A 55,212-nucleotide genomic window follows, 5' to 3' on the forward strand; every position below is an offset into this window, starting at 1 on the left:
CTGATTTCGGGCATCGCCGTCGGGCTTGCTTACGGGACGAAATTCAAACCGGGCAACCGGCTTTTGATCGCGCTGAAGGCGTGGCGGCGGGCTGGTGTGCTCTATGTCTCGCACATCATGACGACGGTGGCGACGCTGGCGATCTTTTCGGGTGCCGCACTCCATTTCGCGCGGCCGGACCTGCTCAAGCTGATCAACATCCAGATGATCATCGAGGACACGCCGGAAGCACTCGTCGGCATTGCCACGCTCAGCCATCAGGTCGGCTACAACAACATTTTGTCGATGTATGCGATCGTGCTCCTGATGATGCCGCTGTTCCTGCTTCTCGGGAATATCAGCCTGCTTCTGATGGTCTGCGTTTCAGGCGCCATCTGGCTCGTCGCAGGCGTCTACCAGATCGCGCCGGGCAACTTCCCCGGCGACGGGCTGTGGTTCCTCAACCCGCTGTCGTGGCAGTTCCTGTTCGTCATCGGCATTGCCGCGACGATGCATGTGAAGCGCGGCGGCGAGATCCGCTTCAGCCCCTGGCTGGCCGGCATCGCCGCGTCCTATGTGCTGTTGTCGTTGGCCTGGGTGCGGGTGCCTTTCTGGGGCGTGGATACGTCGCTCGGCCTGCCGATGGTGCTGACCGGCTTCGACAAGACCTTCCTGTCGCTGTCGCGGCTGGCCCACGTCCTGTCGCTTGCCTATCTGATCACGGTCATCCCGGCGCTTTCCAATCTGGCGCGGACCCGTGCGGATCATCCGCTCGCCATTCTCGGCAAGCACTCGCTGCCGGTGTTCATTGCCGGCACCTTGCTGGCGATGGTGGCGCAGGTGATGAAGATGGTCAGCCCCGGTGGGCTGTTCTACGACACGGTGCTGATCTCGACCGGCATCGCGCTGCAGTTCGGCTTTGCCTATTATCTCGAATGGCTGCCGAAGATCGGCTGGGGCGGCAAGGGTGCCGTGCAGCCGGCGAAAGCCGTGGCCGCCGCCCAACGCCCGATGGGCGGCAAGACGCCGGCAGTCGCGGCGACACGTTCGCCCGATCGATAAAGACTGGCGCCGGATCGCTAAGACCGGAAAAGAAATCCCTTCCGGCCCTCCGGAAGGGATTTGCGTTCTCTGCTTTGACCGCAAGCCCTGCCGAAATCATGTTCCCACCATGCGGGATCATGGTCTAATGTCCGCCCGAAATCAGTGCCTTCGGGAGGTATCGTGGCAAGCATTTATGACAGCGGTCTGGACCGCAACCCCGCCAACCATCAGCCGCTGACGCCGCTGACCTATCTGGAGCGGGCGGCTGCCACTTACCCAAATCACGTAGCGATCATTCATGGCGCCCAGCGCGTCACCTATCGCGATTTCTGGCGCCGTTCGCGCCGGCTGGCTTCGGCGCTCGCCGGCCAGGGCATCGGCAAGGGCGACACGGTGACGGTGATGCTTTCCAACACGCCACCGATGCTGGAAGCGCATTTCGGCGTGCCGATGACGAAGGCCGTGCTGCACTCGCTGAACACCCGCCTCGACGCTGCCGTCCTCGCCTTCCAGCTCGACCATGCCGAGAGCAAGATCGTCATCGTCGATCGCGAATTCTCCGGCGTGATGAAAGAGGCGCTGGCGCTCGCCAAGGTGAAGCCTCTGGTGATCGACTATGACGATCCTGACTATGCCGCCGATGCACCGTATCCGAAGGGCGAGCGCATCGGCACGCTGGACTATGAGGATTTCGTCGCCACCGGCGATCCCGATTTCGCCTGGTCGATGCCGGACGACGAATGGGACGCGATCGCGCTCAACTACACCTCAGGCACGACCGGCAATCCCAAGGGCGTCGTCTACCATCACCGGGGTGCAGCCCTGATGGCCTATGCCAACACGATCCATGCCGGCATGGGCAAGCACGCCGTCTATCTTTGGACGCTGCCGATGTTCCATTGCAACGGTTGGTGCTTTCCCTGGACGCTTGCCGTGCAGGCCGGCACGCATGTCTGCCTGCGCTGGGTTCGGCCCGGCGCGATCTATGCCGCCATCGCCGACCATGGCGTGACGCATCTGTGCGGTGCGCCGATCGTCATGTCGGCGCTGATCAACGCCAAGGACGAAGACAAGCGCGAGTTTCCGCAGGTCGTTACCTTTAACACGGCAGCCGCTCCGCCGCCCGAGGCAGTACTTTCGGGCATGGCCGAGGCCGGCTTTGCCGTGAACCATCTCTACGGCCTGACCGAGACTTACGGCCCGGCGGTGGTCAATGAATGGCATGGCGAATGGGACGCACTGCCTGCTGCAGAGCGCTCGGCAAAGAAGGCGCGGCAGGGCGTGCGCTATGCCGCGCTCGAGGGGCTGACGGTGATGGACCCGCAGACCATGGAAGAGACGCCGCGTGACGGCGAGACCATCGGCGAGGTCATGTTCCGTGGCAACATCGTCATGAAGGGCTACCTGAAGAACCGGCCGGCGACCGACGAGGCCTTCGCCGGCGGCTGGTTCCATTCGGGCGACCTCGGTGTGATGCACCCCGACGGCTACATCCAGCTCAAGGACCGCTCCAAGGACATCATCATCTCCGGTGGCGAAAACATTTCTTCCATCGAGGTCGAGGATGCGCTCTATAAGCACCCGGCGGTGGCTTTCTGCGGCGTCGTTGCCAAGGCCGACGACAAATGGGGCGAGACGCCCGTCGCCTATGTCGAGCTCAAGCCGGGCAAGGAAGCGACCGAAGCCGAACTCCTCGAGCATTGCCGCAAGTTTCTGGCGCGGTTCAAGATGCCGAAGACGGTGATCTTCGCCGAAATCCCGAAGACCTCGACAGGCAAGATCCAGAAGTTCCGGCTGCGGGACCTGGCGAAGGAACTCTGACGCAGCCGCGCAGGTTCAGGGCCGGACACCCTTTTGGCTGACTGTCTGGCTTTCTGCGCGCGTGCTAATATTTCGCCCCGCCGGGGGACAGGCGTTCTCCGGGCAATCAACCCATTCCCGCTTCGGGAAAAGGCAAATTGAGGGGACCGAAATGCAAGGCGTTGCACGCAATTTCTTCACCTTGGCGATCATCTACGCAATCTGCGGGATGATGCTCGGGCTGTCGATGGCGATGAGCCAGGATCACACCGAAATGCCGACACACGCCCATATCATGGTGGCGGGCTGGCTTATGTCGGCCGTCTTCGCCTTCTTCTATCATCTGTTTCCGGCGGCGCGTGCCTCGCGGCTGGCTGTGGTGCACTTCTGGCTGACGGCTTTGAGCGGTGTCGGCCTCGTGGTCGGGCTTTATTTCCTGCTTGCCGGACATGAGGCGGTAGAGCCTTTCGTCGCGATCAGTTCGATCGGCTTCTTCCTCGGCATGCTGCTGTTCGCATGGATCGCCCTGCCGGTGATCTACGGATCGCGGCCGGCTCGCGAAAATGTGCCCTTATGGGACAGGTAAGGGCGCTATCTCGAAAAATATCGAGCCGGTTAACCGCTCATTAAGCTTTACGGGCGTTTACTATGTTCATCCAGTTTACCTGGATTCTTACCGAGTGGCTGGAGCCACTTCGTTTGACGCCTCCCTGTTAACTTCTGAGAGCCGCTTTCCGCGGCTCTTTTTTTGCCCATTCTTATCCAGGCGTCCACGCTTTTGTCATATTAACCTTTTGTTAAACATGTGCTTGCGTTCGCGCCGGCTCGGGCGCATTTTCCACAGCCAATGAGGATGGGGCACGCGACCTGGGGCAACTTGTTATGGCACCAGTGCGCAGCAAGAGCGTGAGTACAGAGGCGTAATGATGATCGAGCCTTCGAAAGAAAGCGGTAATACAATCAAATTGGCGGAGCGGCGGGTTTTCTCCCACTCCTTCAAGCCGCTTTACGACGAAGGCATGGGGCTGGTCGAACAGACTGCCGAATATCTCGACGGCAAGGGCCGTGCGGAAGCCAAGAAGCTTTCGCGTCTGGCCGCCACGCTCTATGCCGCCGAATCGATGCGCCTGACGACACGGTTGATGCAGGTCGCATCCTGGCTGCTGCTGCAGCGCGCCGCCAATTCGGGCGAGATGACGCGCGATCAGGTCGCGTCAGAAAAATCCAAGGTGCGGCTCGACACGGCTTCCGCCCGCGAGGACGCCGTCGGCTGGAACGAATTGCCCGCCGCGTTTCTCGACCTGGTCAACCGTTCGCTCAGCCTGCAGGCGCTGGTGCGCCGCATGGACGACGAGATCTATGGCGACCGCACTGAGCTTTCGACGGCAGCTTCGATACGCCGGACCAATCCCGTCTCCGACCAGATCAGCCTTCTGAACACGGCCTTCGCCCGCGGCTGAAGAGACCGCTTGCTAACTCTACCTTGCCGGCCATCTGGCTTGCTTGTTTCCGGTTTGTTCACAATTTCCTGACATGCCGGTGCGGTGGAGGTACAGTCACCGCATGAAGCAAGCGATTCGCATCATAGGCATCGATCCGGGGCTTCGGCGCATGGGCTGGGGCATCGTCGAAACACTTGGCAATTCGCTGCGCTTCGTGGCGGCCGGCACGGTGCGTTCCGACGACAAGGCGGCGCTTGCGACAAGGCTCTGCCAGCTGCATGACGGGCTTGTCGATATCCTCCACAGCCAGGCGCCGCACGAGGCGGCGATCGAAATCACCTTCGTCAACAAGGATGCGGGTGCAACGCTGAAACTCGGCCAGGCGCGCGGCATTGCGATGCTGGTGCCGGCCCGAGCCGGGCTGGTGGTTGCCGAATATGCGCCGAATGCGGTGAAGAAGGCGGTGATCGGCGTCGGCCATGGCGACAAGAAGCAGATCCAGATGATGGTGAAGGTGCTGATGCCCAAGGCCGTCTATGACAGCGACGACGCCGCCGACGCGCTCGCCATCGCCATCTGCCACGCCCATCATCGCCAGAGCGCGATGTCGAGACTGGCCGTGCTGGCGGGGTAGTAGCAGCCGATGTTCTTGACTTGTTCTCGCCTCTGACGTAAGTAATACCAACGAGGTATTACCATGCGTGTGACGACCAAAGGACAGGTAACGATCCCCAAGGAGATCCGCGACCGGCTGGGTATCGAGCCAGGCAGCGAGGTCGAGTTTGTCGAGCGGGATTCGGCGGTGTTCCTGGAAAAGCGGGATGCCCTCACCCAGCAGGAAAACAAAACCTTTGAGGAATGGGCTGCAAGTGTAGCAGGCACATTCGATTCAATGGGTATGGACGGCAAGGCTTATATAGACTGGTTGCGGGGGCCGCGTGACGATCTCGACTCTCGTTGATACCAACGTCCTGATCGATATTCTTGGTCCAGCCGAGATGGATGCTCGCCGCTGGTCTCTGGCCGCGTTGAAGCAGACACTTGCCGATGGACCGGTTGTTTTCAGTGCGATTGTTTGGGCGGAGCTTTCGAAGCCGTCCCTCGGCGAGGATGCGCTAGCCCGCGCATTAGCCTGGCTACGGCCTCTTTGTGAAGATCTGCCATTCAGCGCCGCCTATCCGGCCGGGTCCGCTCACAATCTTTACCGCATGCGTGGCGGGCGGCGGGAAAGAACGCTGCCGGATTTTCTTATTGGCGCGCATGCTCTCGTTGCGGGGCATCGTCTGTTGACGCGCGATCCAGCCCGGTACCGATCCTACTTTCCCGGTCTCAACATCCTGAGCCCTGAAACCTATCCCCTGGGGGACGACTAGATGATCGGCAAGCTCAAGGGTACCGTCGATGAAATCGCCGAGGATTATTGCGTCGTCGATGTGCATGGCGTCGGCTATGTCGCCTACTGTTCGGCGCGCACGCTGGCCGCACTTGCCGGGCCGGGCGAGGCGGTGGTGCTGTTCATCGAGACCTATGTGCGCGAGGACATGATCCGGCTCTACGGCTTCAAGACCACGCTGGAGCGTGAGTGGTTCCGCCTCTTACAGAACAATGTGCAGGGCGTCGGCGCCAAGGTGGCGCTGGCGATCCTCTCGACGTTGGCGCCGGCCGATCTCGCCAATGCGATCGCGCTGCGCGACATCGCCATGGTTTCACGCGCCCCGGGTGTCGGCAGAAAGGTGGCCGAGCGCATCGTCACCGAACTGAAGAACAAGGCGCCGGCCTATGCCGGCGAGGCCACCGGCACGATCGGGCTGAAGCAGGAACTGGGCGAGGGCGTGGCGCCTGCGCCGATCGCCGATGCCGTCTCGGCACTGGTCAATCTCGGCTACTCGCGCGACATCGCCGCCAATGCGGTCTCGGCAGCGCTGAAGACGGCGGGCGAGGATGCGGATTCGTCCAAGCTGATCCGGTTCGGGTTGAAGGAACTGGCGCGGTGATTCCTTGTTTTTACTCACTCTCCTTGCTATTCTTTGATGGTAAGGAATTTGTGCGAGGGCAATGATTTGGGCCATCAATCCAAGATCACGTCAAAGGGACAGACGACGATCCCGGTTGAGGTTCGGGACCATCTCGGTCTGAAGCCGGGTGACCGCATCAACTATGTCGTCGACGAAACCGGGGTGAGAATTCTGGCCAAGAACAGGCGCGCCGTCGATCTTGCCGCGATTCTTGGGCCGCCACCTCGTGGAGCCGGAGCAAGCATCGAGGAAATCGACGAGGCCATTGGCAGTGCCATTGCACAGGACGATGAGCGGATTGTCCGCGAATGGAACGAGACGCATGGGAACGGCCAGTGATCGGCGTGGATACGAATGTGCTCTTGCGTATCCTCGTGCGCGATGAGCCCGAGCAAACGCGCAATGCCTTGGAGTTCATAGAAAACCGCACTCCCGACGACCCGGCTTTTGTCAGTCTGATCGTGGTGGCTGAATTGGTTTGGGCCTTGCGGCAGCGCTATGACTACCCCATGAAAGATATCCGCAGGCTGCTGTCGGCCATGCTCGAGGCAAGAGAGTTCATCTTCGAGGAGGAAGCTCTGCTTGTCGATCTGTTCAACAGCGCCGAGTCCGGCAGGGGCGATGTTGCCGACCACCTGATAGCTTACTCCGCGACGCGCGCGGGCTGCACCCATACCGTCACCTTCGACCAGCGCGCAGCAAAGGCCATCCCATCCATGGAACTCCTCGCGTGAACGACCGCCTCATCACGCCCGACAAGCGCGGCGAAGACACCGACACGACGCTGCGGCCGCAGAGCCTTGACGAGTTCGTCGGCCAGGCGGCGGCGCGCGCCAATCTCAAGGTTTTCGTCGAGGCGGCCAAAGGGCGCGGCGAGGCGCTCGACCATGTGCTGTTCGTCGGCCCGCCCGGCCTCGGCAAGACGACGCTGGCGCAGATTATGGCGCGCGAGCTTGGCGTCAATTTCCGTTCCACCTCCGGCCCGGTTATCGCCAAGGCTGGCGATCTCGCGGCTCTTCTCACCAACCTTGAAGAGCGCGACGTGCTGTTCATTGATGAAATCCATCGGCTGAGCCCGGCGGTGGAAGAAATTCTCTATCCGGCGATGGAGGACTATCAGCTCGACCTGATCATCGGCGAGGGGCCGGCGGCGCGCTCGGTCAAGATCGATCTGGCAAAGTTCACGCTGGTTGCCGCCACGACGCGGCTCGGCCTGCTGACCAACCCGCTGCGCGACCGTTTCGGCATCCCGGTCCGGCTCAATTTCTACACGGTCGAGGAGCTTGAGCAGATCGTGCGGCGCGGCGCGCGCATCCTCGGCATGCCACTCGGTGATGACGGCGCGCTGGAGATCGCGCGGCGCGCGCGCGGCACGCCGCGCATTGCCGGCCGCCTGCTGCGTCGCGTGCGCGATTTTGCCAGCGTGGCCGGGGCGGATCACGTCAACCGCAAGATCGCCGACGAGGCACTGTCACGGCTGGAGGTCGATGCGCTCGGCCTCGACCAGCTCGACCGGCGCTATCTCTCGATGATTGCGCTGAATTTCGGCGGCGGCCCGGTCGGCATTGAGACGATCGCGGCGGGCCTGTCAGAGCCGCGTGACGCCATCGAGGACATCATCGAGCCCTACCTGATCCAGCAAGGCTTCATCCAGCGCACGCCGCGCGGCCGCGTGTTGACGGCCAATGCCTGGAAGCATCTCGGGCTGGACGCGCCGAATGATCTGGCGCAGCAGCAGATCAGCCTGTTTCAGGAGGAGTGATGCTGCCAAGTTTCAGGCTAAGCAAAGGGGGAGTTGATGCGCAGTAAACTTGCAGGACTTATATTGTTGATGGGGTTTGTTCCATCCTCTTCGTGGGCAGAGTACCGCGTCTACGAACATACCGGCTGCACGAAGGATCACGTCAAGGTAACGGAGGAGATAATCTGGGATTGTATGGGCTTATGCGCGAGCACCCCACTTAAATCGACGATCATGCAAGAGGCGAAGAACACCAGGCGTGTTTATCCCGGTGTCGTATCTTCGTATACAAAAGCGCAGATCGCCAAAGGGGCTCATGTCTCTACAATCAAGGCGAAGGCTAAAGTCAAAACCAGGAACCTGACAGCCAACAAGCCCCAGTTTGGCGGTAGCTGCTGACAGGGCTTACTCCAACCCTCGCACCATCTCCAGCACGTCCGGCTCGGCTGGTTTGCCGTCGAACTGCTCGACCACGCCGAATGCGCCGCCATAGGACCATACCGACCAGGAGAAGCCGTGCGCTTCGGCGCGGGCACTCATGTCGCGGACATAGGCGGCGCGGTATTTGGCCGGCATGACGTAAGGGTTGCCATATTCCTGGCGGATCATTCCGAACTCGCCGAGGAAGATGTTTTCCGGCTTGATGCCGTGTTTCCTGGCCCAGGCGTCCACCGTCTTGAACGGCGCGTCCATGACCGCCAGCAGCTTGTCTTCGGTGTCCATCGTCGCGATCTGTTCGTCGAGATAGGCGAGCATGCCGCTGCGCCGCGTCCACGGCGCCTCGGCCTTGATCTTGGCGCGCACCTTGTCGAGCGCGGCATCGAGCTCAGTGCGCGGCACGGCATAGGGCGGGTAAGGCAGGCCGGTGACATAGGGGATGAAATCGCCGGCCCAGGTCGCGCCCTGATGCGTCAGCAGGAACGGGTCGTAGGAATGGAAGGTCCAGATGACGTTGTCGTCCGGGATCGTCTTCGGATCGAGTTTGGCCAAGCTTTCGGCGTTGGAATAGCAGGCCCCCGTCAGCACCAGCGTCAGCCGCGTGGCCGAAGCGCGGGCGGCGGCGAACAGGCGTTGCAGCTTTTCGGGCCAGAGGCTGGTCTTTTCGTCCTTGCAGTCGATCACCGGCTCGTTCATCGCCTCGAAGGCGACCAGCGTGGGGTCTTCCTTCGACAGGCTTTTCGCCATGGCGCGGGTAAGATCGACATAGGCGTCGAAGAGTTTCGGGTCGTTCATCACCTCGGCCATGCCGAGCGAACGGTTGCCGCCTGCCGGCACGAGATGCATGTCGACGATGACTTTCAGGCCGCTCGCATTGACCAGCCGGACAGATTCCAGCACCGAGGCGAAGAGCTTGTCGCGAAGGCCAGTCGTCTTGCCCGACAGGAAGGGTGAAGGGTCGACCGGCATGCGGACGAAGTCGAAGCCGTTATCCTTCAGGCTTTTCAGGTCGGCCTCGGTCACCGACTTGCGCCATTCGGGAAAGGGCAGGATGGCCTTCTCGTCGCCCCATTGGCTTTCGTCCGGCCAGGTGACCCAGATGTCGAGATTGATGCCGCGCTTCATCGAGAAGCTGGCGGCATCGGCGGTCGGTGCGGCGACGAAAAGCAGGGCGAGACCCAGAAGGCCAGCCTTGAACATCGACGCCAATGATGTCATCCGGGAAGTCATCGGGTTTGCCCCAAGCCCAATTCGACGGAATTACCCTCGTGTAATACCTGTCAGGTCGCCGGCGAAAAGGAAAGAGCGATGGACGATCATGGTGAACGCGAAAGGCTGATGGCGGGGCTGTCGGGCGAGCTGACTTCGTTCGGCCACCGCATCATGGCGCGGGTCTATTATGCCGACACCGATTTCTCCGGCGTCGTCTACCATGCGCGCTATCTCGAGTTCTTCGAGCGCGGGCGTTCGGATTTCCTGCGGCTGGCAGGCGTCCACCACACCGAGCTTGCCGATGGCAAGCATGGCGAGAAGATCGTCTGGGTGGTGCGCCGCATGGAGATCGATTTTCGTGGACCCGCCCGCATCGACGATATCCTCACGGTTGATACCCGCACCGAAAAGATTTCGGGCGCGCGCATCTGGATGGCGCAGCAATTGAAGCGTGGTGACGATGTGCTGGTCGAAGCACGGGTCGAAGCCGCGATAGTTGGCGAAAGCGGCCGTCCGCGACGTTTCCCGAAGGAGTGGATCGAAGCGTTTTTGCCGAAGGGGCAAGCCGGTCTGGATGCCGAATGAAAAAAGCCCCGCCGAAGCGGGGCTTTTTGTTGGTGCTTTTAACTCAGGCGGCCTTTTCGGCCGTCTGCTGCCATTTGCCGAGGGCGGCGAGGCTGTTCATCTGGGCGCGGTGGGCGAAGGCTGCCTGGCCGGCGGCGATGTTTTCCACCTTGCCGCTCCATGCCTTCTGCGGGGCTGCCTGCAGCGCACGGCCATAGGAAAAGGTCAGCTTCCACGGATGCGGGCCGATGGCGTTGATCGCGTTGAGGTTGGCGGTGGCCTCCTGGTCCGACTGGCCGCCCGACAGGAAGGCGATACCCGGCACTGCGACCGGAACCGTCTCGCGGAAAAGCTTGATGGTCTTTTCGGCAACTTCCTCGGGGCTGTTCTTGATGCCCGACTTCTTGCCGCCGATGATCATGTTCGGCTTGAGGATCGTGCCTTCCAGCGACACGTTGGCGGCATAGAGCTCGGAATAGAGCTGCAGCAGCGTGACCTTGGTGATTTCGTAGCAGGTGTCGATGTCGTGCGAACCGTCCATCAGCACTTCCGGCTCGACGATCGGCACGATGCCGGCTTCCTGGCACAGTGCGGCGTAGCGCGCCAGCGCGTGGCAGTTGGCGTCGATCGCGGTCGAGGAGGGAACGTTCTCTTCTTCGTTGATGTCGATCACGCCGCGCCATTTGGCGAAGCGGGCGCCGAGCTTGTAATATTCGGCGAGGCGCTCGCGCAGGCCGTCGAGGCCTTCGGTGATGGTGTCGCCCGGAAAGCCGGCCAGCGGCTTGGCACCGGCATCGACCTTGATGCCCGGAATGGCGCCGGTAGCCCGGATGAGATCGACCAGCGGCGTGCCGTCGGCGGCCTTCTGGCGGATCGTCTCGTCATAGAGGATGACGCCGGAAATGTGGTTCTTCATGGCGTTGGTGGCGCGGAACAGCATCTCGCGGTAATCGCGGCGGGAGTCGGCGGTGGATTCGACCCCGATCACGTCGAAACGCTTCTTGATCGTGCCGCTGCTTTCGTCTGCAGCCAGAATACCCTTGCCGTCGGCAACCATTGCGGCTGCGATATCTTCGAGACGTTCGCTCATTCAAAATCTCCTCTGTGATCAGCGGCGAATAACAGAAGTGTGTGACGAACGGAATGCCGCCGAAGTGCTTGAATCGATTGAAACTCGATCACACCTGCCAACGAAGTATTTCACCTCGCCAGAAGGCAGGCCAGCGGATTCTTATATCATGCCTTCAAGACGTCGACGCCGGGCAGGTCCTTGCCTTCCATCCATTCCAGGAATGCGCCACCGGCGGTGGAGACGTAGCTGAAATCGTCGGCGGCACCGGCATGGTTGAGTGCTGCCACCGTGTCGCCGCCGCCGGCGACCGAGACGAGCTTGCCTTCCCTGGTGCGGCTTGCTGCGTGCTTCGCAGCCGCAACGGTCGCGCGGTCGAAGGGCGCGATCTCGAAGGCGCCGAGCGGGCCGTTCCAGACCAGCGTTGCTGCACGGTCGATCCACTGGTTGACGGTCTCGATGGTCTTGGGGCCGACATCGAGGATCATGGCGTCGGCCGGCACCGCGTCGATGGAGACGGTCTCGTTGGCGGCGTTGGCCTTGAACTCGCGGGCGACGACGCCGTCCGACGGCAGGATGATGGCGCAGCCCGATTGGGCGGCCTCGATCATGATCTGCTTGGCGGTGGGCGCAAGGTCATGCTCGCACAGCGACTTGCCGACGTCGCTGCCGCGTGCCGCCAGGAAGGTGTTGGCCATGCCGCCGCCGATGACCAGCGCGTCGACCTTCTTCACGAGATTCATGAGCAGGTCGATCTTGCTGGAGACTTTCGCGCCGCCGACGATGGCGACGACCGGACGAACCGGATTGCCGAGGCCCTTTTCCAGCGCTTCCAGCTCTGCCTGCATGGTGCGGCCGGCATAGGCGGGCAGCAGGTGGGCAAGCCCCTCCGTCGAGGCATGGGCGCGGTGGGCGGCGGAGAAGGCGTCGTTGACATAGAGATCGCCATTGGCGGCGAGCTGCTTGGTGAAGTCGGGATCGTTCTTTTCCTCGCCCTTGTAGAAGCGGGTGTTTTCAAGGAGCAGAATATCGCCGTCCTTCATGGCGGCGACTGCGGCTGCGGCCTTGTCGCCGATGCAGTCTGCAGCGAAGGCGACGGGCTTGCCGATCACCTCGCCAGTGGCTTTTGCGATGGGCGCCAGCGAGAGGGCGGGATCGGGACCATCCTTCGGGCGGCCGAAATGGGCGAGCAGGATGACCTTGGCGCCTTTGCCGGAAAGCTCGGTGATGGTGGGCGCGACGCGCTCGATGCGGGTGGCGTCGGTCACCTTGCCGTCGGCGACGGGTACGTTGAGGTCGACGCGGACGAGGATACGCTTGCCTTTGACATCACCGATATCGTCGAGCGTCTTGAAACCGGCCATGGCAATTTGTCTCCTCGCTGAAATCGGCGGAACCTTACCGTGCATTGCGCGCGATGCAAGATTGGCTTTGGTCTGAGGGACGCGGCGAATCGCAGCAAGCTGAGAGACCGCCTGCTAATTCTACCCTGCCGGCCATCTGACGCGGCTTTCTGCGCTTCCGGTGCTCATGGACTCAATGTCCACTCCGCTCCGGTTCTCGAAAATCCACGCCATATGTCTCGGCAGGGCGAATTATCAAACGATCTCTCGATCAGTCTTAAGCTTCTTCGCCAGCTTTCGCCTTCACCGGGCGGCGAAGGAGGCGGTCGAAAAGTCCGCCGAAGCGCTCGCGCAGGTTTTCCGGTATCACCGGCTGCGGCGGCGTCGGCTCGAAGGACAGGCCGACGCCGCTGATCTTGCCCTTCTCGTCGATGTCGCGGACGATGAGTTCGATCGGGCCGAGTGTCAGCCGGTCGGCGTATTCGGCGCGGCCGCCGAGCCGCGACAGCATCAGTTCGCCAATAGTCATCTTCATTTCGGCTTCAGCCAGGCCGGGTCCGTAAGCCGCCTCGAGCTCGGATGCCGGCCTTTCCGGGTCGACTGCGAAGGCGCCGAAGAAATCGGCATCCTCGGGGTCGACTTCGACGCGGCTGGCGAACAAGCGGTCGAGAAGGGCCGGATAGCGATCCGAAACGAAGATGTAGACGCGGTCGCCCGCGACCAGCCGGCCGAAGTCGGGGAATTTCATCGAGCGTCCTTCACGGACGACCAGCGAAGGCCGCGCCCAGCGCGGCAGCCGCTCGCCGCGCAGCACCGGGCTGCCGGGCACGACGCGGTAGCTCAGCAGTTCATGGTGCGCTGAGCCGGGCAGTTCTAGCTCGACCTTTTCGATCGGGCCGGGACGCGGCGGCACGATCAGGCCGAGACGACGCGCAAGCGGCCCGACCGTCCAGCCCTGGACGACGAGCGAGACCAGGACGACGATGAAGGCGGAGTTGAAGATATCGCGGCCGTGCTCCAGCCCGCTGAGCAGCGGCGTGATGGCAAGCAGGATGGAGACCGCGCCGCGCAGGCCGACCCAGGAGATGAACGCCGTTTCGGTCTTGGGAAAGCGGAATGGCTTGAGGCAGAGCCACACCGCGAACGGACGGGCGACGAAAATCAGGAACAGGCCGAGCACGATCGAAACGCCGAGGATTGCCGGAAACTGCGACGGCGTGGCGAAGAGACCCAGCACCAGGAACATGATGATCTGCGCCAGCCACGACATCCCGTCCTGGAAGCGCTTCAGCACCGAGGCCGCGCGGATGTTGGAGTTTCCGGCGACAAGTCCGGCGAGATAGACGGCGAGGAAGCCGGAGCCACCGATCGCGCCCGCCCCGGCGAAGACGAGCAGCGACAGCGTCAGCACGAAGATCGGCAGCAGGCCGTGGTCGAGATTGAGCCTTTCGACGAGGCGGACGATGGCAAAGCCGCCGAGAATGCCGACGGCGGCCCCCAGGCCCATGGTGAGGAAGAAGCCGACGATGAGGTCGGTCACCAGCACCTTGGCTTCGGGGTCGATGCCCATGGCGATGATCTCGACCAGCGTGATCGTCAGGAAGATGGCGATCGGGTCGTTGGTGCCGGATTCGATTTCGAGCGTCGAGCGCACCCGGTCGCGCAGATGGATGTTGCCGGCGCGCAGCAGGAAGAACACGGCAGCCGCGTCGGTGGAGGCGACGGCGGCGCCGAGCAGGAAGGATTCGAGCCAGGTGAAATTGGTGAGATAGTGGGTGGCAACGCCGAAAATGGCCATCGTCAAGGAGACGCCGACCGTCGCCAGCGTCACGGCGGGCAAGGCTGCCTGCTTCATGACATTGACTGGCGTGCCGAAGCCGGAATCGAACAGGATGACGGCAAGCGCCAGTGAGCCGGCAAAATAAGCGACAGGGGCGTTGTCGAAGCGCAGGCCGAGGCCGTCGACGCCGCTGGCAAGGCCGATGCCGAGGAACAGGAGGAGCAGGGGGGCGCCGAAACGGAAAGCTATCAGGCTCGAAAACGCTGCGGCCAGCACCAAAGCTGTACCGACCAGGGTTGCGAGATAGATAACATGATCCATGAGCCGCCTTTTCTTCCGCCTGTGACTCTCCAGTTCAATGTACAGTGCGGCGAAGACATGGCCATGCGCAAGCAAGTTGCGCATTTATATGAGAAATTTGTCGGGCTCATGCGGCGCCGGGCGGCTCTCCAGCGCAAACAAAAACGCCCGGCCGAAGCCGGGCGTTCCTGAAATATGAAGTGGACCGCAGATCAGGCGATGAGCTTGCCGACCGCGACGGCCGTGTCGGCCATGCGGTTGGAGAAACCCCATTCATTGTCGTACCAGGACATGACGCGGACGAGGTTGCCCTCGATGACCTTGGTCTGGTCGAGCGCGAAGGTCGACGAGGCCGGGTTGTGGTTCAGGTCGATCGAAACCAGCGGCTCGTTGGTGTAGGCCAGAATGCCCTTGAGCGGGCCGTCGGCGGCTGCGACGAGGGCTGCGTTGACCTCATCGACCGTCACATTCTTCTTGGCGACGAACTTGAAGTCGATGACCGAGACGTTCGGGGTGGGCACGCGGATCGAAACGCCGTCGAGCTTGCCCTTGAGTTCCGGCAGAACCAGGCCGACGGCCTTGGCGGCACCGGTCGAGGTCGGGATCATCGACATGGCGGCGGCGCGGGCGCGGTAGAGGTCCTTGTGCATCGTGTCCAGCGTCGGCTGGTCGCCGGTGTAGGCGTGGATCGTGGTCATGAAGCCCTTTTCGATGCCGAAGGCATTGTTGAGGACCATGGCGACCGGCGCCAGGCAGTTGGTGGTGCAGGAGGCGTTGGAGACGACGATGTGATCTTTGGTGAGCTTGTCGTGGTTGACGCCGTAGACGACGGTGAGGTCGGCGCCGTCGGCAGGCGCCGAGACGAGGACGCGCTTGGCGCCGGCGGTCAGGTGGGCCGAGGCCTTATCCTTGGACGTGAAGATGCCGGTGCATTCGAGTGCGATGTCGACGCCGAGTTCCTTCCACGGCAGCTGCGACGGGTCCTTGATCGCGGTGACCTTGAACTTTTCCGAGCCAATGCTGATGGAATCGCCTTCGACCTTGACCTCATGCGGGAAGCGGCCATGCACCGAGTCGTAGCGCAGCAGGTGGGCGTTGGTCTCGACCGGGCCGAGATCGTTGACGGCGACGACGTCGATGTCCTTGCGGCCGGATTCGTAGATGGCGCGCACGATGTTGCGGCCGATACGGCCAAATCCGTTGATGGCAACTCTGACGGTCATGCTTGTTTCTCCATTGGAGCCAAAGATCAGTTCGACTTCTTGTGAAGACGCGCTTCGGCGGCCTTCACGGTGGCATCGGCAGTGATGCCGAAATGCGGGTAGAGCTGTTCGATCGTGCCGCTGGCGCCGAAGCCATGCATGCCGATGAAGATGCCGTCCTGGCCGATGAAGCGGTCCCAGCCGAGGCGGATGGCGGCTTCGATGGCGACCTTGACCGGGGCGTTGCCGATGATGGCGGCCTGGTACTTCTCGCTCTGCTTCTCGAACAGTTCGAACACCGGCACCGAGACGACGCGGGTCGGGTGGCCATGTGCCTGCAATGCGGTGCGGGCGGCAAGCGCGATCTCGACCTCGGAGCCGCTGGCGAAGATGGTCACGGCTGCGTCGCCATCGGCGGTCGCCAGTTCATAGGCGCCGTATCCGCAGAGGTTTTCCTCGACGAATTCGGTGCGCACGGCCGGCAGGTTCTGGCGGGTCAGCGCGATGGTCGCAGGCGTCTTGGTGTCTTCCAGCGCAAGCTGCCAGCATTCGGCGGCTTCGGTCGCGTCGGCCGGGCGGTAGACATTGTGGTTCGGAATGGCGCGCAGGGCGGCCAGATGCTCGACCGGCTGGTGGGTCGGGCCGTCTTCGCCGAGACCGATCGAATCATGGGTCATGACGAAGATCACGCGGATGCCCATCAGCGAGGCAAGGCGCATTGCCGGGCGGGCATAGTCGGAGAAGGTGAGGAAGGTGCCGGAGTAGGGGATGACGCCGCCATGCAGCGCCATGCCGTTCATCGCAGCCGCCATGCCGTGCTCGCGGATGCCGTAATAGACATAGCGGCCGTCATACTTGCCGGGCGCGATCGGGTTGGTCTGGGTGGTCTTGGTGTTGTTGGAGCCGGTCAGGTCGGCCGAACCGCCGATCGTCTCGGGCACGGCGCCGTTGATGACTTCCAGCGCCATTTCCGACGACTTGCGGGTCGCGACCTTGGGTTTGTCGGCTGCGAGCTTCTTCTTGTAGTCGGCAATCACGGTGTCGAAATTGCCCGGCAGTTCACCGCGCATGCGGCGCTCGAACTCGGCGCGGATTTCGCTCTCAGTAGCGGCGAGGCGGGTCTCCCATTCCTTGCGCTTCTTGGCCGCGTTGAGGCCGGACAGGCGCCAGGCGTCGAGAATGTCGGACGGAACCTCGAAGGGCGGGTAGTCCCAGCCCAGCGCCTTGCGGGCGCCGGCGATTTCTTCCGCACCCAGCGCTGAGCCGTGTACCTTGTTGGTGCCGGCCTTGGTAGGAGCGCCGAAGCCGATGGTGGTCTTGCAGGCGATCAGCGTCGGACGGTCGGAGCGGCGCGCGGCTTCCAGCGCGTCGGCGATCGCTTCGGGATCATGGCCGTCGACGCGCGAGGCGTTCCAGCCGGAGGCGGCGAAGCGGGCGAGCTGGTCGGTCGAATCCGACAGCGACACCGGGCCGTCGATGGAGATGTTGTTGTCGTCCCACATGACGATGAGCTTGTTGAGCTTCAGGTGCCCGGCAAGCGCGATGGCTTCCTGCGAGATGCCTTCCATCAGGCAGCCGTCGCCGGCCAGCACGTAGGTGTAGTGGTCGACGAGGTCGTCACCGAACTTGGCGTTCATGATGCGCTCGGCGAGCGCCATGCCGACCGAATTGGCAAGACCCTGGCCAAGCGGGCCGGTGGTGGTCTCGATGCCGGCGGCGTGACCATATTCCGGGTGGCCGGCGGTGCGGGAGCCGAGCTGACGGAAATTCTTGATCTCGTCGATGGTGATGTCTTCGTAGCCCGTCAGATAGAGCAGCGAGTAGAGCAGCATCGAGCCGTGGCCGGCCGACAGCACGAAACGGTCGCGGTCGGCCCAGTGCGGCGCCTTGGGGTCGTGCTTCATGAAGCGGGTGTAGAGCACGGTGGCAACGTCGGCCGCGCCCATCGGCAGGCCGGGATGGCCGGAATTGGCCTTCTCGACGGCGTCCATGGACAGAAAGCGGATCGCGTTGGCCATCCGGTCGTGTTTTTCGCGTGATGTCATGATTGCTCGCCAAGCCTTGAATTTTGAGGGGGCAGACCCCTGGAGAAAGCACGGGGACACATAGCAGGCGCGCCGCGTGAGTCAACAAAAGCATGGTTTCCGGACACAGAGATGACCGTGATTTGGCATGTCTGCGCACGATAGCGGGGGAAAGGACGAATCGCTTTGTTGACGGTTCGTTTGCACGATGCCTAATGTTTCACTGGTAAGTCGTTCTGAATGCGAACGATTCGGTGATGGGCGGGAGTTTGACGGAGCCATGACCGGGGAAACGACACTCAAGGAAGTCATAAGCCGGCTCGGCAAGGCGATCGATGTGCTTGAGCACAATGTCGCATCGCGACTTGAGCATGAGCAGGATTACTCCGAAGCCGAGGCCGAAGTGCAGCGCATGAATGCCGACCGTGGCCGGCTCGCGCAGGAACTCGACAATTCCGAAGCGCGCGCCGAACGGCTGGAGGAAGCCAACAAGGAAGTATCGCGCAGGCTGGTGACGGCGATGGAAACCATCCGCGCGGTGCTGGACAGGTAGGTACGCCATGGCACAGGTTACGGTTACCATCGACGGCAAGGCCTATCGCATGGCCTGCGACGAAGGCCAGGAAGAACATCTGATCAGCCTGGCCGAGCGGTTCGATCGCTACGTCTCGCATCTGAAGGAATCCTTCGGCGAGATCGGCGACCAGCGCGTCACCGTCATGGCCGGCATCATGGTCATGGACGAGCTGTCGGAGCTTTCGAAGCGCCTCAAGGGCATGGAGAGCGAGATCAGCACGCTGCGCAAGACCCGCGACGAAGCCCTGCTGAAGGCCGACAAGAACGATGCCGCCCTTACCGGCGCGCTCAGCGGCCTTGCCCAGCGCATGGAAGACCTGGCGCAGAAGCTGGTTGCCCGGAAAGTTCAGCCGGAATCTTAAGATACAAAAGGACGTAAAAAAATCGCGCCGGCCGAAGCCGACGCGATTTGATGTTTCTGGCCTATGCCGTTGCCCGAAAGATCAGGCGGCCGGTTGGGCTTCGATGGTGCGCAGCGACTGCATCTGACGCTTGGCTGCCGCCTTGACGGCATCCTGCACCTTTTCGAAGGCGCGAACCTCGATCTGGCGGACGCGCTCGCGGCTGATGTCGAATTCGCTCGACAGCTCCTCAAGCGTCATCGGCTCGTCCGAGAGGCGGCGCGCCTCGAAGATGCGCCGTTCGCGATCGTTCAGCACCGACATGGCGCCGGCGAGCATGCCGCGCCGGTTTTCCAGCTCGTCCTGCTCGATCAGCATGGCTTCCTGGCTTTCATGGTCATCGACCAGCCAGTCCTGCCATTCGCCCGACTCGCCTTCCGTGGCGCGGATCGGCGCGTTGAGCGAGGCGTCACCCGACAGGCGGCGGTTCATCGAGACGACTTCCGCCTCGCTGACGTTCAGCCTGGTGGCGATCTCGGTGATCTGCTCAGGCTTCAAATCGCCGTCGTCGAGTGCCTGGATCTTGCCCTTGACCTTGCGCAGGTTGAAGAACAGGCGCTTCTGGTTGGCCGTGGTGCCCATTTTCACGAGGCTCCACGAGCGCAGGATGTATTCCTGGATCGAGGCCTTGATCCACCACATGGCATAGGTCGCCAGGCGGAAGCCGCGCTCCGGTTCGAATTTCTTCACGGCCTGCATCAGGCCGACATTGCCCTCGGAAATGACTTCGCCGATCGGCAGGCCATAGCCGCGATAGCCCATGGCGATCTTGGCCACGAGTCTGAGATGGCTGGTGACGAGCTTGTGGGCAGCGCCGGTGTCCTCATGCTCCTGATACCGCTTGGCGAGCATGTACTCTTCCTGCGGCTGAAGCATCGGGAACCGACGGATTTCTTCCAGGTAGCGGCTGAGGCCGCCTTCGCCGGAAACGATACTGGGTAGTGACTGGGCCATGATAGCGCCCTCCCTCTTTGAAGCGGAATGTGCCCCCTGATAAAGGCAGGCATGTGTCGCAGGTGCCTCATGCACCCCTGCGACAGCCACCTTTATACAGGAACAAATCGAGAAACGCATCCATATTGTTCAACACGAAACAGTGTGTCACGCCGAAGTGAACAATGGTTGTCAAGTTTTCACAAAGTGCGGAAACCCCGGACGATCTCGTCCATATCCCCCGGCAGAGGCGCCTCGAACCTCATCAATATATGGGTAGTGGGATGGCGAAATGCCAGTAGCCTGGCGTGCAACATTTGCCGTGAAAGATTGTCGACCAGCAGCTTCAGTTGTTCGGGCAGGCGGTTGGCCTTGGTGCGGAAGGCCTGGCCGTAATCGGGGTCGCCGACGACCGGATGGCCGATATGGGCCATGTGCACTCGGATCTGGTGCGTGCGGCCGGTTTCGAGCCGGCATTCGACAAGGGCTGCCTTCACCGTTTCCTTGTCCCGCTCGCCGAAGCGCTCGAGCACGGTGTAATGCGTGATGGCGTGGCGGGCGTCGTCGCGGCCCGCCGGCACGACTGCACGCCGGACGCGATCGGCGGCGCGGCCGAGCGGTGCGTCGATAATGCCGCTGTTCCGCGCCGGAATGTTCCAGACAAGTGCTACATAGGCGCGTTCGAGGTCGCCGGTCGCGCCGTGGTCGGCAAAGGCTTCCGACAGCGACTTGTGGGCCTTGTCGGTCTTGGCCACGACCATCACGCCCGAAGTGTCCTTGTCGAGACGATGGACGATGCCGGGGCGCTTCACGCCGCCGATACCGGACAGGCTGTCGCCGCAATGGTGGATCAGCGCGTTGACCAGCGTGCCGGTCCAGTTTCCCGCGCCGGGATGGACGACGAGGCCGGATGGCTTGTTGATGACGATGAGCTGGTCGTCCTCATAGAGAATGTCGAGGGGAATATCCTCGCCCTGCGGCTCGGCCGGCTCGGCTTCGGGCATCTCGACGGTCACCGTTTCGCCTGCGGCCATCTTGCGCTTGGTCTCGGTGACGGCCGCGCCATTGACCAGGACGGCGCCCTGCCGGATCAGCGTCTGGACGCGGTTTCGCGAGAAATCGGGGCCGAGTGCGGCGGAAAGCCACTGGTCGAGCCGGGTGCCGGCGGCAGCCGCCTCAGTGCTGAGCTCTTTCAATACGCCGCCGGCTTCGCTATCAGGGTCGCTCATTTGCGCTTTCAAAAATCCGGAACTGTTGAGACGATGGCATCGCCGAACCTGAACGACGAAGACGAAAAGCCGCTCGACCCTGCGGTCGAAAAGGTCAGGCGCAAGCTGGTGCGCTTCGTCGCCATCAATCTCGGCCTGCTGTTTCTTGCCCTTATGGCCGTGCTGGGGGCGATTGTCTACAAATCCGGCTCGAAGAGCGAGACGCCGGTTGCCGTCAACGGCGCGACCGTGCCCTCTCCTGCCGAGGGCGCCTTCCTGTCGGGCGACATCGCGCTGCCTCTGGGGGCGAAGGTCGTTTCGCAATCGCTGTCGGGCAATCGCATTTCGATCGACGCGGAGCTTGCCGACGGCAGCCGCGCCATCTTCCTCTATGACATCGCCGAGCGCCGCGTCATCGGCCAGTTCAAGATAATCGCGCAATGAGCGCGCCCGCGCGCCGAATCGCAACGGTCGCGCTTGTCGTGCGCGACTATGACGAGGCGATCGCCTGGTATGTCGAAAAGCTCGGCTTCTCGCTGCATCAGGACATCGATCTCGGCGACGGCAAGCGCTGGGTGGTCGTCGGGCTGGGCGGCGAGGGCGCAAGGGTGCTTCTCGCTCAGGCCAAGGATGAGCACGAGCTTTCGCGCGTCGGCGACCAGACGGGCGGCCGCGTCTTCCTGTTTCTGGAAACCGACGATTTCGACCGCGACCATCAAGAGATGCGCGAACGCGGCGTGACGTTCCGGGAGGGACCGCGCCGCGAAGGCTATGGCACGGTTGCGGTGTTTTCCGATCTCTACGGCAACCTCTGGGACCTGATCGAGCCGAAGCGATAGCTGCCGGCCTTGCGAATTCCGGGCTGGATTGCCGCGCCGCGCATTGCCTAGCGCCTGTTCCAGAATCGCGGTTGCCTTTTCCCGAATGCTCGCCTATATCGCGGAAGTCTTCCGCGCCCATCGTCTAGCGGTCAGGACACCGCCCTCTCACGGCGGGAACAGGGGTTCGATTCCCCTTGGGCGTACCAAAGATTTTCAAGGCCTTCGCGTGCTCGATCTCGAAAGCGGCAACAACGTTGCCCTTCGCAGCGCGTTTTTTTCGCTTCCTATGTCAAATGAAATAGTCAGGGCTTTTCCACGCGAATAAGCCTTGCGGCAGAATGGCCCTTGGCCCGCTGCCGAACTCTGGTGGCGGGCCTTTTTTTGATGGGTCGAAAATCGAAAGTTTTTTGTCCCGCCACGCCAATCAACGGTTCTGGTAATAGAAAATCCCGAAGTTCACCAGCAGCAGGGCCGCCAGCGCGGCCAGAAACCCGCGAAGAAACAGCCAGGCCTTCTGGCCTTTCGATCTCTCGCGGTTCTTTTTCGCGAATGTGACGGCAATCGCAACCCGAAAGGATATTCCGACGACTGCCGGGACGGACATGATTGCATGCTAGGCTCCATTTCTGGAGCCGGGTTAGGAAAACACGGACGCCTGTTCAATCGCTCGATGTCTCTGTCCACATATCGCGCTCTACGTCGTTATCGGCTTCCAGTCGAAAGCCGGCATCTCTCGAAATGCAAAGGGCGCTGCAATCACGAGCGGCAGTCTCTCGAAAAATGGACGCCAACCGGCTGCAAATGATGAGCCCTATCCTTGCCCTTGTGCTGCCTCGCGCACCGTCTTGAGCAGGATGGAGAAGGCAGCCGAGGTTGCGGTGTCGGTGCGCATGGTCAGGCCGACCGGGCCTTTGGTTTCGCTGGTATCGATGGGAAGCGTCGTGAGCACGCCGGTCTTCAGGTCGTCGGCGACGACGCCGGCGGAGATGATCCAGACGGCGTCGCTCTGGCGAACGAAGGCGCGGCCGAAGGAATCGGAAACGGTTTCGATCTCCGTCGGGATGGCGGCGATGCCATTGGTGATGAAGAAGCGCTCGACGAAGGGCCGGATGATGGAGCCGCGCGTCGGCATCAGCACCGGGTAGTCGCTGAGGCGCTCGAAAACGTCCGCGCCGGCGCGCAGCAGGGGGTGCTTCGGCCGCACCGCGAAGACCACCTGCTCCGAATAAAGATGCTCGAAGAAGAAGCCTGTCATCTTGTCGGGCGCGGCCAGGCGGCCGACCACGAGATCGAGCTCGCCAAGACGCAGCTGATCGAGCAGCACGGAATTCTCGCCGGTGACGATCTTGATCGTCGCGCCTGTCTTCTCCTTCAGGAACAGGCTCATGGCGCGTGGCATAATGTGCGCCGAGACCGTCGGCAGCGCGCCGATGCGGATCGGCGGCCCGCCATCGGCGCCGGCATTGGAAACGGAATCGATGCCTTGCCTGAGCGCCGTGATCGCCATGCCGGCATGCTGCATGAAGATCTCGCCCGAGCGCGTGATCTTGATGCCGCGCCCGTCGCGCTCGAAGACGGCAACGCCGAGGGCCTGTTCCAGTTCGCGGATGGTCTTGGTGACGGCCGGCTGGCTGACATTGAGCAGCCCGGCCGCCTTGACCACGCTTTTCTGGCGCGCGACTTCAAGGAAGGTCTGGAGGTGACGAAACCTGACGCGGCTCTCGATCATGGATTTTCATAACCCCTGAGTTAAGAGAATGCCACAAAATATCATTTTACCAAACCAAACAACTAGGTCATTTTCCGAAGTGAGGAGCCAAGCCATTGCAATTCATCGAAATCGGCGGCGTTACGCTGCACTACCAGCTTATCGGCGGGCCTGCGGACAAGCCGGTCATCGTCTTCGCCAATTCGCTCGGTACGGATTTCCGCATCTGGCGTGACGTGATCATCCGGCTTGCCGGCGATTTCCCGATCGTGACCTATGACAAGCGCGGCCACGGCCTGTCGGATGTGGGTGCTGCGCCCTATTCGCTCGACGATCATGTCGACGATCTTGCCGGCCTGCTCGATCATCTGAAGGTCAAGAATGCCATCATCTGCGGTCTCTCGGTGGGTGGGCTGATCGCGCAGGGGCTTTATGCGAAGCGTCCCGATCTGGTGCGGGCGCTGGCGCTTTGCGACACGGCCCACAAGATAGGCACCGCCGATAGTTGGAACACCCGCATTGCGACGGTCGAGAGCAAGGGCATCGAGATTCTGGTCGAACCGGTGATGAAGCTCTGGTTCACGCCGGCCTTCCACAAGGACCGCAAGGACGAGCTTACCGGCTACAGCAACATGCTGATGCGCCAGCCCGTGGCCGGTTACACCGGAACCTGTGCGGCACTTCGCGACGCCGACTATACGCAAGCGGCGAAGGCAATCGCGGTGCCGACGCTCTGCGTCGTCGGCGATCAGGACGGCTCGACGCCGCCCGACCTCGTGCGCTCGATGGCCGATCTCATTCCAGGCAGCCGCTTCAAGATTATCCCCGGTGCCGGGCACATTCCTTGCGTCGAGCAGCCCGAAGCGCTGGTCGATCTCATTCGCGGCTTCATCGCCGATCTTCCATCCGGAGACTAAGACCATGCATCAACCGGCTCAGGACTCGGCCAGGTATCGCGAAGGGCTCGCCGTCAGGCGGTCCGTGCTCGGCGATGCCCATGTCGATCGTGCCTCGAAGGCCTCGACCGATTTCGACCAGCCGTTCCAGCAGTTGATAACGGAAGCGGCCTGGGGCACCGTCTGGGCACGACCGGGCTGGAGCAAGCGCGAGCGCTCGATGGTGACGCTGGCGCTGCTGGCAGCCCTCGGCCATGACGAGGAGGTTGCCATGCATGTGCGCGCCACCGCCAATACCGGCGCCACGCGCGAGGATATCTGCGAAGCCTTCCTGCATGTCGCGATCTATGCCGGCGTGCCGGCGGCAAACCGCGCCATCAAGATCGCCAAGGAAGTGTTTGCCGAAATGGACGCGCAGGGCGATAACGCAAAATGACTGCCGATCCACTGTCGAACCGCAAGCCGGAAACCGGCGCCTTCTTCCAGCGCGACCGCGCCTGGCATCCGGCGGCTTTCACGCCGGGCTACAAGACTTCCGTGCTGCGCTCGCCGCAGAAGGCGCTGCTGTCGCTCGACAACACGCTGTCGGAAATCACCGGGCCGGTGTTCGGCCATGATATCCTCGGCGAACTCGACAACGACCTGATCCATAATTTCGCCAGGCCCGGCGAGAGCGCCATCGGCCCGCGCATCGTCGTCTATGGCCGGGTGCTGGACGAGCGCGGCAAGGGCGTGCCCGGCGCGCTGCTCGAATTCTGGCAGGCCAATGCCGGCGGCCGCTATCGCCACAAGAAGGAAGGCTATGTCGCCGCGCTCGATCCGAATTTCGGCGGCTGCGGCCGCACCATCACCGACGAGGATGGCGGATATGCTTTCCGCACCATCCAGCCCGGCCCTTATCCCTGGCCGAACGGCCCGAATGACTGGCGGCCGGCGCATATCCATTTCTCGGTGTTCGGTCATGGCTTTGCACAGCGGCTGATCACACAGATGTATTTCGAGGGCGACCCGATGATCTGGCAGTGCCCGATCGTGAAGACCATTCCCGATCGGGCGGCGGTGGAAACGCTGATCGCAGCACTCGACATGCAGGCGACGATCCCGATGGATGCACGCGCCTACAAGTTCGACATCGTGCTGCGCGGGCGGCGTTCGTCGCTGTTCGAAAACAGGCTGGAGGGCAATTGATGGCGCAGTCACTCGATCGCCTCAGGGAAAGCGCCTCGCAGACCGCCGGGCCATACGTGCATATCGGCCTGACGCCGAATTTTTGCGGCATCGGCGGTGTTTACGACCGCGATCTCGGCGAGGGCATGGTCAACGACAAGACCAAAGGCGAGCACATCCACGTGCGCATGCGCGTGCTCGACGGCACCGGCACGCCGCTGAAGGATGCGCTGGTCGAGATATGGCAGGCCGACAGCGCCGGCCTCTACAATTCGCCGTCTGAATTGCGCGGCGCGGCCGATCCGAATTTCGTCGGCTGGGGCCGCAAGGCGACCGACATGGACACGGGCGAATGCGTGTTCGAAACGATCAAGCCGGGCCGGGTGCCGTTCAAGGACGGCAGGCTGATGGCCCCGCACATTACGGTGTGGATCGTGGCACGCGGCATCAATATCGGGCTCCACACGCGCATGTATTTTCCCGACGAGGAAAAGGCCAATGCGGAAGACCCGGTGCTGGCCCGCATCGAGCACCGCGTGCGCGTGCCGACGCTGATTGCAGTCCGGCAGGCGGACGGTTCTTACGTCTTCGACATCCATCTCCAGGGGGAGAAGGAAACGGTCTTCTTCGATATCTGAATCATGACCGTATCGCCCTTCGATCACCCCTTCCTGTCCGGTCTGCTCGGCGACGAGGAGACCGCGCGGCATTTTTCGGCTGAGGCCGAGATCGCGGCGATGCTCGATTTCGAGCGGGCGCTGGCCGAGGCCGAAGCGGGCGAGGGGATTATTGGTGCGGAAGCGGCGGCCGCAATCGTGGCCGCACTCGGTGCGTTCAAGCCGGATATGGCAGCGCTGAAGGCAGGCGTCGCGCGCGACGGTGTTGTGGTGCCGGAACTGGTGCGCCAGCTTCGCGAGGCTGTCGGCAAGCCGCATGACAAAGCCGTGCATTTCGGCGCGACGAGCCAGGACGTGATCGATACCGCGCTGATCCTGCGGCTGAAGCCGGTGATCAAGCATTTCGACCGGCAGCTTGCGGCGCTGGTCGATGCGTTTGCAGCGCTTGAAGATCGTTTCGGTGTACGATCCTTGATGGGCAAGACCCGAATGCAGGCGGCGATCGAAATATCGGTCGCGGATCGGGTTCGTTCGTGGCGGGAGCCGCTGGTGCGGCATCGCGAGCGACTGGCGCAGCAGAAGAAGAAATTGCTCGTCGTCCAGTTCGGTGGTGCAGCCGGCACGCTGGAGAAATTCGGCGACAACGGGCAGGCCGTGCGCAAGGCGCTGGCGGCGAAGCTCGGATTGGCCGATGCGCCGCAATGGCACAGCCAGCGTGATCGATTGGCAGATTTTGCGGGCTCGTTGTCGCTGATCACCGGTAGCCTCGGCAAGTTCGGGCAGGATGTGGCGCTGATGGCGCAGGCCGGCGGCGAGATCGCGCTGAAGGGCGGCGGCGGCTCGTCGGCCATGCCGCACAAGCAGAACCCGGTGGCAGCGGAAGTTCTGGTGTCACTGGCGCGGTTCAATGCGACCCAGCTTTCGGGCATGCATCAGGCGCTGGTTCATGAGCAGGAGCGCTCGGGCTCGGCCTGGACGCTGGAATGGCTGATCCTGCCGCAGATGGTCGCTGCGACGGCTGCCTCGCTGCGGCTCGGCGGCGAGCTTGTGGGACAGATCGAGAGCTTGGGTGGTTGATGGAAGGTTGGGCTCATTGCAGCACCCCCTCTGGCCTGCCGTGATGGACCTGAGTACGGGGCTATACCCCCACCCCTAACCCTCCCCACAGGGGGGAGGGGGACGATTTCGTCGCTTTGGCCACCAAGAACGGTGAACGATCGACGCCGAGCGGATGTGCAGCAAAGTTCCCCTCCCCCCTGTGGGGAGGGGTTAGGGGTGGGGGTAGCCTTCGACCGACTGGATGCAGTGAATAAAGAAGGAAAAGAATGCGCACGCAGGTCGTCATCATCGGCTCGGGTCCGTCCGGCCTTCTGCTTGGGCAGCTTCTGGCCGGCATAGGCGTCGAGAACGTCATTCTCGAGCGTGTCGACCGCGACTATGTGCTGGGGCGCGTGCGTGCCGGCGTGCTGGAGCAGGGGACTGTCGATCTTCTCGATGAGGCCGGCGCAGGTGCCCGGATGCATGCCGAGGGCCTGCCGCATGACGGCATCTCGCTTGCTTTCGACAACCGGCTGCACCGCATCGATCTGGCAACACTGACCGGCGGCAAGCGCGTGACGGTCTATGGCCAGACCGAGGTGACCCACGATTTGATGGACAAGCGCGCCGCTGGCGGGCTGCTCACGGTCTACGACGCCAAGAATGTGATGCCGCAGGACTTCGATACGGCGTCTCCGTTTGTCACCTATGAGAAGGACGGCGTCACCCATCGCATCGATTGCGATTTCATTGCCGGCTGTGACGGGTTTCACGGCATCAGCCGCAAGTCGGTGCCGCAGGATGCGCTGAAGCTGTTCGAGCGCGCCTATCCGTTCGGCTGGCTCGGCATTCTCGCCGAAGTGCCGCCGGCCGATCACGAACTGATCTACGCCAACCATCCGCGCGGCTTCGCGCTGTGTTCGATGCGGTCCGAGCATCGCAGCCGCTACTATGTGCAGTGCCCGATCGACGACAAGGTCGAGAACTGGAGCGACGAGCGTTTCTGGGACGAGCTGCGCCTGCGGCTGCCGAAGGAAGCTGCCGAAAAAGTCACGGTCGGGCCGTCCTTCGAAAAGTCGATCGCGCCGCTGCGCTCCTTCGTCGCCGAGCCGATGCAGTTTGGCCGGCTGTCGCTGGTGGGCGATGCTGCCCACATCGTGCCGCCGACCGGCGCCAAGGGGCTGAACCTCGCGGCAAGCGACGTGCGCTATCTGTTTTCGGGGTTGCGGGAGTTCTATCTCGACAGATCGTCGGCAGGCATGGACGCCTACTCTGGCAAGGCGCTTTCGCGGGTGTGGAAGGCGGTGCGCTTTTCCTGGTGGATGACGACGATGCTGCATCGCTTCCCCGACACGGACGCCTTCGGCCAGCGTATCCAGGAGGCTGAGCTGGATTATCTCGTGCATTCCCAGGCGGCCGCCACGTCACTTGCCGAGAACTATGTCGGGCTGCCTTATTAGACGCGGCCATGACGTAGGGATGTATATCCCAGTGATTATGCATTGCTCGTTTCTTTTCATTTTACATTACCGTTTCGAGCATGACATTTGCGATGGTGGGTTTGGTATGGCTCGGTGGGAGGAGCCGCTGTGATCTGGTGGAGGAAAACATGAAAAAGCTTCTCTTGGCCGCGACTGCGGCACTCGCTCTTTGCGGCTCGGCCTATGCCGATACGATCAAGGTTGGCGTCGTTGGCCCGTTCTCGGGGCCGTTCGCCATTCAGGGCAAGAATTTCAAGGCCGGCATCGACGCCTGGATGGCGCTCAATGGTAGCAAGGTCGGCGAAGACGATATCGAGATCGTCTATCGCGATGTGCCGCAGGCCGATCCGGCGCAGTCCAAGGCGCTGGCGCAGGAACTGGTGGTCAAGGAAGGCGTGCAGTATCTCGCCGGCTTCTACTTCACGCCGGACGCCATGGCGGTGACGCCGCTGCTCGAGCAGGCAAACGTGCCGCTGGTGGTCATGAATGCTGCGACCTCGGCGATCGTTACCAAGAGCCCCCTGGTCGTGCGCACGTCGTTCACCACTTGGCAGACCTCCGTGCCGATGGCCAAGGTCGCCAAGGAGCGCGGCGTCAAGAAGGTGATCACCGTGGTCAGCGACTACGGTCCGGGCGTCGACTCGGAAAACGCCTTCGTCACGACGTTCAAGGCCGAGGGCGGGGAGATCGCCGAGTCGGTGCGCATGCCGCTGTCGACCAATGATTTCAGCCCGATCATGCAGCGCGTGAAGGATTCCGGCGCGGACGCCGTCTTTGCCTTCCTGCCGTCCGGCCCGACGACGCTCGGCTTCGTCAAGGCCTACAATGACAACGGCCTGAAGAACGCCGGCATAACCCTGCTCGCGCCGGGCGACCTGACGCAGGAATCCGACCTGCCGGCACTTGGTGCTTCCGCAGAAGGCATGCTCACCACGTTCCATTACGCGATCTCGCATGACTCGGCCGAGAACAAGAAGTTCGTCGAAGCCGCGCACAAGGCCATCGGCAACCCGGCGGAACTGTCGTTCCCCTCGGTCGGCGCCTATGACGGCATGCATGTCATCTACAAGATGATCGAGGCGACCGGCGGCAAGCAGGATGCGCAGAAGGCCGTCGATGCGGTGAAGGGGATGGCGTGGGAAAGCCCGCGCGGCCCGGTTTCGATCGACGCCGAAAGCCGCCACATGACGCAGAACATCTATCTGCGCGAGGTCACCAAGGCCGAGGACGGCACCTATTACAACAAGGAAATCGCGACTTTCGAGAAGCAGCCTGATCCGGGTCTGGCTCACGTAAAGTAGGCGAAGCCGTCTAGGAAACGCGCCCGGTAGCCAGCCGGCTTCCGGGCGATTGTTGGATCAAGCGATGCAGACTGTTTTCAGTGTTGGGGTGGACGCGCTTGCCTATGGCATGGTGCTGTTCGTCATCTCGATCGGACTGTCGGTGACCATGGGCCTGATGCGCGTGGTCAATCTCGCCCATGGCGCATTCGCGATGATCGGCGGTTATATCGCCTCCTATGCGGCGCGCGACCTTGGCCTCGCCTACGGCTTTGCCATTCTGATCGCGGTTGCCGGCACGATCATCATCGCCATTCCGATCGAGCGTTTTCTCTACCGCCGCATCTATGGCGCGCCGGAACTGACACAGGTGCTGATGACCATCGGCATTACCTTCTGCGTCATCGGTATCGCCAATTATGTCTTCGGGCCGACGCTGAAGACCATTCCGCTGCCCGAAACCTTGCGCGGGCCCGTCGATCTCGGCTTCCGCTCGATTGCCGCGCACAAGCTGTTCGCCATCGCCTGCGGCGTCGTGGTCGCCGGCGCGCTCTGGTATCTGATCGAGAAGACGTCCTTCGGCGTGAAGCTACGGGCTTCCGTCGACAATGCGGCGATGGCCGCATCGCTCGGCGTGCGCACCAAGATCGTCTATGCCGTCAGCTTCGCCGTTGCGGTCGGGCTGGCAGCCTTCGGCGGCATCGTCGGGGCGGAACTGCTGCCGATCGAGCCATACTACGCGCTGCGCTACATGGTGACGTTCCTGGTCGTCGTCTCGGTCGGCGGGGCAGGGTCCATTCCCGGCGCGCTGCTTGCCTGCCTGGTGCTCGGCGCCATCGACACGACGGGGCGCTATCTGGTGCCGGAATATGGCGAGTTCTTCTTCTATCTCGCGGTGATCGCGATCGTCTGCGTCTTCCCGCGCGGCCTTCTGGGCAGGAACAAATAGATGGCGGCGATCGAAAACACGGCCACCGCCAGACCTGCCGCCGAGCGCCCGAACTGGCTGCTGCGCGACCTTGCCGGCCTTGCCATCATCCTGATCGTTGCCGCGATCGGCTACTTTCTCTTCCCGAACAATCTGGCGCTGCTGACACGCATTCTCGGCATCGCGCTGCTGGTGCTGTCGCTCGATCTCGTCACCGGCTATTGCGGTGTGGCGACGCTCGGCCATGCGGCATTGTTTGGCGCGGGCGCTTACGCGTCGGGCATCGCCGCGGTGCATTTCGGCATAACCGACCCGATCGCCATGGTCGGTGTGGGGGCCATTGGCGGGGCGATTGCCGGGCTGGTTTCCGGGGCGATCATCCTGCGCGGGCATGGGCTGGCGCAGCTGGTGCTTTCCATCGCCGTGATCCACCTGTTCCACGAAGCGGCGAACAAGGCATCTAGCTATACGGGTGGCAGCGATGGCCTTGCCGGCATTGCGCCCGATCCGGTGTTCGGCCTGTTCGGCTTCGACCTCTGGGGCCGCACGGCCTATGGCTTCGGCGTGGCGCTGCTGGTCATCGTCTTCATCCTGCTGCGCTTTCTGGTGCGCTCGCCCTTCGGCATGCTGTGCCGCGGCATCAAGGAAGACCCGATCCGCGTGAGCGCCATGGGCGCTTCGGTGCAGGGCACGCTGATCAAGATGTATGTCATTTCCGGTGCGGTCGCCGGCGTCGGCGGCGCGCTCAACGCCATCTCCACGCAGGTCGTCGGGCTGGACAGTCTGAGTTTCACCACTTCGGCAGAGGCGTTGGTCATGCTGGTGCTGGGCGGCACCGGCTCGCTCTATGGCGCGCTGATCGGCACGGTCACCTTCATGTGGTTCGAGGATTTCGTCTCGGCGGCAAATCCGTTTCACTGGCTGACAATCGTCGGCGCGCTGCTGATCGCGGTGGTGCTGTTTGCGCCGAAGGGCCTCTACGGCACGGCGGCACAGCTTCTCGATCGTTTCAGGGGGCGTTCATGAGCGCAGTCTTCCAGGTCGAAAAACTCCGCAAGTCGTTCGGCGGGCTTGCCGTTACACAGGATGTGTCGATCTCGATGCAGCCGGGCGATCGTGTCGCGCTGATCGGGCCGAACGGTGCCGGCAAGACGACCTTCGTCAATCTGGTCACCGGGCATCTGGAGCCGGATGCGGGCAAGGTGTTGCTCGCTGGCGAGGACGTCACCGCGCAGGGCCCGACGCGCCGCGTGCGGCAGGGGCTGGTGCGATCGTTCCAGGTGACGCGGCTGTTCTCCGAGATGACGCCGGAGGAGCATATTGCGATTGCGATCCTGCAGCGCACCGGGCGCTCGGGCCGTGTCTTCGGCAATTTCCATGCGATGCCTGACGTGATGAAGGAGACCGATGCGCTGCTCGCCACGCTCGGGCTCGACCATATCGCAACCCGCAAGGTCAGCGAGATCGCTTATGGCCAGCAGCGCCTGCTGGAAATCGCGCTGGCGCTGGCGCTCAAGCCGAAAGTGCTGCTGCTCGATGAGCCGGCGGCAGGCGTGCCGCAGAGCGATACGCCGCGCATCGAGGCGGCCCTTGCCGGATTGCCGTCGGACCTCGCCGTGCTGATGATCGAGCACGACATGGATCTCGTTTTTCGCTTCGCCAAGCGCGTCATCGTGATCGCGGCCGGCGCCATCATCTTCGACGGTTCGCCGCAGGACGTGACCAGGGATGCGCGTGTGCGCGAGGCCTATCTCGGAAACTATGCCAATGCCAGCCACGCCGCTTGAAGTTACCGATCTCAGCGCCGGCTACGGGCCGACGCGCGTGCTGGAGGGCGTCAGCTTTTCCGTGCCGGCCGGCTCTCGCCTTGCCGTCCTTGGCCGCAACGGCATGGGCAAGACGACGCTGCTGGCCACCATCGCCGGCCAGACCAAGCGCTATGGAGGCGCGATCCGCTTGGGCGACACCGAGCTGACGAGCCTCGAAAGCTCGTCGCGCGCCAGAAGCGGCCTCGGCTATGTGCCGCAGGCCCGCTGCATTTTTCCGTCGCTGACGGTCGAGGAAAACCTGTTCGTCGGCCTGAAGGACCGTGACCGCTCGGCGATCTCGGAAGCCTATGAGATGTTCCCGCGTCTGGCCGAGCGGCGAAAGAATCTCGGCTCGCAACTTTCCGGCGGCGAGCAGCAGATGCTGACCACCGCGCGCAGCATTCTCGGCAAGCCGACCGTGCTGCTGCTGGACGAGCCGCTGGAAGGGCTGGCGCCGGTCATCTGCGAAGAGCTGATGGCGGCTTTTTCCAAGCTTGCGTCAGGCGGCGAGATGACGGTGGTCCTGGTCGAACAGCGCATTCAAAGCGCGCTGGATTTCGCCGATCGCGCGATCATTCTGGAGCGCGGGCGTGTGGCGTGGGCGGGAACGCCGGCGGAGCTTGCGGCGCAGCCGGAGGTGGTGGAGAGGCTGCTGGGGGTTGGCGGGCTGCATTGAGGGGTGCAGCGTCTCCCTCCCCCTTGAGGGGAGGGTGGCGGCGAAGCCGCCGGGTGGGGTCGTTACGGCAGTGCGCCGACGCGAAGGAACGTCGAGCACTGCCGCGATGACCCCACCCGCTTCCTTCGCTTCGCTCAGTACGCGACCTCCCCTCAAGGGGGAGGTGGGCGTTGGCGTTCACTACACGAAAAAATCCTCGATCCGAGCCGCCGTTTCCTGCAACAGCGGCATGAACTTCCTTTCCATCTCGGCTACCGAATAACGCGCCGATTGCGTCGAGACATTGATCGCCGCGACGATGGCGCCGGAGCGGTCGCGCAGGGGGACGGCGACCGAGCGCAGGCCGATCTCCAATTCCTCGTCGACGACGGCGTAACCGTCCTGCCTCACCCCGGCGATAATCGCGGCGAGTTGCTTCTTGTCGGTGACGGTCTTTTCCGTCTTGGGCGTGAGTTTCGCCCTGTCGAGAAAGGCATCCAGCTCTTCCGGCTTCAGTCCCGACAGGAGGACGCGGCCCATGCCCGTGCAATAGGCAGGCAGATGCGCGCCGACGTGAAGCTCGAGGCTGACGATCCGTGGCCCCTGCACACGAGCGACATAGACGACGTCTTCGCCCGACAGGATCGTCGCCGAGCAGGATTCCTGCAACGTCGTTGCCGTCTGCCGCATGAAGGGCTCGGCAAAACCCCATAGCGATGTGCCCTGCAGCCAGGTGCGCGCCACCGAAAGCAGGCGCGGCGAGAGCGCGAACTGGCGGCCGGTCTGCGTGGCATAGCCGGTAGCCGTCAGCGTGAGCAGGAAGCGCCTTGCCCCGGCGCGGGTCAGCCCTGCCTTTTCGGCCATCTCCGTCAGCGTCAATCCGGCCGGGTGTGCGGCTAGGATTTCCATGACGCCGAGGCCGCGTTCCAGTGAGCCGACGTGATCACGTGCGGTCTCTTCATCGCGCATTGGCGTGGCTCCAAAAGCGGGGCTTCCGGCCAGGGAGCCGGATTGACTTTTCATCATGGTTCATTCACAAAGTATCGCATGTAAAACAAATGTTCGCAATACGAACTTTTTGATTTGTGCTGGCGAGATACAAACGAGGCGGTAGCGGCGGTTTGCGGCTGCGGTTGTCGCCACTGTCAGTCACGATGGGTGAGGATCGACGATGAGCAAAATCAGTCCAAGCGTGGAGGAGGCGGTCTCCCACATAAGGGACGGCATGGTGGTGATGATTGGCGGGTTCGGTGGCGCTGGCGCGCCGATCGAGCTCATCCACGCGCTGGTCGAGCGCTACAAGAAGACCGGGTCACCGGGCCGGCTTACTGTCGTCAACAACAATGCCGGCAATGGCGCGGTCGGCATCGCGGCGATGATCTATGCCGGCATGGTCGCCAAGATGGTCTGTTCGTTCCCGCGCTCATCCGATCCCAAGGCTTTCACGGAAAAATATCTCGCCGGCGAAATCGAGCTTGAGCTGGTGCCGCAGGGAACGCTGGCCGAGCGCATCCGCGCCGGCGGTGCGGGCATCCCCGCCTTCTACACGCCGACGAGCTTCGGCACGCTGGTCGCGGAAGGAAAGCCGGTCGGCGAATTCGACGGCAGGAAATACGTTCAGGAGCGCTGGCTCAAGGCGGACGTGGCCCTGATCAAGGCCGAACTCGCCGACCGCAAGGGCAACCTCACCTATCACATGGCGGCGCGGAATTTCTCGCCGCTGATGGCGACTGCGGCGGCAGTCACCATCGTGCAGGCAAGCCGGATCATGGAGCCGGGCGGGATCGATCCCGAACATGTGGTGACCCCGGGCATATTCGTGAACCGGATCGTGGAAGTGCCGAACCCGAAGCAGGAAGAAGCTCTGTTGCGCGAGGTGACCAAGTGATGACCGCCAAACTGACGAATGCGCAGATCGCATGGCGCGCCGCGCAGGACATTCCCAACGATGCCTATGTGAACCTTGGCATCGGCTTTCCCGAGATGGTTGCCAAGTTCAAGCCCAAGGGCCGCGAGGTCATCTATCACACCGAGAACGGCATCCTCGATTTCGGCGAGGCCCCGCCCGCCGGCGAGGAGGACTGGGACCTGATCAACGCCGGCAAGAAGGCGGTCACCCTCAATCCGGGCGCTGCTTTCTTCCACCACGCCGACAGCTTTGCCATGGTGCGCGGCGGCCATCTGGATGTCGCCATTCTGGGTGCCTATGAGGTTGCCGAAAACGGCGATCTGGCGAACTGGAGCACGGGCCCGGGCTCGGTGCCGGCAGTGGGCGGGGCGATGGACCTTGTGCATGGCGCCAAGCGGGTTTGCGTCATCACCGACCACACCACGAAGGACGGTAAGCCCAAGCTGCTCAAGCAGTGCCGGCTTCCCCTGACCGGCGTCGGCTGCGTGACGACGGTCTATACCAGCCTTGCCGTGGTCGACATCGTGAATGCTCGCTTCGTTCTTCGGGAAAAACTGCCGAGCATCAGCCTGGACGAATTGCAGGCCTTGACCGAAGCCACGCTGGTGGTCGAAGGCACCGTCAAAGATCTTGTTGTTCCGGAGGTTTGAACATGGCTGACGCTTATATCTGCGACTACATCCGCACGCCGATCGGCCGTTTTGGCGGTTCGTTGTCCTCGGTTCGCGCCGACGATCTTGGCGCTGTGCCGCTGAGGGCCCTTATCGAGCGCAACGCTTCGGTCGACTGGGCGGCGGTGGACGATGTCGTCTATGGCTGCGCCAACCAGGCTGGCGAGGACAATCGCAATGTCGCGCGCATGGCGCTGCTGCTGGCCGGGTTGCCGAAGGACGTTTCGGGCTCGACCGTCAACCGCCTTTGCGGTTCGGGCATGGATGCGCTGACGATTGCCGCGCGCGCCATCAAGGCGGGCGAGGCGGAACTGATGATCGCCGGCGGCGTCGAATCGATGAGCCGCGCGCCCTTCGTCATGCCCAAGGCCGACACGGCCTTTTCGCGCAATGCCGAAATCTACGACACCACCATCGGCTGGCGCTTCATCAACCCGGTGATGAAGAAGCAGTATGGCGTCGATTCCATGCCGGAAACCGGCGAGAACGTCGCTGCGGATTTCAACGTTTCCCGCGCCGATCAGGACGCCTTTGCCGCGCGCAGCCAGGACAAAGCGGTTGCCGCGCAGGCCAATGGCCGGCTCGCCAAGGAAATCACCCCGGTGACGATCCCGCAGCGCAAGGGCGACGCCATCGTCGTTGCCAAGGACGAGCATCCGCGCGCCGGCACCACCGTCGAGACGCTGGCCAAGCTGCCGACGCCCTTCAAGAAAGAGGGCGGCACTGTGACCGCCGGCAATGCCTCCGGCGTTAATGACGGCGCTGCTGCGCTCATCGTCGCCTCGGAGGCTGCGGTGAAGAAATATGGCCTGACGCCGATCGCCCGCGTGCTCGGTGGGGCAGCGGCGGGTGTCGCGCCGCGCATCATGGGCATCGGCCCGGCGCCGGCGACGCAGAAGCTCTGCGCCCGGCTCGGCATCAAGCCGAGCGATTTCGACGTCATCGAACTCAACGAAGCATTTGCCTCCCAAGGCATCGCCGTGCTCCGCGAACTCGGCATTGCCGAAGACGCGGAGCACGTCAACCCGAATGGCGGCGCGATCGCGCTCGGCCATCCGCTCGGCATGTCGGGCGCGCGCATTGCCGGCACGGCAGCGCTGGAGCTGCGGGAGCGCGGCGGCAGGCTGGCGCTGGCGACGATGTGCATCGGCGTCGGGCAGGGGATTGCGATCGCGCTGGAGCGGGTTTGAGGATTCGGCCGATTAATCTCGGTGGGCAATCGCACCTGAGGAACCCCCACCCCTAACCCCTCCCCACAAGGGGGAGGGGAACTTTGTTGCGCTACTCACACCGATCTTCCGCGTTTTGGTCGCCAAGACGACGAAATCGTCCCCCTCCCCCCTTGTGGGGAGGGGCTAGGGGTGGGGGTGCATCCGCCCGCTCAGCCCTGTAAGGAAACCTGCGCGGTAGCTTTAGAGCGTCCTAAGCCAGCTCGAACGCCACCGCCTTCTGCTCGCGTGACAGCAGCGTGCGCTTGCGCGTGAAACCCCAGCGATAACCGGACAGCGAGCCGTCCTTCTTCACCACGCGGTGGCAGGGAACGAGGATCGCGATCGTATTGGCCGCGCAGGCTTCCGCGACTTCGCGGGCCTCGCGGGGATTGCCGAGCTTTGCTGCGATGTCGCCATAGCTGGTGGTCTTGCCGGCGGGGATCGCGCGCAGCGCTTCCCATACGCGCTGTTCGTAGTCGCTGCCGTGCAGGTCTAGCGGTAGATCGATATCCTGTTCCGGGTGGTCGATCAGGCCGGCAAGCTTCGCGACTGTACCGCCAAGCCCGCTCTCGTCTTCGACGATAGCGGCGTCCGCGAACCGCTCACGCAGGGCATCGAGCGATGCCGCCCGCCGATCTGAAAACTCGAACATGACGAGGCCGCGCTCGGAGCGTGCGGCGATGAAGTCACCAAGGGAGCTTTGGCCCCAGGCATAGCGAATTGTGGTGTGCATTTTTCCAATCCTTCGAAATTTTCAATGTGACTGGAAGATAAGCCCCTGTGCCGGCACAAACGACCCGATTCATGCGCTCCCGGCATTTGCTTCGTGGTCGAGCAGCCAGCGCTTGCGCTCGAGGCCGCCGCCATAGCGCACCAGGTCGCCGCCGGCACCGACAAGCCGATGACAGGGAACAACGATGGAAAGCGGGTTGGCGCCGTTGGCTGCACCGACGGCGCGAATGGCCTTGGGTTTTCCTATGTGTGCGGCAAGGGCCGAATAGGCGAGCCGCTTGCCCGGTTCGACCCGGCGCAAGGCTTGCCAGACCGCGTTCTGGAAATCGGTGCCGCTCAGGGCAACAGCGATTTCATCAAGGGCCACTAATTTGCCGGCAAAGTAATCCGAAAATGCTTTTGCGGTTGCCGCCGGGACATGTCCGGGCACCAGCACATAGCCATCGGGGCCGAAGCGTCGGCGCAGCCAGCGATCGAGGCGATGGCCGCAATCCTCGAATTCGGCAGCGCACAGGCTGCCGTCACCGTCAGCCAGCAGCACGAGGCGGCCGATTGGCGTGTCGATCGTCTCGGCGATAAGCGCCACCAGGGTTTTTTCGTCTCTTGCGGGTGCCTTTGCTCTCATCATGCTCATTTGGCGTCGTGAAAGATGATGCCAACCGTGTGACGCTTGCCCGAGCGGACCCGGCTGACGCCATGGCGCAGATTGACCCGGTAGCTGCCCTTCGTACCCTGAACCGGGCGGTTGTGCACGGCAAAAGCCACCGCATCGCCCTGGCGCAGCGGAACGACCTCGGCACGGCTTTGCATGCGCGGGCGCTGTTCGGTCAGCACGAATTCGCCGCCGGTGAAATCCTTGCCCGGTTCCGACAGCAGGATCGCCACCTGCAGCGGGAAGGCGAGGTCGCCATAGAGGTCCTGATGCAGGCAGTTGAAGTCGCCGGGAACGTATTGAAGCAGCAGCGGCGTCGGGCGGGTCTGGCCGGCGTCATGGCAGGCTTTCAGGAAATCGGCGTGGGTTTCCGGGTAGCGCGCAGCGATGTTCATGCGGGCGTTCCAGTCGTTCGCGATGGGTGCGAGACGAGGGTAGAGTGCTGTGCGCAGGCCGCCGAGAAGGCCCGGCAGCGGGTAGCGGAAATAGCGGTACTCGCCCTTGCCGAAGCCATGCCGCGCCATGTGGATATGGCTGCGAAAATGCTCCTCATGCGGGTAGAGTTCCGCGATGTCGCGGCATTCTTGCGGCGTCAGAAGTTTTTCCAGCACGGCGCAGCCATAGCCGCTCAGATCGCCGGCAAGCGCATCCCAATCATATCCGGCGACGCGGTCCGTGGCGGTGCTCTCTGCGGGTGCGTTTTCCGTGATTTTTGCTCGTGCGTTCATGGCCGTTGATCCTGTCCAGCTCGTTTCCGCAAGGTAGAGATCCATCTCGACGCCAACCACCCGAAACCTGCCATGCCGGACGGCGCTAAAACTCAAAGCGCCTTGCGGAATGTCAGGTTGATGCGCTTGCGGCCCAGCGTTTCGTGGTCGCCGTCCTTCAGCGCCAGCACGCCGTGATAGAACAGGCGCGAGGGGCCGCCCCACACGACAACGTCGCCATGGTAGAGCGGCACCTTGCGGATCGGATCGGTCCGTTTCAGGCCGCCGAACTGGAAGGTCGCCGGCAGGCCGAGCGAGACGGAGACGATGGGGTTGGCGTGGTTGCGCTCGTCCTTGTCCTGATGCAGCGAGAGCCGCGCGCCGGGCTTGTAGAGATTGATGAGGCAGGCATCGGGCTGGAAGCTCGGATAACCGGCATCAGCAGCCGCGTCGATCGCGAGCTTCAGGAACGAGGCCGGCATTTCCGGCCACGGCTTTCCCGTCAGCGGGTCGTGAGAATCGTAGCGATAGCCAGTGCGGTCGCTCACCCAGCCGGCATTGCCGCAATTGGTCATCGCCACGGACATTTCGAAGCCGCCCGGCGTCACCAGATGACGGAAGGGGGCGTTGGCAACGACGCCTTCAAGGGCGGCAAGCAGTTCGGCCTCGAATGGCAGTGCGCGCCTTCGCAGCAGGATCGCACCGTCGGCGAGCTGCTCGGTGGGCGGTTCATGAAAAGCTGTGTCGTCGAAAAGATCTCTCATGGCCTGCTCCTTTACCCTGCGTCGGCAGTGCTTAGCGATCATGCGCTGCCGGGCAACCCGTTTCCTGCGTTCCGGCTTCGGGGTCTGGATACGCAACGATAACGCTGTTTTTAATCTTCTGGTGCTGCCGCCGTAGAATCTGATAGCTGGCAGCGATCGATCAAGGCCATGCAAGGCGAATGAACAAAACCGCCGTGAGCGCGTTGAGGTCGACAAACGAGGAGCCTATCCATGCATTCTTTCATTCGTAATTGTGCACTTTCGGCACTCATAGGTGTCGGCAGCCTGTCTTTTGCCCCATCGCTGGCATCGGCCCAGACATTGCAACTCCAGCTCGGACAGGATGGTCCGCGCGTCCTGATGCGGCAGGATTGCGAGGGCCGTAATCGCAACGATCCTGGCTGCCGCGATCGACGCGACAGGAGAGATCACCGCAGGGACGAACGCTACGGCAGCGATTCTCGCCGCGACGACAGAGGTCCGCGCTCCTGCACGCCGGACCGGGCGCTTGAAAAGGCCGAGCGCATGGGCGTGCGGCGCGCACGGATCATGGATGTCGGCCGTCGCACGATCGATGTCGGTGGCAGGTCGGAGGGCCGGCGGATTGTGGTCACCTTCAGCCGTGAACGCGGCTGCCCGGTTATCCGCTAACAGCCGATAGGCTGTGGCTCCGGTGTGAAAAGGTGCGGCGATCACATTTCTTTTCCAGCGGGGATACTGCGGTTATCATGACGATGGCTGGCCGACGTGAGTCGGCCGGTCATGAAATGGTTTAGGGGATACTTCGTGATGGTAGATCGCGTCTGGTCGATTCTGACTATCGCTGCCTGTTTCGGGCTCCTGGCGGCGGGCGGATGCTCGCGAACGTCCGATGGGTCCATCGAATTCCAGGGGCAGACGACCGACTGGTCCAATATGTTCAAGCGCCGGAGCGCGCCGGAACCGAGCCTGAGCGACGCGGTTGTCTATTCAAGTTTTCCCGCCCGTCCGGCTGAACCCGCAGTCGCCGCCCCGGCCACCAAACCCAAACCACGCGTGAAGGCCGCTCCGCGCAAGAGCAGGCCCGTTGCCCGTCCGGCGTCACAGCCGACGGCTGCGGCTCCTGCCAAGCCTGTCTCCTGCAGCAATGTGTCCCGGCCGGGCACCCGCGTGAAATATGTCTGCAAATAGGTTTCGGCCGCTGCATTCAAGCGCGGCAGGTCGTGCCTATCGCTGGTAAGGTCCGAAGCAGGCAGGATTGGTCGATACCCGGCAACCGGTATCGTAACGAGTTGAACTGTCCGAAAGATGCACGACGCCTGCGAAGCCGCCGGCAAACAGCGCTGAAATCAGGAAAACCACGCCTAGCCGGGTAACCATTGCCGCACTCCGTTTCGTCAACCGTCCCCAACGGTTTGCAATGTCACTTCGCCCGGATTCACTAAAGATTTAATCTAATTACGAAAAGCTTAACGCGCTGCGTTTCGCCACAAGAAAAAGCCGCCTCGCGAGAGACGGCTTTTCTTTGAGGCGGCGGGATAGGAGGGGACTTCACCCGCCGTTGCTGTCTAACAAGCTTCGGCCTGAAAGGTTCCATCGCGCGCGAAAGAAAGAAGTTCTGCGCCACGGGTCGTGCCGTGGAACTTTCATCGCGCGCTGCGGTTGCTGTGGCACGGGGCGATTTGGTGCCTCAACAATCCAAGGAGAATAATCATGGGTCGCGGAATCCTGCTGTGGCTGCTCGGTATACCTATCCCGATCATCATCCTCATCCTTCTGTTCGTTCGATAAGGGGTGGTCATGCAACAAACAATTTCATCGACCGAGGCGATCGTTCCGAGCGAATCCTCGTCATCCGCTGTCTCCTGGGCTGCAATCATCGCCGGCGCGGTGGCGGCATCCTCGCTGACGCTTCTTCTGATCGTGCTGGGTTCCGGCCTTGGCCTGAGTTCCGTTTCGCCATGGTCCGGCTCGGGCGTCTCGATGACAACCTTCGCCGTATCAACCGCAATCTGGCTTATCATCGTGCAATGGTTTTCGTCAGCTTTCGGCGGCTATATCGCCGGGCGGCTGCGCACGAAATGGTCGGGCGTCCATGACGACGAGATCTATTTCCGCGACAGCGCGCATGGGTTCTTGTCCTGGGCGCTGGCAACGCTGGTCGTCGCCGGCGTGATGGGCTCGGCCCTGACGTCGGTCGTGGGCGGTGGCGTGCAGGCCGCCTCGACGGTGGTTTCCGGCGCAACTTCAGCGGCTGGTGCCGGCGCAAGTGCGGCCAGCCAGAGCGGCATGGCTTCGCAGGCGAACGACATGACCTCTTACTTCGTCGATTCCCTGTTCCGTCCGGCCGATCCGGCTGCGGCCAATGCACAAGGGGCTGAAGGCAATGCGGCGGCGGCAGGCCAGGCCACGCGCATCCTGCTTTCCAGTGCGGCATCAGGTGAAGTGTCAGCCGAGGATCGCACCTATCTCGCGCAACTCGTCGCTGCGCGTGCCGGGATTTCGCAGGCCGACGCTGAAGCGCGCGTCGATGGCGTTCTGAAGCGGATAGAAACCGCCAAGACCGATGCGAAACAGGCTGCGGACACTGCCAGGAAGGCTGCCGCGACATTCTCGCTGGTGACGGCGCTGTCCTTGCTGCTCGGTGCTTTCATCGCTTCGGTCGCCGCACTTATCGGCGGGCGTGGCCGCGATGAGAACCCGGACGTCATGATCGTTCGATAACCAACGAGCGAGTGGATGCAAATGCCCGCCCCTTCACCGGGGCGGGCATTTGTTTGAGCAGCGCTCAATCATGAAAACATGAGCTTTTCTGGAACGTTCACTGCTCGGGGCAGTTGTCTTGCGAGTATCGAGTAAGCGTAGGAAGGGACGGATATGCAGGAAGATCGGAGACAGCTACGCGAGACGCTGCGCCAAACCTACGGCACCTTGAAGGAACTGCGTAAATCCCTTGCTGCGGTGGATGCAGACTATGCGCTGCACGACCTTGGAGCCCTGCTCTCGGTGGCTGAACAGGAAGCCTTGAACAGACTGCGCGAAAGCGAAAGCTGAGCCGCTGAAAGCAGTTTGATCGACTATTCCGCCGCAAACTGGCTGTCGACCGCGTCGTCCGGCAGGTTCGGATCGCCCGGTGCGGTTTCGCAGCCGAGATCGGGGAAGGCCACCACCCGGTTATTGCGGAAGTCGGTGCGTACCACCAGCAGGCCGCGTTCCTCGAAATAGGTCAGGAGCCGCCGTGCCCGCCGCGCCGAGTGACTGCCATAGACACGGGCTATTGCAGCGTCGGAAGGACAGGGCAAGCCGTTGACGGCTGCCTGTGCGACGGACAGGAAAACGCCCTGCATGTCATCGGGTACGCTTGCCGATAATTCCAGTGCATGCTGCCAGGTCTCGCTTTCGGCTGTCGCGCCATCGACGCCTGCGCGGGCGACCGCCAGCTTGCGCCGGAAGGCCGGCAGGGCCAGCGGCTCGCCGGCGACGCGCCGGATGCGGCAGCGGACCAGAAAATCCTGATAGAGGATGGCGTCGGAGCGGAAGGAGGCGTCCACGTCCTCAAGAATTTCGCGCAGCACGCCTTCGATCTGCATGTCGCGCTCGGCCTCGTCGATGATGGCGAAGACCGGTTCGGCCGGTGCTTCGGGTGCCGGCTTGGGTTGTGAAAGCTGGGCCAGGATATCGGCGGTCGGGGTGGGAGCTGGCGGCGGTGGCGTGCGCCGCACGATCGGGCGTCGTTCTTCCGGGCCGGGCGTAAAAATCAGCTCGCTGAGGTCTTCGCCGCTTTCCGGCAGCGGCATCAGCTTCGGGCTGGTCGAGCGGGGTGCGGTCTCGACATTGCCGATGGTGACGGGCAAAGGCCGGCGCGCGATTGCGGGCCCGAGCGCCACGAAATGGCCGCGGCCGAGGTCGCGGAACATTTCGGCCTGACGCCGCTCCATGCCGAGCAGGTCGGCGGCACGCGCCATATCGATGTCGAGGAAGGTACGGCCCATCAGGAAGTTCGAGGCTTCCGCCGCAACGTTCTTGGCGAGCTTGGCAAGGCGCTGCGTGGCGATAACGCCGGCCAGCCCGCGCTTGCGGCCACGGCACATCAGATTGGTCATTGCGGCGAGCGAGATTTTTCTGGCCTCGTCGGCAACCTCGCCGGCAGCGGACGGTGCGAAGAGCTGGGCTTCATCGACGACGACCAGAACCGGATACCAGTGGTCGCGCTCGGCATCGAACATGCCGCCAAGGAAGGCAGCTGCGGCGCGCATCTGCTGTTCGACGTCCAGTCCTTCGAGGTTGAGCACGACGGAAACGCGATGCTGGCGGATACGCGCGGCAATGCGGGTGAGTTCGGCCTCGGTGCGCGCGGCATCGACGACGACATGGCCGAATTTATCGGCCAGCGAGACGAAATCGCCTTCCGGATCGACAATGCATTGCTGCACCCACGGCGCGCTCTGTTCGAGCAGGCGGCGCAGCAGATGCGATTTGCCGGAGCCCGAATTGCCCTGCACGAGCAGGCGGGTCGCCAGCAATTCCTCAAGGTCGAGCATAGCCGGCGTCCCGTTGGACGTCGCGCCCATATCGATGCCTACCTTCATTGCGCCTCCTCGACGCGCCGCATGATTCTCTTGTCCATTTTAGGGGTCTAGCACAGCGGGCGGGAACAGGCGTGACGGAGATTCAAGCCTGAATTTTTATAGCTCTTAGCATTGCTACGTCGGTAATGGGGCCTGGGTTTAAGGAAACCCACAGATGAAAGGTCGCGGAGCTAAGCGCTGCGCTTGAAGCCCTCGCTGGCGACGAGCAGATTGCGCGTATAATCCTTGGTGACGCGGCGCGCGACGAGATCGGCTGCGGTCAGGCGTTCGACCTCTTCGCCATTCTGCATGACCATCAGCCGGTCGCACATATGGGTGATGACCGCGAGATCGTGGCTGACCATGATGAAGGTCAGCTTGCGGTCGGCGCGAATCTGCTCAAGCAGGTTCAGCACCTCGGCCTGCACCGAGGCGTCGAGCGCCGACGTTGGCTCGTCGAGCAGCAGGATCGATGGTTCGAGGATCAGCGCACGGGCAATCGCGATGCGCTGGCGCTGGCCGCCGGAAAGCTGGTGCGAATAGCGGAAGCGGAAACCGGAACCCAGTCCGACCTCGTCCAGCGCACGCAGGATGCGCTTTTCGGTGTCTTCGAAACCATGGATGGCTAAGGGCTCCAGCAGCAGGCGATCGACAGTCTGGCGCGGATGCAGCGAGCCGTATGGGTCCTGGAAAACCATCTGCACCTGACGGTAGAAAGCCTTGTCGCGTTTACGTCCCAGCGGCTTGCCGTTGACGACGATGGTTCCGCCCGCCACCGGCGCCAGCCCTGCAACCGCGCGCAGCAGCGTCGACTTGCCGGAGCCGGATTCGCCGACCAGCCCGAAGGATTCGCCGGAGGCGACAGTGAGGCTGACGTCATTCAGCGCGACGAAGCCGTCGAAGGTGACGCGCAGCCGGTCCAGTTCAAGGGCTGCGGTCATAGCGCCCATTCCGGCTTGCGGTCGAGAACGGGCAGCGGGTGCCTGTCGGCGTCGATCTGCGGCATGCAATTGAGCAACCCGCGCGTATAGGGATGCTGGGCGTTGCCAAGCTCGGTCGCCGGCAGCTCCTCGACGATCCTGCCGGCATACATGACGATGACGCGGTCGCAGAAGGACGAGACGAGCCGCAGGTCGTGCGAAATGAAGATCAGGCCCATGCCGCGATCGCGCACGAGTCGGTCGAGAATGCCGAGCACCTCGAGCTGGACGGTGACGTCGAGTGCCGATGTCGGCTCGTCGGCGATCAGCAGTTCGGGACCGGCGATCAGCATCATGGCGATCATGGCGCGCTGGCCCATGCCGCCGGAAACCTCATGCGGATAGAGCTTGTAAACCCGCTCGGGATCACGGATCTGCACGGCCTGGAGCATGTCCAGCGCCCGCTTGCGCGCCTCGGCCTTGCCGACCTTCTCATGGGTGCGCAAGGTCTCGACGATCTGGCGGCCGATGGTCATGACCGGGTCGAGCGAATATTTCGGATCCTGCAGCACCATGGCGATGCGCTTGCCGCGCAAGGTGCGCCGCTCACGCGCCGGCACGTGCAGGAGGTCGATGCCGCTGAACTCCAGCTTTTTGGCCGAAATCTCCGCATGCTCCGGCGTCAGGCCCATGATGGCGCGGCCGGTCTGCGATTTGCCCGAACCGCTTTCGCCGACGATGCCGAGCCGTTCCTTGCCGAGCGAGAAGGAGACGCCGCGCACCGCCTCGATGACGCCGGTGCGGGTCGGGAAGCTGACGCGCAGGTCTTCCACCTCCAGCAACGCGCTCATTGGCTGCCTCCGCGCGGGTCGAGCGCGTCGCGCAGGCCGTCGCCGAGAAGATTGAAGCCGAGGCTGACGATCAGGATGGCGAAACCGGGAGCGGCTGCCACCCACCACTGGTCGAGGATGAACAGGCGTCCGGCCGCGATCATCGCACCCCATTCGGGCAGTGGCGGCTGCGCGCCGAGGCCGAGGAAGCCGAGGCCAGCGGCGGTGAGGATGATGCCGGCCATGTCCAGCGTGACGCGCACGATAAGCGAGGAGACGCAGAGCGGCATGATGTGGCGCAGCACGATGCGCGTCGGTGACGCGCCCATGAGTTGCACGGCGGCGATGTAGTCGGAATTGCGCACCGTCAGCGTTTCGGCCCGCGCGATGCGGGCATAGGGCGGCCACGAGGTGATGGCGATGGCGATGATGGCGTTGCCGATGCCGGGCCCGAGTGCTGCAACGAAGGCCAGTGCCAGCACCAGCTTGGGAAAGGCAAGGAAGATGTCGGTGATGCGCATCAGCACCGCATCGACCCAGCCGCCGGCATAGCCCGCGACCGTGCCGACCAGCAGGCCGATGGGGGCGGCAATGATGGCGACGAGGACGACGACCTGCAAGGTCAGCCGCGAGCCGTAGATGAGGCGCGAAAGGATATCGCGGCCCTGTCCGTCGGTGCCGAGCCAGTGATTGGCATCGGGAAACAGCAGCCGCGAATTGGCGAGATCGCCAATGTAGGGGGAATAGGGCGCCAGCACATCGGCGAGTGCCGCCACCAGGCACAGCGCGAGGATGATCAGCAGCCCGATAACGGCGAGCTTGTTGGCAGTGAAGCGCCGCCACGTCAGGTAAGCGCGGCCGAGCCTTGCCTGCAGGCGTGAGGCCGGGCGCTCGGAAAGCAGCCAATCGCGGCGGGTCTGCATGGTTTCGCTCATCGTATCCGCGTCCTTGGGTCGAGTACGCGGTAGAGCAGGTCGGAGAACAAATTGAGCGCGATGAATACCGAGCCGATGACGAGCGTGCCGCCAAGCACTGCGTTCATGTCGGCGTTCTGCAGCGAATTGGTGATGTAGAGACCGAGGCCCGGCCAGGCGAAGACGGTTTCGGTCAGCACCGAGCCCTCAAGCAGGTTGGCATAGGACAGCGCGATCACCGTCACCAGCGGCACGGCGGCGTTGCGCAGCGCGTGGCCCCAGATGATGCGGGTTTCGGAAAGACCCTTGGCGCGCGCCGCGACGATGTATTCCTGCTGAAGTTCATTCAGCATGAAGGAGCGCGTCATGCGGCTGATATAGGCGAGCGAAAAATAGCCGAGCAGCGAGGCGGGCAGGATGATGTGGGCGAAGATATCGCGAAACGCGGCCCAGTCGCCGCGCAGGATCGAATCGAGGAGGTAAAAGCCGGTGATCGGGGTGAAGGTGTATTCGAAGACGACGTCGATGCGGCCGGGGCCGGCCGTCCATCTCAGCCGCGCATAGAATACCAACAGCCCCAGAAGCCCGAGCCAGAAGATCGGCACGGAATAGCCGACCAGCCCAATGATGCGCACGATCTGGTCGGCGATGCTGCCGCGCCTGACGGCGGCAAGCACGCCGAGCGGAATGCCGAACAGCGCGCCGATGATGGTGCCCAGCGAGGCCAGTTCCATGGTCGCGGGGAAGACGCGTCTTATGTCCGACATCACCGGGTTCGTGGTCAGCACCGAGGTGCCGAAATCACCCTGCAGCGCGCCTTTCACATAGAGGAAGAACTGCTGGTAGTAGGGCAGGTTCAGTCCCATCTCGATGCGCGTGCGCTCGACCACATGGGCCGGCGCGCGGTCGCCGACGATCGCCAGCACCGGGTCGATCGGGATGACGCGGCCGATGAAGAAGGTGACGGCCAGAAGGCCAAGATAGGTCGTCACCACGATCACCACGAAACGGGCGATCGCAGCGGCGCGGGCGGAGGCGCGACCGCTTTCGCGTTTCGCCTCCGCGCGTGTTTGCGTGTTGCTCAACGAACCGATCTTCTCGGTTCTATTACTTCGAGACCGGTGCCAGGAAGTTGCTGTCGAAGCTCGGTCCGAGCTTGTAGTTCTTGACGTTGCCGCGCAGGCCGGCGACTTCCGTCTGCTGGAAGATCATCACGAAAGGGCTGGTCTCCAGCGATTCCTTCTGCAGCTTCTGGTACATTTCGGCGCGCTTGGCGTTGTCGCGTTCCAGAAGGGCTGCCTTGGTCTGCGCGGTCAGCTCCGGCACATCCCAGGAATTGCGCCAGGCCAGCGTCTTGGTGGCGGCGTCGTCCTTGTTGTCGGGATTGCTGGTGAAGGTTTCCGCATTGGAGTTCGGATCCCAGTAATCCATGCCCCACTGGCCGATATAGATGTCATGGTTGCGGGCGCGGTACTTGGTCAGCGTCTGCTTGCCGTCGCCGGGAATGATCTCCAGCTTGATGCCGGCCTGGCCGACGGTCTGCTGGATGGACTCGGCAATGCCGGTGACCGGCTGGCTGCTGCGCACGTCCATGGTGACGGAGAAGCCGTCCTTCAGGCCGGCCTTTTCCAGAAGCTCCTTGGCCTTGGCGACATCGAGCTTGAACGGCGCATCGTCGAGCGAACCGAGCACGCCCTTGGGCTGGTAGGTCTGGCGGATCTCGCCGATGCCCTTGATCAGCGTCGAGCCGATCGCGTCATAGTCGACCAGATATTTGAAGGCCTGGCGCACTTCCGGCTTGGCCAGCGTCTCGTTCTTCTGGTTCAGGCTGATGTAATAGACCGTGCCCTTCGGTGCGCTGGTGGTGGCGAGCTTGTCGTTCTTGGAAACGGCATCAAGATCGCCGGGTTCGAGGTTGCGGGCAACGTCGATATCGCCGGTTTCCAGCATCAGCCGCTGCGTGGCGCTTTCCTTGACATGGCGATAGATGACACGGGCAAGTGCCGGCTTTTCGCCGTAGTAATTGTCGTTGCGCTCGAGAACGAGCAGCTCATTGGCGCGCCAATCGCGGATCTTGAACGGGCCGGAACCGGCAAAGCCGGTCTTGAGCCAGCCATTGCCGAAATCGTTGTCGAATTTGTAGTCGTCGGTCGGCGTCACCGGCGCGACGTGTTCCAGCACCAGCTTCTTGTCGACGACTGCGCCGACGGTGGCGGTGAGGCAGTTGAGCACGAAGCTCGGCGCATAGGGTTTGTCGACGGTGAAGACGAAGGTGTTGGTGTCGGCGGCCTTGGCCTTTTCCGTCACGTTCTCGCCGGTCAGGCCGAACTGGGTGAGGATGAAGGCCGGGCTCTTGTCCATCTTGACGGCGCGCTCGAAGGACCAGGCGACGTCTTCGGCGGTGATGGGGTTGCCGGAAGCGAATTTGAGGCCGGGCTTGAGCTTGAAGGTATAGGTCAGGCCGTCGTCGGAAACGGTCCAGCTTTCGGCAATGCCGCCCTTGACCTTGGTGGTGTCGGCGATATCGAGGCGCACCAGCATGTCATAGGAATTGCCGATGAATTCCGCGGGGCTGATCTCGAAGGACTCACCCGGATCGAGCGTGATGGTGTCGTCGATGGCCCAAGCCAGAACCAGCGTGTCGGCCGGCGTCTCGGCGAATGAAGGAGCGGCGGAGAAGACCAGCATCGACATTGCCGCGCCGGCAAGCAGCGGGCGGAAGCGAGCGTTCATTTTTCCCATCATCATCTTGGTTGTTCCCTGTTTTGTTGACGAAGTTATTATTCTTGTTAGGCGGCTTCAGTCCTCGTGCCAGGCGGAGCGCAGGACACGGAACCAGTTTTCGCGGCATAGTTTCGCCAGTTCCGCGCCACCATAGCCCGCGCCCTGCAAGGCGACAACGAGGTTCTGAAGGCCCGCCGCGGTGCCGATTTCCCTGGGGATCAAGGCGCCGTCGAAGTCGGAGCCGATGGCGACGCCATCGATGCCGAGCTTGTCGACGAGATAGTCGATATGGCGGACCATGTCGGAGATCGGCGTGTCGGCGTTTTCCCGCCCGTCGGCGCGCAGCATGGTGACGGCGAAATTCAGCCCGACCAGGCCGTTGCTCTCGCGGATGGCGTCGAGCTGTCTGTCGGTGAGGTTGCGCGCGACCGGGACCAGCGCATGCGGATTGGAATGGCTCGCCACCAGCGGCTGGTCGCTCAGCTTGGCGACATCCCAGAAGCCTTTTTCGGTGATGTGCGACAGGTCGATCATGATGCCGAGGCGATTGCATTCGCGCACCAGCTCGCAGCCGGCGTCGGTCAGGCCGGGACCGGTGTCCGGGCTCATCGGATAGGCGAAGGGCACGCCATGGCCGAAGACGTTGTTGCGGCTCCAGACCGGCCCGAGCGAACGCAGGCCGGCGGCGTAGAACACCTCCAGCGCCGCAAGGTCCGGCCCGATGGCCTCGCAGCCTTCCATGTGGAGCACGGCGGCGAAGACCTCGTCGGCCAGCGCATTGTCGATATCGGCCATGGTGCGGCACAGACGCCATGTGCCGGCGCGCTCCAGCTTCAGCGCGACCGCCGCCATCTCCAGTGCGATGTCGAGTGAGGGGGAACGTTCGAGCGGCTTGGAAAGCGGGGTCACATAGCTGCCGTCGGCGCCCGGTTCCTTCAGCACCAGATGGCCGGAGGGAATATAGATCGCGCACAGGCCGCCGGCGAGCCCGCCGGCACGGGCGCGGGGCAGATCGATATGGCCTTTGGCCGTGCCCTTGGCGAACTCGGCGACAGCGTCGCCGCCGTCCTTTTCATGCCGCCAGAGGCGAAGCAGAACGTCGTTATGGCCGTCGAAGACTGCGTGCATGGGCAACCCTTTTTGCATGGATGATGCAAATGGTTCGGGCAAGATCAAGAGATATCGGCGCGCCGCCTTTACTGGCTCGACCGAAACAAGCCGGCTGGTCTCACTGCCGTTGCGTCAATGCCGCGCCGGTATCTGCACGGGCGCGGCAAAGCAAAAGGCTGCTCAGTCCTCTTCATCATCGGTGGCGGACGCCCAGGAATGTGGGTTGATCTTCTTCTGTGTGCTGGAATCGGTGAATGCCCACCAGCCCACATCGTTCTCGTCTCCCTCGCCGCCAAGCGCCTTCAGCATCTCGGCCGAGCGATACTGGGCGATGGATTCGTTCTCCTGCCCGTCGGCGTCTTTCCAGAAGACGCGGACCTTGCTGCCGTTTTTCGGTGCGGTGGCGATCGGCTTGGGATTCGGCATCTTTGTTCCTCCTGATGTCCGCATGAAGGTAAGGCTGAATTCGCGAATGGCAATCGGGTCGTTCATGACTGTGAAGGCTGGTTAAGGTTAGTCGATCGTTAAAACTTGTCGGGCACATTCCAGCGACGGGACGACCGCGGGGGCGGTCGGCGATGGATTCGCGGTGGGGTAACTATGCTGGATATCGTAGGCGCGGGAGTTTCGCCGGGAATGGGCGAATTGGCGTCAGACCTGGAGCGGGTCCTCGATTCCATGAAGATGGGCGTCGTGCTTCTCGACGCCGACCTCAACGCGCTGGTCGTCAACACGGAATTCTACAAGCTTTGGAAGATGACGCCGGACGATATCGGCGTCGGTTCATCGTTTCGGGCGGTGATGGACTTCAACCGTCACAACGGCATCTACGACGTCAACGACGAGAAGTGGGAAAGCTACGTCGCCTATCGGCTGAATGAAATCCGCGCCGGCGATGTCGCCCCGCGCGAATTCAAGCGCGCCGACGGCTGCACCATGATCTATTCGGTGACGGCACTTTCCGGCGGCAAGCGTCTCGTTTCCTACTACGACATCACCGAGATGAAGGAGCGTGAACAACGGCTCGCCGAGACGGTGGAAAAGACGCGTCTTTCCGAAGCCGTCATCAACGGCATCAAGGACCCGATCTTCGTCAAGGACGCAGACCTGCGCTTCGTCTTCGTCAACGAGGCGTTTTCGACCCTGTTCGGCAGGAAGCCGCAGGACATGCTGGGAAAGGTCGGCGCTGATTTCTTTGCCGCCGAACAGGCCGAAGGCTTCGAGGACAGCGAGCGCCATGTGCTGCTCACCGGCCAGCCCTACGAAGTCGAGGAGAATTTTGAGTTTCTCGGCAAGGCCAAGTCGCGCATCGTGCGCAAGAACCGCGTCAGCGTCGACAGCGGCAAGAATTTCGTTGCCGGCTTTCTTTTCGATGTGACGGATATCAAGTCGCGCGAGAACGAAGCCGACGAGGCGCGCCGGCGGCTGGCCAGTGTGCTGGAATCGCTGCCGGCAGGTGTCATCATCTACGATCGCCACGACAAGTTCGTGCTGGCAAACCGCAAGCTGCAGGCTTCGCTGCCGGGCATGGCGGCTGCCTGGGTGCCCGGCTGCACGCTGCGCGAGGCGATCGAACTGGCGCATCATGTCGGCTATTTCCGGCAAAGCGAAGATCCCGAGCTGGATGCGCTTTATGACAGCGATCCCGACGGCTGGGTGCGGCGCTATATGGGGCGCTACCACGTCAAACATTTGGCGGCAGAGCGCATCAACCCGGATGGGCGCTGGTTCCAGACATTCGACATGCGCATGGACGACGGCACCTATATCGGCGTGCGCGTCGACATTACGGAATTGAAGACGCGCGAAAAGGCGCTGCGCGACAGCATGCGCCAGATCGATCTCTTCCGGCATGTTCTCGATGAATTGCCGGTCTCGACCTACGTCAAGAATGCCGACCTGACTTTCGAGTTCGTCAACAAGGCCTGGAGCACCATCACCGGCGTTTCGCAGCAGGCGGCAATCGGGCGAAGCGACCGCGATTTCTTCGGCGAGGAAGGTGAGGGTTTCGCCGAGCGCGATCTCGACGTTCTGCGCAGCGGCAAGCTGAACGAGACCGAGGAGGTGCTGACCCATTCCGACGGCACCGTGCGCCAGCTCTACGCCAAGAAAAGCCGGCTTGTTTCCATCGATGGCTCCGTGCATCTCATCGGCTCCAGCACCGATGTCACCGAACTGAAGGAGCGTGAGGCCGAGCTTGAAGAGGCCCAGCGCCGGGCCGTACTGGCCGACCGTGCGAAATCGGAATTCCTGGCCAATATGAGCCATGAAATCCGCACGCCCATGAATGGCGTGCTCGGCATGGCCGAGCTGCTGGCAAAGTCCGACCTCGACCCAAAGCAGAAGACGTTTACCGACATCATCGTGAAATCGGGCAATGCGCTGCTCACCATCATCAACGACATTCTCGACTTCTCCAAGATCGATGCCGGGCAGCTGGTGCTCGATCCCGCGCCCTTCAATCTGGCCGAAGCCATCGAGGATGTCGCCACGCTGGTGTCGACGCGGGCCAAGGAAAAAGACCTCGAACTGATCGTGCGTGTCGCGCCCAATCTCTACGATCTGTTTGTCGGCGATGTCGGCCGCATTCGCCAGATCATCACCAATCTGGTCGGCAACGCCGTCAAGTTCACGGATTCCGGCCATGTGCTGATCGACGTGACCGGCGAGACGGTGGACGGTATCGCCAGTCTGCGCATTGCGGTGACCGATACGGGCATCGGCATTCCGGCAGACAAGCTGAAGCAGGTGTTCGAGAAGTTCAGCCAGGTCGATGCCTCGTCGACAAGACGCCATGAAGGCACCGGCCTCGGCCTTGCCATCACCTCGCGGCTTGTCGGTCTTATGGACGGCGACATCGGCGTCGAAAGCACCGAGGGCAAGGGCTCTACCTTCTGGTTCACGCTGTCCCTGCCCAATGCGGGACGGCCGGAAGGCCGCAAGGTGACGCCGGTCGACGTCACTGGCGCGCGTATCCTCATCGTCGACGACAATGCGGTCAACCGCTCGATCCTGATCGAGCAGATGGCGTCCTGGACCTTCGATGCCTGTGCTGCGCAGAGCGGGGCGGAGGGTCTGAAGGTGCTGCACGCCGCTGCAACACTCGGCGTCCCTGTCGATTGCGTGGTGCTCGACTATCAGATGCCAAACATGTCGGGCGCGGAAATGGCGCGCATCGTGCGCAACACGCCGGGCCTCGCAAACACGCCGATCGTCATGCTGACCTCGGTGGACCAATCGCTCGTCAATGCCAGCTATCGCGATCTGGCGATCGACGCGCAGCTCATCAAGCCGGCGCGTTCCTCGACGCTTCTCGAAGCCCTCGTCTCGACCATTCAGCGCCGGCGCAGCGCCTATTTTGCCGGCGAACCAAGGCGCGGCGCCGTTGCAGATGTTGCGGCGAAGCCGGTGTCCCAGCCTGCCGTCAGCCTGCGGACGCGCAGCCGGCCAGTCAGCTCGGCCGAGCACAGGCTCGATATCCTCGTGGCCGAAGACAATGAGGTCAACCAGCTCGTCTTCACCCAGATACTGGGCGAAACCGATTTCACCTTCGAGATCGTCTGCAATGGCAGGAAGGCGCTGGCCGCCTTCACCGAGATGCGGCCGCGTATGATCCTGATGGATGTTTCCATGCCGGAGATGAACGGGCTGGAAGCGACGGCGGCAATCCGCGAACTGGAAGCGCAGTCCGGAACGCGCATTCCCATCATCGGCGTGACGGCGCACGCGCTGAAGGGCGACCGCGATCGCTGCCTTGAAGCAGGCATGGACGACTATCTCGCCAAGCCGATCAGCCCCAAGGCCCTGCTCGAAAAAGTCCAGCGCTGGGCATGGCTCGACGATCAGGACAAGCGCGAAGCCGTCTGAAGGCGGCAGCGTTAATTTTTTCTTGCTTCGCTCTTCTCCGCTCCTGCAGCGCTCGCCAGAGCCGCCGAGCGGCGTAACTGCTTGATTCCCGCACGGAACGCGCCGGGCATTCCATGGCATGCCGAAAACGCCTGTTTTCGGGCGTTACCGAGGTGACATGAAACTGTCATCTGACTGTTACAAT

General features: G+C 62.8%; 59 protein-coding genes and 1 tRNA gene (1 of these 60 cut by a window edge). 36 read left to right on the top strand and 24 right to left on the bottom strand.

All coding sequences use genetic code 11. The features are described 5' to 3' along the window. The 12 genes from opgC to BM413_RS01745 all read left to right on the top strand — a co-directional run. Positions 1–1,041, top strand: the 3' portion of a protein-coding gene (opgC, locus tag BM413_RS01690) for an OpgC family protein (protein ID WP_091909500.1). 165 nt of this gene lie to the left of the window's left edge; the window shows 1,041 of its 1,206 coding nt (coding positions 166–1,206); its start codon lies off the left edge, out of view; it ends in the stop codon at positions 1,039–1,041. Positions 1,042–1,203: 162 nt separating this feature from the next. After that, positions 1,204–2,844: an acyl-CoA synthetase gene (locus BM413_RS01695; RefSeq protein ID WP_091909503.1), complete on the top strand. Its 1,641-nt coding sequence runs from the start codon at positions 1,204–1,206 to the stop codon at positions 2,842–2,844. A 151-nt stretch (positions 2,845–2,995) separates the two neighbouring features. Continuing rightward, complete coding sequence (locus BM413_RS01700; protein WP_091909506.1) at positions 2,996–3,409, top strand: hypothetical protein; 414 nt, start codon at positions 2,996–2,998, stop codon at positions 3,407–3,409. Positions 3,410–3,749: 340 nt separating this feature from the next. After that, positions 3,750–4,283, top strand: a complete 534-nt coding sequence (locus BM413_RS01705) for a protease adaptor protein RcdA (protein ID WP_091910280.1) — start codon at positions 3,750–3,752, stop codon at positions 4,281–4,283. A gap of 103 nt (positions 4,284–4,386) precedes the next feature. Then, positions 4,387–4,899, top strand: coding sequence for a crossover junction endodeoxyribonuclease RuvC (gene ruvC / locus BM413_RS01710; protein WP_091909509.1), 513 nt, complete (start codon positions 4,387–4,389; stop codon positions 4,897–4,899). A gap of 63 nt (positions 4,900–4,962) precedes the next feature. Then, positions 4,963–5,226 (top strand): AbrB/MazE/SpoVT family DNA-binding domain-containing protein, encoded by a 264-nt coding sequence (locus tag BM413_RS01715; RefSeq protein ID WP_091909512.1) that lies wholly within the window; start codon positions 4,963–4,965, stop codon positions 5,224–5,226. Further along, complete coding sequence (locus BM413_RS01720) at positions 5,204–5,638, top strand: type II toxin-antitoxin system VapC family toxin (RefSeq protein ID WP_091909515.1); 435 nt, start codon at positions 5,204–5,206, stop codon at positions 5,636–5,638. The genes BM413_RS01715 and BM413_RS01720 overlap by 23 nt, the downstream gene beginning before the upstream one ends. Further along, positions 5,639–6,259 carry a Holliday junction branch migration protein RuvA gene (gene ruvA, locus BM413_RS01725; protein WP_091909518.1) on the top strand — a complete coding sequence of 207 codons (621 nt, stop codon included), beginning with the start codon at positions 5,639–5,641 and terminating at the stop codon, positions 6,257–6,259. 66 nt (positions 6,260–6,325) lie between these two features. Next, positions 6,326–6,619 (top strand): AbrB/MazE/SpoVT family DNA-binding domain-containing protein, encoded by a 294-nt coding sequence (locus tag BM413_RS01730; RefSeq protein ID WP_244537711.1) that lies wholly within the window; start codon positions 6,326–6,328, stop codon positions 6,617–6,619. Continuing rightward, positions 6,616–7,014, top strand: coding sequence for a PIN domain-containing protein (locus BM413_RS01735; protein ID WP_175544225.1), 399 nt, complete (start codon positions 6,616–6,618; stop codon positions 7,012–7,014). Before BM413_RS01730 ends, BM413_RS01735 begins: the two co-directional genes overlap by 4 nt. Next, positions 7,011–8,042, top strand: coding sequence for a Holliday junction branch migration DNA helicase RuvB (gene ruvB / locus BM413_RS01740; RefSeq protein WP_091909527.1), 1,032 nt, complete (start codon positions 7,011–7,013; stop codon positions 8,040–8,042). The genes BM413_RS01735 and ruvB overlap by 4 nt, the downstream gene beginning before the upstream one ends. 36 nt (positions 8,043–8,078) lie before the next feature. Then, on the top strand, positions 8,079–8,420 hold the full coding sequence (locus tag BM413_RS01745) for a hypothetical protein (RefSeq protein ID WP_091909530.1): 342 nt from the start codon (positions 8,079–8,081) through the stop codon (positions 8,418–8,420). 6 nt (positions 8,421–8,426) lie between these two features. On the opposite strand, the gene BM413_RS01750 is transcribed toward BM413_RS01745, so the two are convergent. Further along, positions 8,427–9,659, bottom strand: a complete 1,233-nt coding sequence (locus BM413_RS01750) for a glycoside hydrolase family 5 protein (RefSeq protein ID WP_244537729.1) — start codon at positions 9,657–9,659, stop codon at positions 8,427–8,429. A gap of 108 nt (positions 9,660–9,767) precedes the next feature. Between BM413_RS01750 and ybgC the strand changes: the two genes are divergently transcribed. Next, positions 9,768–10,256 (top strand): tol-pal system-associated acyl-CoA thioesterase, encoded by a 489-nt coding sequence (ybgC, locus tag BM413_RS01755; protein ID WP_091909536.1) that lies wholly within the window; start codon positions 9,768–9,770, stop codon positions 10,254–10,256. Between the two features lie 43 nt (positions 10,257–10,299). Here the strand turns inward: ybgC and BM413_RS01760 are convergent, their stop codons facing one another. From BM413_RS01760 to tkt, 5 genes are all read right to left on the bottom strand, one after another. Further along, a complete protein-coding gene (locus tag BM413_RS01760) occupies positions 10,300–11,325 on the bottom strand; it encodes a class I fructose-bisphosphate aldolase (protein WP_091909539.1) in 1,026 nt (341 codons plus the stop codon). Between the two features lie 146 nt (positions 11,326–11,471). Next, positions 11,472–12,668, bottom strand: a complete 1,197-nt coding sequence (locus BM413_RS01765) for a phosphoglycerate kinase (protein WP_091909541.1) — start codon at positions 12,666–12,668, stop codon at positions 11,472–11,474. Positions 12,669–12,924: 256 nt separating this feature from the next. Next, positions 12,925–14,748 (bottom strand): potassium/proton antiporter, encoded by a 1,824-nt coding sequence (locus BM413_RS01770; RefSeq protein WP_091909544.1) that lies wholly within the window; start codon positions 14,746–14,748, stop codon positions 12,925–12,927. A gap of 191 nt (positions 14,749–14,939) precedes the next feature. After that, positions 14,940–15,950, bottom strand: coding sequence for a type I glyceraldehyde-3-phosphate dehydrogenase (gap, locus tag BM413_RS01780; protein WP_091909549.1), 1,011 nt, complete (start codon positions 15,948–15,950; stop codon positions 14,940–14,942). A 26-nt stretch (positions 15,951–15,976) separates the two neighbouring features. After that, a complete protein-coding gene (gene tkt, locus BM413_RS01785) occupies positions 15,977–17,974 on the bottom strand; it encodes a transketolase (protein ID WP_091909552.1) in 1,998 nt (665 codons plus the stop codon). 259 nt (positions 17,975–18,233) lie between these two features. Between tkt and BM413_RS01790 the strand changes: the two genes are divergently transcribed. Together BM413_RS01790 and BM413_RS01795 are read left to right on the top strand one after the other, a co-directional pair. Further along, a complete protein-coding gene (locus BM413_RS01790; RefSeq protein WP_091909554.1) occupies positions 18,234–18,506 on the top strand; it encodes a DUF4164 domain-containing protein in 273 nt (90 codons plus the stop codon). Between the two features lie 7 nt (positions 18,507–18,513). Next, entirely contained in the window at positions 18,514–18,891 is a 378-nt protein-coding gene (locus BM413_RS01795; RefSeq protein ID WP_091909557.1) for a cell division protein ZapA, read from the top strand. 81 nt (positions 18,892–18,972) lie between these two features. Here the strand turns inward: BM413_RS01795 and rpoH are convergent, their stop codons facing one another. Continuing rightward, positions 18,973–19,884: an RNA polymerase sigma factor RpoH gene (gene rpoH / locus BM413_RS01800; protein ID WP_091909560.1), complete on the bottom strand. Its 912-nt coding sequence runs from the start codon at positions 19,882–19,884 to the stop codon at positions 18,973–18,975. 179 nt (positions 19,885–20,063) lie between these two features. Then, positions 20,064–21,092 (bottom strand): RluA family pseudouridine synthase, encoded by a 1,029-nt coding sequence (locus BM413_RS01805; RefSeq protein ID WP_091909563.1) that lies wholly within the window; start codon positions 21,090–21,092, stop codon positions 20,064–20,066. Positions 21,093–21,125: 33 nt separating this feature from the next. On the opposite strand from BM413_RS01805, the gene BM413_RS01810 reads away from it, so the two are divergent. The 3 genes from BM413_RS01810 to BM413_RS01820 all read left to right on the top strand — a co-directional run bounded on the left by BM413_RS01810 (position 21,126) and on the right by BM413_RS01820 (position 22,098). Then, the gene (locus tag BM413_RS01810) at positions 21,126–21,515 is read left to right on the top strand and encodes a fimbrial protein (RefSeq protein WP_091909565.1); all 390 of its coding nucleotides are present in this window, start codon (positions 21,126–21,128) and stop codon (positions 21,513–21,515) included. Further along, positions 21,512–21,910, top strand: coding sequence for a VOC family protein (locus BM413_RS01815; protein ID WP_091909568.1), 399 nt, complete (start codon positions 21,512–21,514; stop codon positions 21,908–21,910). The genes BM413_RS01810 and BM413_RS01815 overlap by 4 nt, the downstream gene beginning before the upstream one ends. A 113-nt stretch (positions 21,911–22,023) precedes the next feature. After that, positions 22,024–22,098, top strand: a tRNA-Glu gene (locus BM413_RS01820). Between the two features lie 218 nt (positions 22,099–22,316). On the opposite strand, the gene BM413_RS01825 is transcribed toward BM413_RS01820, so the two are convergent. Further along, positions 22,317–22,496 carry a hypothetical protein gene (locus tag BM413_RS01825; protein ID WP_091909570.1) on the bottom strand — a complete coding sequence of 60 codons (180 nt, stop codon included), beginning with the start codon at positions 22,494–22,496 and terminating at the stop codon, positions 22,317–22,319. Positions 22,497–22,703: 207 nt separating this feature from the next. Continuing rightward, a complete protein-coding gene (gene pcaQ, locus BM413_RS01830; protein ID WP_091909573.1) occupies positions 22,704–23,621 on the bottom strand; it encodes a pca operon transcription factor PcaQ in 918 nt (305 codons plus the stop codon). 95 nt (positions 23,622–23,716) lie between these two features. Here pcaQ and pcaD point away from each other — a divergent pair, with 95 nt between their 5' ends. The 11 genes from pcaD to BM413_RS01885 all read left to right on the top strand — a co-directional run bounded on the left by pcaD (position 23,717) and on the right by BM413_RS01885 (position 33,491). Continuing rightward, a complete protein-coding gene (pcaD, locus tag BM413_RS01835; protein WP_091909575.1) occupies positions 23,717–24,517 on the top strand; it encodes a 3-oxoadipate enol-lactonase in 801 nt (266 codons plus the stop codon). Between the two features lie 4 nt (positions 24,518–24,521). Next, positions 24,522–24,932, top strand: coding sequence for a 4-carboxymuconolactone decarboxylase (gene pcaC, locus BM413_RS01840; protein WP_091909578.1), 411 nt, complete (start codon positions 24,522–24,524; stop codon positions 24,930–24,932). Then, positions 24,929–25,684, top strand: coding sequence for a protocatechuate 3,4-dioxygenase subunit beta (gene pcaH, locus BM413_RS01845; protein ID WP_091909581.1), 756 nt, complete (start codon positions 24,929–24,931; stop codon positions 25,682–25,684). Before pcaC ends, pcaH begins: the two co-directional genes overlap by 4 nt. Beyond that, positions 25,684–26,301: a protocatechuate 3,4-dioxygenase subunit alpha gene (gene pcaG, locus BM413_RS01850; protein WP_091909583.1), complete on the top strand. Its 618-nt coding sequence runs from the start codon at positions 25,684–25,686 to the stop codon at positions 26,299–26,301. The genes pcaH and pcaG overlap by 1 nt, the downstream gene beginning before the upstream one ends. 3 nt (positions 26,302–26,304) lie before the next feature. Then, on the top strand, positions 26,305–27,357 hold the full coding sequence (locus tag BM413_RS01855; RefSeq protein ID WP_091909586.1) for a 3-carboxy-cis,cis-muconate cycloisomerase: 1,053 nt from the start codon (positions 26,305–26,307) through the stop codon (positions 27,355–27,357). 248 nt (positions 27,358–27,605) lie between these two features. Next, positions 27,606–28,778, top strand: a complete 1,173-nt coding sequence (gene pobA / locus BM413_RS01860) for a 4-hydroxybenzoate 3-monooxygenase (RefSeq protein WP_091909589.1) — start codon at positions 27,606–27,608, stop codon at positions 28,776–28,778. 149 nt (positions 28,779–28,927) lie between these two features. Next, positions 28,928–30,100, top strand: a complete 1,173-nt coding sequence (locus BM413_RS01865) for an ABC transporter substrate-binding protein (RefSeq protein ID WP_091909592.1) — start codon at positions 28,928–28,930, stop codon at positions 30,098–30,100. A 64-nt stretch (positions 30,101–30,164) separates the two neighbouring features. Then, on the top strand, positions 30,165–31,028 hold the full coding sequence (locus tag BM413_RS01870; RefSeq protein ID WP_091910283.1) for a branched-chain amino acid ABC transporter permease: 864 nt from the start codon (positions 30,165–30,167) through the stop codon (positions 31,026–31,028). Next, the gene (locus BM413_RS01875; protein ID WP_091909595.1) at positions 31,029–32,033 is read left to right on the top strand and encodes a branched-chain amino acid ABC transporter permease; all 1,005 of its coding nucleotides are present in this window, start codon (positions 31,029–31,031) and stop codon (positions 32,031–32,033) included. It begins immediately after the preceding gene. Beyond that, on the top strand, positions 32,030–32,794 hold the full coding sequence (locus tag BM413_RS01880) for an ABC transporter ATP-binding protein (RefSeq protein ID WP_091909598.1): 765 nt from the start codon (positions 32,030–32,032) through the stop codon (positions 32,792–32,794). Before BM413_RS01875 ends, BM413_RS01880 begins: the two co-directional genes overlap by 4 nt. Beyond that, positions 32,775–33,491: an ABC transporter ATP-binding protein gene (locus BM413_RS01885; RefSeq protein WP_091909600.1), complete on the top strand. Its 717-nt coding sequence runs from the start codon at positions 32,775–32,777 to the stop codon at positions 33,489–33,491. The genes BM413_RS01880 and BM413_RS01885 overlap by 20 nt, the downstream gene beginning before the upstream one ends. 180 nt (positions 33,492–33,671) lie before the next feature. On the opposite strand, the gene BM413_RS01890 is transcribed toward BM413_RS01885, so the two are convergent. After that, positions 33,672–34,439, bottom strand: a complete 768-nt coding sequence (locus BM413_RS01890) for an IclR family transcriptional regulator domain-containing protein (RefSeq protein WP_091909603.1) — start codon at positions 34,437–34,439, stop codon at positions 33,672–33,674. 202 nt (positions 34,440–34,641) lie between these two features. On the opposite strand from BM413_RS01890, the gene BM413_RS01895 reads away from it, so the two are divergent. From BM413_RS01895 to pcaF, 3 genes are read left to right on the top strand one after another with little or no spacing between them, the layout of a single operon-like run. Continuing rightward, positions 34,642–35,358 (top strand): 3-oxoacid CoA-transferase subunit A, encoded by a 717-nt coding sequence (locus BM413_RS01895; protein ID WP_091909604.1) that lies wholly within the window; start codon positions 34,642–34,644, stop codon positions 35,356–35,358. Beyond that, a complete protein-coding gene (locus tag BM413_RS01900; protein WP_091909607.1) occupies positions 35,358–36,029 on the top strand; it encodes a 3-oxoacid CoA-transferase subunit B in 672 nt (223 codons plus the stop codon). The genes BM413_RS01895 and BM413_RS01900 overlap by 1 nt, the downstream gene beginning before the upstream one ends. Before the next feature lie 2 nt (positions 36,030–36,031). Next, positions 36,032–37,240 carry a 3-oxoadipyl-CoA thiolase gene (gene pcaF / locus BM413_RS01905; protein ID WP_091909610.1) on the top strand — a complete coding sequence of 403 codons (1,209 nt, stop codon included), beginning with the start codon at positions 36,032–36,034 and terminating at the stop codon, positions 37,238–37,240. 232 nt (positions 37,241–37,472) lie between these two features. Here the strand turns inward: pcaF and BM413_RS01910 are convergent, their stop codons facing one another. The 4 genes from BM413_RS01910 to alkB all read right to left on the bottom strand — a co-directional run bounded on the left by BM413_RS01910 (position 37,473) and on the right by alkB (position 40,116). After that, positions 37,473–37,994: a methylated-DNA--[protein]-cysteine S-methyltransferase gene (locus tag BM413_RS01910; protein WP_091909613.1), complete on the bottom strand. Its 522-nt coding sequence runs from the start codon at positions 37,992–37,994 to the stop codon at positions 37,473–37,475. Positions 37,995–38,063: 69 nt separating this feature from the next. After that, positions 38,064–38,627 carry a methylated-DNA--[protein]-cysteine S-methyltransferase gene (locus BM413_RS01915; protein WP_244537712.1) on the bottom strand — a complete coding sequence of 188 codons (564 nt, stop codon included), beginning with the start codon at positions 38,625–38,627 and terminating at the stop codon, positions 38,064–38,066. After that, a complete protein-coding gene (locus BM413_RS01920) occupies positions 38,624–39,373 on the bottom strand; it encodes a 2OG-Fe(II) oxygenase (protein ID WP_091909616.1) in 750 nt (249 codons plus the stop codon). The genes BM413_RS01915 and BM413_RS01920 overlap by 4 nt, the downstream gene beginning before the upstream one ends. 92 nt (positions 39,374–39,465) lie before the next feature. Beyond that, positions 39,466–40,116, bottom strand: coding sequence for a DNA oxidative demethylase AlkB (gene alkB, locus BM413_RS01925; RefSeq protein ID WP_091909620.1), 651 nt, complete (start codon positions 40,114–40,116; stop codon positions 39,466–39,468). A gap of 231 nt (positions 40,117–40,347) precedes the next feature. Here alkB and BM413_RS01930 point away from each other — a divergent pair, with 231 nt between their 5' ends. Further along, positions 40,348–40,767, top strand: a complete 420-nt coding sequence (locus tag BM413_RS01930) for a hypothetical protein (protein ID WP_091909623.1) — start codon at positions 40,348–40,350, stop codon at positions 40,765–40,767. A 555-nt stretch (positions 40,768–41,322) separates the two neighbouring features. Here BM413_RS01930 and BM413_RS32985 read toward each other — a convergent pair. Continuing rightward, positions 41,323–41,475: a hypothetical protein gene (locus tag BM413_RS32985; protein WP_175544226.1), complete on the bottom strand. Its 153-nt coding sequence runs from the start codon at positions 41,473–41,475 to the stop codon at positions 41,323–41,325. Positions 41,476–41,895: 420 nt separating this feature from the next. Between BM413_RS32985 and BM413_RS01940 the strand changes: the two genes are divergently transcribed. Beyond that, positions 41,896–42,819, top strand: coding sequence for a hypothetical protein (locus BM413_RS01940; RefSeq protein WP_091909629.1), 924 nt, complete (start codon positions 41,896–41,898; stop codon positions 42,817–42,819). A gap of 153 nt (positions 42,820–42,972) precedes the next feature. Next, positions 42,973–43,149 (top strand): hypothetical protein, encoded by a 177-nt coding sequence (locus BM413_RS32990; protein WP_162931557.1) that lies wholly within the window; start codon positions 42,973–42,975, stop codon positions 43,147–43,149. Between the two features lie 23 nt (positions 43,150–43,172). Here BM413_RS32990 and BM413_RS01945 read toward each other — a convergent pair whose 3' ends face one another. The 8 genes from BM413_RS01945 to BM413_RS01980 form a co-directional block, all read right to left on the bottom strand. Continuing rightward, positions 43,173–44,684, bottom strand: coding sequence for a helicase HerA domain-containing protein (locus BM413_RS01945; protein ID WP_091909632.1), 1,512 nt, complete (start codon positions 44,682–44,684; stop codon positions 43,173–43,175). Positions 44,685–44,854: 170 nt separating this feature from the next. Beyond that, positions 44,855–45,604: an ABC transporter ATP-binding protein gene (locus BM413_RS01950; RefSeq protein WP_091909635.1), complete on the bottom strand. Its 750-nt coding sequence runs from the start codon at positions 45,602–45,604 to the stop codon at positions 44,855–44,857. Continuing rightward, on the bottom strand, positions 45,601–46,434 hold the full coding sequence (locus BM413_RS01955; protein WP_091909638.1) for an ABC transporter ATP-binding protein: 834 nt from the start codon (positions 46,432–46,434) through the stop codon (positions 45,601–45,603). Before BM413_RS01955 ends, BM413_RS01950 begins: the two co-directional genes overlap by 4 nt. Continuing rightward, the gene (gene nikC / locus BM413_RS01960; RefSeq protein WP_091909642.1) at positions 46,431–47,348 is read right to left on the bottom strand and encodes a nickel transporter permease; all 918 of its coding nucleotides are present in this window, start codon (positions 47,346–47,348) and stop codon (positions 46,431–46,433) included. The genes BM413_RS01955 and nikC overlap by 4 nt, the downstream gene beginning before the upstream one ends. After that, a complete protein-coding gene (locus tag BM413_RS01965) occupies positions 47,345–48,412 on the bottom strand; it encodes an ABC transporter permease (protein ID WP_091909644.1) in 1,068 nt (355 codons plus the stop codon). The genes nikC and BM413_RS01965 overlap by 4 nt, the downstream gene beginning before the upstream one ends. 22 nt (positions 48,413–48,434) lie before the next feature. After that, positions 48,435–50,075, bottom strand: a complete 1,641-nt coding sequence (locus tag BM413_RS01970) for an ABC transporter substrate-binding protein (RefSeq protein WP_162931558.1) — start codon at positions 50,073–50,075, stop codon at positions 48,435–48,437. Positions 50,076–50,126: 51 nt separating this feature from the next. Then, positions 50,127–51,179: a dipeptidase gene (locus tag BM413_RS01975; RefSeq protein ID WP_091909647.1), complete on the bottom strand. Its 1,053-nt coding sequence runs from the start codon at positions 51,177–51,179 to the stop codon at positions 50,127–50,129. A 162-nt stretch (positions 51,180–51,341) separates the two neighbouring features. Beyond that, positions 51,342–51,587 (bottom strand): hypothetical protein, encoded by a 246-nt coding sequence (locus BM413_RS01980; protein WP_091909650.1) that lies wholly within the window; start codon positions 51,585–51,587, stop codon positions 51,342–51,344. Positions 51,588–51,797: 210 nt separating this feature from the next. Here BM413_RS01980 and BM413_RS01985 point away from each other — a divergent pair, with 210 nt between their 5' ends. Next, positions 51,798–55,028: a response regulator gene (locus BM413_RS01985; RefSeq protein WP_348272867.1), complete on the top strand. Its 3,231-nt coding sequence runs from the start codon at positions 51,798–51,800 to the stop codon at positions 55,026–55,028. Positions 55,029–55,212 lie beyond the last annotated feature (184 nt).

Origin of the sequence: Mesorhizobium sp. YR577 (genome assembly GCF_900116595.1) — a bacterium.
GTDB lineage: Bacteria > Pseudomonadota > Alphaproteobacteria > Rhizobiales > Rhizobiaceae > Mesorhizobium_M.

Excerpts from the sequence above, each read along its gene's own strand:
- BM413_RS01700 (WP_091909506.1), top strand. The coding sequence starts at position 2,996 with ATGCAAGGCGTTGCACGCAATTTCTTCACCTTGGCGATCATCTACGCA.
- BM413_RS01705 (WP_091910280.1), top strand. The coding sequence starts at position 3,750 with ATGATCGAGCCTTCGAAAGAAAGCGGTAATACAATCAAATTGGCGGAG.
- ruvC (WP_091909509.1), top strand. The coding sequence starts at position 4,387 with ATGAAGCAAGCGATTCGCATCATAGGCATCGATCCGGGGCTTCGGCGC.
- BM413_RS01715 (WP_091909512.1), top strand. The coding sequence starts at position 4,963 with ATGCGTGTGACGACCAAAGGACAGGTAACGATCCCCAAGGAGATCCGC.
- ruvA (WP_091909518.1), top strand. The coding sequence starts at position 5,639 with ATGATCGGCAAGCTCAAGGGTACCGTCGATGAAATCGCCGAGGATTAT.
- BM413_RS01745 (WP_091909530.1), top strand. The coding sequence starts at position 8,079 with ATGCGCAGTAAACTTGCAGGACTTATATTGTTGATGGGGTTTGTTCCA.
- BM413_RS01750 (WP_244537729.1), bottom strand. The coding sequence starts at position 9,659 with ATGTTCAAGGCTGGCCTTCTGGGTCTCGCCCTGCTTTTCGTCGCCGCA.
- ybgC (WP_091909536.1), top strand. The coding sequence starts at position 9,768 with ATGGACGATCATGGTGAACGCGAAAGGCTGATGGCGGGGCTGTCGGGC.
- BM413_RS01760 (WP_091909539.1), bottom strand. The coding sequence starts at position 11,325 with ATGAGCGAACGTCTCGAAGATATCGCAGCCGCAATGGTTGCCGACGGC.
- BM413_RS01765 (WP_091909541.1), bottom strand. The coding sequence starts at position 12,668 with ATGGCCGGTTTCAAGACGCTCGACGATATCGGTGATGTCAAAGGCAAG.
- BM413_RS01770 (WP_091909544.1), bottom strand. The coding sequence starts at position 14,748 with ATGGATCATGTTATCTATCTCGCAACCCTGGTCGGTACAGCTTTGGTG.
- gap (WP_091909549.1), bottom strand. The coding sequence starts at position 15,950 with ATGACCGTCAGAGTTGCCATCAACGGATTTGGCCGTATCGGCCGCAAC.
- tkt (WP_091909552.1), bottom strand. The coding sequence starts at position 17,974 with ATGACATCACGCGAAAAACACGACCGGATGGCCAACGCGATCCGCTTT.
- BM413_RS01790 (WP_091909554.1), top strand. The coding sequence starts at position 18,234 with ATGACCGGGGAAACGACACTCAAGGAAGTCATAAGCCGGCTCGGCAAG.
- BM413_RS01795 (WP_091909557.1), top strand. The coding sequence starts at position 18,514 with ATGGCACAGGTTACGGTTACCATCGACGGCAAGGCCTATCGCATGGCC.
- rpoH (WP_091909560.1), bottom strand. The coding sequence starts at position 19,884 with ATGGCCCAGTCACTACCCAGTATCGTTTCCGGCGAAGGCGGCCTCAGC.
- BM413_RS01805 (WP_091909563.1), bottom strand. The coding sequence starts at position 21,092 with ATGAGCGACCCTGATAGCGAAGCCGGCGGCGTATTGAAAGAGCTCAGC.
- BM413_RS01810 (WP_091909565.1), top strand. The coding sequence starts at position 21,126 with ATGGCATCGCCGAACCTGAACGACGAAGACGAAAAGCCGCTCGACCCT.
- BM413_RS01815 (WP_091909568.1), top strand. The coding sequence starts at position 21,512 with ATGAGCGCGCCCGCGCGCCGAATCGCAACGGTCGCGCTTGTCGTGCGC.
- BM413_RS01825 (WP_091909570.1), bottom strand. The coding sequence starts at position 22,496 with ATGTCCGTCCCGGCAGTCGTCGGAATATCCTTTCGGGTTGCGATTGCC.
- pcaQ (WP_091909573.1), bottom strand. The coding sequence starts at position 23,621 with ATGATCGAGAGCCGCGTCAGGTTTCGTCACCTCCAGACCTTCCTTGAA.
- pcaC (WP_091909578.1), top strand. The coding sequence starts at position 24,522 with ATGCATCAACCGGCTCAGGACTCGGCCAGGTATCGCGAAGGGCTCGCC.
- pcaH (WP_091909581.1), top strand. The coding sequence starts at position 24,929 with ATGACTGCCGATCCACTGTCGAACCGCAAGCCGGAAACCGGCGCCTTC.
- pcaG (WP_091909583.1), top strand. The coding sequence starts at position 25,684 with ATGGCGCAGTCACTCGATCGCCTCAGGGAAAGCGCCTCGCAGACCGCC.
- BM413_RS01855 (WP_091909586.1), top strand. The coding sequence starts at position 26,305 with ATGACCGTATCGCCCTTCGATCACCCCTTCCTGTCCGGTCTGCTCGGC.
- pobA (WP_091909589.1), top strand. The coding sequence starts at position 27,606 with ATGCGCACGCAGGTCGTCATCATCGGCTCGGGTCCGTCCGGCCTTCTG.
- BM413_RS01865 (WP_091909592.1), top strand. The coding sequence starts at position 28,928 with ATGAAAAAGCTTCTCTTGGCCGCGACTGCGGCACTCGCTCTTTGCGGC.
- BM413_RS01870 (WP_091910283.1), top strand. The coding sequence starts at position 30,165 with ATGCAGACTGTTTTCAGTGTTGGGGTGGACGCGCTTGCCTATGGCATG.
- BM413_RS01875 (WP_091909595.1), top strand. The coding sequence starts at position 31,029 with ATGGCGGCGATCGAAAACACGGCCACCGCCAGACCTGCCGCCGAGCGC.
- BM413_RS01880 (WP_091909598.1), top strand. The coding sequence starts at position 32,030 with ATGAGCGCAGTCTTCCAGGTCGAAAAACTCCGCAAGTCGTTCGGCGGG.
- BM413_RS01885 (WP_091909600.1), top strand. The coding sequence starts at position 32,775 with ATGCCAGCCACGCCGCTTGAAGTTACCGATCTCAGCGCCGGCTACGGG.
- BM413_RS01890 (WP_091909603.1), bottom strand. The coding sequence starts at position 34,439 with ATGCGCGATGAAGAGACCGCACGTGATCACGTCGGCTCACTGGAACGC.
- BM413_RS01895 (WP_091909604.1), top strand. The coding sequence starts at position 34,642 with ATGAGCAAAATCAGTCCAAGCGTGGAGGAGGCGGTCTCCCACATAAGG.
- BM413_RS01900 (WP_091909607.1), top strand. The coding sequence starts at position 35,358 with ATGACCGCCAAACTGACGAATGCGCAGATCGCATGGCGCGCCGCGCAG.
- pcaF (WP_091909610.1), top strand. The coding sequence starts at position 36,032 with ATGGCTGACGCTTATATCTGCGACTACATCCGCACGCCGATCGGCCGT.
- BM413_RS01910 (WP_091909613.1), bottom strand. The coding sequence starts at position 37,994 with ATGCACACCACAATTCGCTATGCCTGGGGCCAAAGCTCCCTTGGTGAC.
- BM413_RS01915 (WP_244537712.1), bottom strand. The coding sequence starts at position 38,627 with ATGAGCATGATGAGAGCAAAGGCACCCGCAAGAGACGAAAAAACCCTG.
- BM413_RS01920 (WP_091909616.1), bottom strand. The coding sequence starts at position 39,373 with ATGAACGCACGAGCAAAAATCACGGAAAACGCACCCGCAGAGAGCACC.
- alkB (WP_091909620.1), bottom strand. The coding sequence starts at position 40,116 with ATGAGAGATCTTTTCGACGACACAGCTTTTCATGAACCGCCCACCGAG.
- BM413_RS01930 (WP_091909623.1), top strand. The coding sequence starts at position 40,348 with ATGCATTCTTTCATTCGTAATTGTGCACTTTCGGCACTCATAGGTGTC.
- BM413_RS32985 (WP_175544226.1), bottom strand. The coding sequence starts at position 41,475 with ATGGTTACCCGGCTAGGCGTGGTTTTCCTGATTTCAGCGCTGTTTGCC.
- BM413_RS01940 (WP_091909629.1), top strand. The coding sequence starts at position 41,896 with ATGCAACAAACAATTTCATCGACCGAGGCGATCGTTCCGAGCGAATCC.
- BM413_RS32990 (WP_162931557.1), top strand. The coding sequence starts at position 42,973 with ATGCAGGAAGATCGGAGACAGCTACGCGAGACGCTGCGCCAAACCTAC.
- BM413_RS01945 (WP_091909632.1), bottom strand. The coding sequence starts at position 44,684 with ATGAAGGTAGGCATCGATATGGGCGCGACGTCCAACGGGACGCCGGCT.
- BM413_RS01950 (WP_091909635.1), bottom strand. The coding sequence starts at position 45,604 with ATGACCGCAGCCCTTGAACTGGACCGGCTGCGCGTCACCTTCGACGGC.
- BM413_RS01955 (WP_091909638.1), bottom strand. The coding sequence starts at position 46,434 with ATGAGCGCGTTGCTGGAGGTGGAAGACCTGCGCGTCAGCTTCCCGACC.
- nikC (WP_091909642.1), bottom strand. The coding sequence starts at position 47,348 with ATGAGCGAAACCATGCAGACCCGCCGCGATTGGCTGCTTTCCGAGCGC.
- BM413_RS01970 (WP_162931558.1), bottom strand. The coding sequence starts at position 50,075 with ATGATGATGGGAAAAATGAACGCTCGCTTCCGCCCGCTGCTTGCCGGC.
- BM413_RS01975 (WP_091909647.1), bottom strand. The coding sequence starts at position 51,179 with ATGCACGCAGTCTTCGACGGCCATAACGACGTTCTGCTTCGCCTCTGG.
- BM413_RS01980 (WP_091909650.1), bottom strand. The coding sequence starts at position 51,587 with ATGCCGAATCCCAAGCCGATCGCCACCGCACCGAAAAACGGCAGCAAG.
- BM413_RS01985 (WP_348272867.1), top strand. The coding sequence starts at position 51,798 with ATGGGCGAATTGGCGTCAGACCTGGAGCGGGTCCTCGATTCCATGAAG.